The 45178-nt window shown below is 69.3% G+C and carries 39 protein-coding genes and 5 pseudogenes; 27 read left to right on the top strand and 17 right to left on the bottom strand.

The window, feature by feature from the left end; genetic code table 11:
- Positions 1-60: 60 nt before the first annotated feature.
- Positions 61-1008, bottom strand: coding sequence for a transposase (locus tag ACFPZI_RS33570; protein WP_381370953.1), 948 nt, complete (start codon positions 1006-1008; stop codon positions 61-63).
- Positions 1009-1125: 117 nt separating this feature from the next.
- On the opposite strand from ACFPZI_RS33570, the gene ACFPZI_RS33565 reads away from it, so the two are divergent.
- The 5 genes from ACFPZI_RS33565 to ACFPZI_RS33545 all read left to right on the top strand — a co-directional run bounded on the left by ACFPZI_RS33565 (position 1126) and on the right by ACFPZI_RS33545 (position 6737).
- On the top strand, positions 1126-2223 hold the full coding sequence (locus tag ACFPZI_RS33565) for an NDMA-dependent alcohol dehydrogenase (RefSeq protein ID WP_381370954.1): 1098 nt from the start codon (positions 1126-1128) through the stop codon (positions 2221-2223).
- Positions 2224-2249: 26 nt separating this feature from the next.
- Positions 2250-2828 (top strand): cytochrome P450 family protein, encoded by a 579-nt coding sequence (locus tag ACFPZI_RS33560; RefSeq protein ID WP_381370952.1) that lies wholly within the window; start codon positions 2250-2252, stop codon positions 2826-2828.
- A 117-nt stretch (positions 2829-2945) separates the two neighbouring features.
- Positions 2946-4097, top strand: coding sequence for an ISAs1 family transposase (locus ACFPZI_RS33555; RefSeq protein ID WP_381370951.1), 1152 nt, complete (start codon positions 2946-2948; stop codon positions 4095-4097).
- 69 nt (positions 4098-4166) lie between these two features.
- Complete coding sequence (gene mftG, locus ACFPZI_RS33550; RefSeq protein ID WP_381370950.1) at positions 4167-5813, top strand: mycofactocin dehydrogenase MftG; 1647 nt, start codon at positions 4167-4169, stop codon at positions 5811-5813.
- 126 nt (positions 5814-5939) lie between these two features.
- The gene (locus ACFPZI_RS33545) at positions 5940-6737 is read left to right on the top strand and encodes a VOC family protein (protein WP_381370949.1); all 798 of its coding nucleotides are present in this window, start codon (positions 5940-5942) and stop codon (positions 6735-6737) included.
- A 37-nt stretch (positions 6738-6774) separates the two neighbouring features.
- Here the strand turns inward: ACFPZI_RS33545 and ACFPZI_RS33540 are convergent.
- From ACFPZI_RS33540 to ACFPZI_RS33515, 6 genes and pseudogenes are all read right to left on the bottom strand, one after another.
- A pseudogene (locus tag ACFPZI_RS33540) lies at positions 6775-7125 on the bottom strand (amidohydrolase family protein); the annotation flags it as partial.
- A 206-nt stretch (positions 7126-7331) separates the two neighbouring features.
- Positions 7332-8015, bottom strand: a complete 684-nt coding sequence (locus tag ACFPZI_RS33535; RefSeq protein WP_381370948.1) for a Crp/Fnr family transcriptional regulator — start codon at positions 8013-8015, stop codon at positions 7332-7334.
- A 325-nt stretch (positions 8016-8340) separates the two neighbouring features.
- On the bottom strand, positions 8341-9780 hold the full coding sequence (locus ACFPZI_RS33530; protein ID WP_381370947.1) for a GH1 family beta-glucosidase: 1440 nt from the start codon (positions 9778-9780) through the stop codon (positions 8341-8343).
- Between the two features lie 83 nt (positions 9781-9863).
- Positions 9864-10793 carry a carbohydrate ABC transporter permease gene (locus ACFPZI_RS33525; RefSeq protein ID WP_381370946.1) on the bottom strand — a complete coding sequence of 310 codons (930 nt, stop codon included), beginning with the start codon at positions 10791-10793 and terminating at the stop codon, positions 9864-9866.
- Positions 10794-10805: 12 nt separating this feature from the next.
- A complete protein-coding gene (locus ACFPZI_RS33520) occupies positions 10806-11801 on the bottom strand; it encodes a carbohydrate ABC transporter permease (protein WP_381370945.1) in 996 nt (331 codons plus the stop codon).
- A 93-nt stretch (positions 11802-11894) separates the two neighbouring features.
- Complete coding sequence (locus ACFPZI_RS33515; protein WP_381370944.1) at positions 11895-13205, bottom strand: ABC transporter substrate-binding protein; 1311 nt, start codon at positions 13203-13205, stop codon at positions 11895-11897.
- A gap of 300 nt (positions 13206-13505) precedes the next feature.
- Here ACFPZI_RS33515 and ACFPZI_RS33510 point away from each other — a divergent pair, with 300 nt between their 5' ends.
- A complete protein-coding gene (locus ACFPZI_RS33510; RefSeq protein WP_381370943.1) occupies positions 13506-14519 on the top strand; it encodes a LacI family DNA-binding transcriptional regulator in 1014 nt (337 codons plus the stop codon).
- 11 nt (positions 14520-14530) lie between these two features.
- Here the strand turns inward: ACFPZI_RS33510 and ACFPZI_RS33505 are convergent, their stop codons facing one another.
- Both ACFPZI_RS33505 and ACFPZI_RS33500 read right to left on the bottom strand, forming a co-directional pair.
- Positions 14531-15178, bottom strand: a complete 648-nt coding sequence (locus tag ACFPZI_RS33505; protein WP_381370942.1) for a chloramphenicol phosphotransferase CPT family protein — start codon at positions 15176-15178, stop codon at positions 14531-14533.
- Between the two features lie 80 nt (positions 15179-15258).
- The gene (locus tag ACFPZI_RS33500) at positions 15259-17187 is read right to left on the bottom strand and encodes an RICIN domain-containing protein (RefSeq protein WP_381370941.1); all 1929 of its coding nucleotides are present in this window, start codon (positions 17185-17187) and stop codon (positions 15259-15261) included.
- Positions 17188-18377: 1190 nt separating this feature from the next.
- Between ACFPZI_RS33500 and ACFPZI_RS33495 the strand changes: the two genes are divergently transcribed.
- The 3 genes from ACFPZI_RS33495 (at position 18378) to ACFPZI_RS33485 (ending at position 20858) form a co-directional block, all read left to right on the top strand.
- The gene (locus ACFPZI_RS33495) at positions 18378-19601 is read left to right on the top strand and encodes a sensor histidine kinase (RefSeq protein ID WP_381370940.1); all 1224 of its coding nucleotides are present in this window, start codon (positions 18378-18380) and stop codon (positions 19599-19601) included.
- Positions 19598-20293 (top strand): response regulator transcription factor, encoded by a 696-nt coding sequence (locus ACFPZI_RS33490; protein ID WP_381370939.1) that lies wholly within the window; start codon positions 19598-19600, stop codon positions 20291-20293. Before ACFPZI_RS33495 ends, ACFPZI_RS33490 begins: the two co-directional genes overlap by 4 nt.
- 217 nt (positions 20294-20510) lie before the next feature.
- Positions 20511-20858 carry an anti-sigma factor family protein gene (locus ACFPZI_RS33485; RefSeq protein WP_381370938.1) on the top strand — a complete coding sequence of 116 codons (348 nt, stop codon included), beginning with the start codon at positions 20511-20513 and terminating at the stop codon, positions 20856-20858.
- Positions 20859-20965: 107 nt separating this feature from the next.
- On the opposite strand, the pseudogene ACFPZI_RS33480 reads toward ACFPZI_RS33485, so the two are convergent.
- The 5 genes and pseudogenes from ACFPZI_RS33480 to ACFPZI_RS33460 form a co-directional block, all read right to left on the bottom strand.
- Positions 20966-21304 (bottom strand): annotated as a pseudogene (locus ACFPZI_RS33480) (IS6 family transposase); the annotation flags it as partial.
- 103 nt (positions 21305-21407) lie between these two features.
- Positions 21408-21461, bottom strand: a pseudogene (locus ACFPZI_RS33475) (hypothetical protein); the annotation flags it as partial.
- A gap of 446 nt (positions 21462-21907) precedes the next feature.
- Positions 21908-22531 carry a hypothetical protein gene (locus tag ACFPZI_RS33470; protein WP_381370937.1) on the bottom strand — a complete coding sequence of 208 codons (624 nt, stop codon included), beginning with the start codon at positions 22529-22531 and terminating at the stop codon, positions 21908-21910.
- A 689-nt stretch (positions 22532-23220) separates the two neighbouring features.
- On the bottom strand, positions 23221-23541 hold the full coding sequence (locus tag ACFPZI_RS33465) for a hypothetical protein (protein ID WP_381370936.1): 321 nt from the start codon (positions 23539-23541) through the stop codon (positions 23221-23223).
- Between the two features lie 35 nt (positions 23542-23576).
- Positions 23577-24122 carry a hypothetical protein gene (locus ACFPZI_RS33460; protein WP_381370935.1) on the bottom strand — a complete coding sequence of 182 codons (546 nt, stop codon included), beginning with the start codon at positions 24120-24122 and terminating at the stop codon, positions 23577-23579.
- Positions 24123-24435: 313 nt separating this feature from the next.
- Between ACFPZI_RS33460 and ACFPZI_RS33455 the strand changes: the two genes are divergently transcribed.
- The 10 genes and pseudogenes from ACFPZI_RS33455 to ACFPZI_RS33410 all read left to right on the top strand — a co-directional run bounded on the left by ACFPZI_RS33455 (position 24436) and on the right by ACFPZI_RS33410 (position 32769).
- Positions 24436-24684, top strand: coding sequence for a hypothetical protein (locus ACFPZI_RS33455; RefSeq protein WP_381370934.1), 249 nt, complete (start codon positions 24436-24438; stop codon positions 24682-24684).
- Positions 24685-24748: 64 nt separating this feature from the next.
- Entirely contained in the window at positions 24749-25417 is a 669-nt protein-coding gene (locus ACFPZI_RS33450) for a class I SAM-dependent methyltransferase (protein ID WP_381370933.1), read from the top strand.
- A gap of 323 nt (positions 25418-25740) precedes the next feature.
- Positions 25741-25956, top strand: a complete 216-nt coding sequence (locus tag ACFPZI_RS33445; RefSeq protein ID WP_381370932.1) for a hypothetical protein — start codon at positions 25741-25743, stop codon at positions 25954-25956.
- Between the two features lie 9 nt (positions 25957-25965).
- A complete protein-coding gene (locus ACFPZI_RS33440) occupies positions 25966-26340 on the top strand; it encodes a hypothetical protein (protein WP_381370931.1) in 375 nt (124 codons plus the stop codon).
- Positions 26341-26347: 7 nt separating this feature from the next.
- Positions 26348-26854: a tyrosine-type recombinase/integrase gene (locus ACFPZI_RS33435; protein ID WP_381370930.1), complete on the top strand. Its 507-nt coding sequence runs from the start codon at positions 26348-26350 to the stop codon at positions 26852-26854.
- On the top strand, positions 26851-27186 hold the full coding sequence (locus ACFPZI_RS33430; protein ID WP_381370929.1) for a helix-turn-helix domain-containing protein: 336 nt from the start codon (positions 26851-26853) through the stop codon (positions 27184-27186). The genes ACFPZI_RS33435 and ACFPZI_RS33430 overlap by 4 nt, the downstream gene beginning before the upstream one ends.
- Positions 27183-28619: a hypothetical protein gene (locus ACFPZI_RS33425; protein ID WP_381370928.1), complete on the top strand. Its 1437-nt coding sequence runs from the start codon at positions 27183-27185 to the stop codon at positions 28617-28619. Before ACFPZI_RS33430 ends, ACFPZI_RS33425 begins: the two co-directional genes overlap by 4 nt.
- Positions 28620-28944: 325 nt before the next feature.
- Positions 28945-29331 (top strand): annotated as a pseudogene (gene msrA / locus ACFPZI_RS33420) (peptide-methionine (S)-S-oxide reductase MsrA); the annotation flags it as partial.
- 325 nt (positions 29332-29656) lie between these two features.
- Positions 29657-31183 carry an alpha/beta hydrolase gene (locus ACFPZI_RS33415; RefSeq protein WP_381370927.1) on the top strand — a complete coding sequence of 509 codons (1527 nt, stop codon included), beginning with the start codon at positions 29657-29659 and terminating at the stop codon, positions 31181-31183.
- A gap of 114 nt (positions 31184-31297) precedes the next feature.
- Positions 31298-32769 (top strand): annotated as a pseudogene (locus ACFPZI_RS33410) (IS3 family transposase).
- On the opposite strand, the gene ACFPZI_RS33405 reads toward ACFPZI_RS33410, so the two are convergent.
- Positions 32766-33113 carry a hypothetical protein gene (locus tag ACFPZI_RS33405; RefSeq protein ID WP_381370926.1) on the bottom strand — a complete coding sequence of 116 codons (348 nt, stop codon included), beginning with the start codon at positions 33111-33113 and terminating at the stop codon, positions 32766-32768. The pseudogene ACFPZI_RS33410 and the gene ACFPZI_RS33405 overlap by 4 nt on opposite strands.
- Positions 33114-33277: 164 nt before the next feature.
- On the opposite strand from ACFPZI_RS33405, the gene ACFPZI_RS33400 reads away from it, so the two are divergent.
- Together ACFPZI_RS33400 and ACFPZI_RS33395 are read left to right on the top strand one after the other, a co-directional pair.
- Positions 33278-33466 (top strand): hypothetical protein, encoded by a 189-nt coding sequence (locus ACFPZI_RS33400; protein WP_381370925.1) that lies wholly within the window; start codon positions 33278-33280, stop codon positions 33464-33466.
- Positions 33467-34048: 582 nt separating this feature from the next.
- On the top strand, positions 34049-37057 hold the full coding sequence (locus ACFPZI_RS33395; protein ID WP_381370924.1) for a 3-keto-alpha-glucoside-1,2-lyase-like domain-containing protein: 3009 nt from the start codon (positions 34049-34051) through the stop codon (positions 37055-37057).
- An 86-nt stretch (positions 37058-37143) separates the two neighbouring features.
- Here ACFPZI_RS33395 and ACFPZI_RS33390 read toward each other — a convergent pair whose 3' ends face one another.
- Positions 37144-37335, bottom strand: coding sequence for a DUF397 domain-containing protein (locus ACFPZI_RS33390; protein WP_381370923.1), 192 nt, complete (start codon positions 37333-37335; stop codon positions 37144-37146).
- Positions 37332-38216 (bottom strand): helix-turn-helix domain-containing protein, encoded by an 885-nt coding sequence (locus tag ACFPZI_RS33385; protein WP_381370922.1) that lies wholly within the window; start codon positions 38214-38216, stop codon positions 37332-37334. Before ACFPZI_RS33385 ends, ACFPZI_RS33390 begins: the two co-directional genes overlap by 4 nt.
- A gap of 223 nt (positions 38217-38439) precedes the next feature.
- Between ACFPZI_RS33385 and ACFPZI_RS33380 the strand changes: the two genes are divergently transcribed.
- The 6 genes from ACFPZI_RS33380 to ACFPZI_RS33355 all read left to right on the top strand — a co-directional run bounded on the left by ACFPZI_RS33380 (position 38440) and on the right by ACFPZI_RS33355 (position 45088).
- Positions 38440-38943: an ATP-binding protein gene (locus ACFPZI_RS33380; RefSeq protein WP_381370921.1), complete on the top strand. Its 504-nt coding sequence runs from the start codon at positions 38440-38442 to the stop codon at positions 38941-38943.
- Positions 38944-39091: 148 nt separating this feature from the next.
- Complete coding sequence (locus ACFPZI_RS33375) at positions 39092-40123, top strand: LacI family DNA-binding transcriptional regulator (protein ID WP_381370920.1); 1032 nt, start codon at positions 39092-39094, stop codon at positions 40121-40123.
- 198 nt (positions 40124-40321) lie between these two features.
- On the top strand, positions 40322-41419 hold the full coding sequence (locus ACFPZI_RS33370; RefSeq protein WP_381370919.1) for an ABC transporter substrate-binding protein: 1098 nt from the start codon (positions 40322-40324) through the stop codon (positions 41417-41419).
- A gap of 99 nt (positions 41420-41518) precedes the next feature.
- Positions 41519-43102: a sugar ABC transporter ATP-binding protein gene (locus ACFPZI_RS33365; protein ID WP_381370918.1), complete on the top strand. Its 1584-nt coding sequence runs from the start codon at positions 41519-41521 to the stop codon at positions 43100-43102.
- The gene (locus ACFPZI_RS33360; protein WP_381370917.1) at positions 43095-44057 is read left to right on the top strand and encodes an ABC transporter permease; all 963 of its coding nucleotides are present in this window, start codon (positions 43095-43097) and stop codon (positions 44055-44057) included. Before ACFPZI_RS33365 ends, ACFPZI_RS33360 begins: the two co-directional genes overlap by 8 nt.
- Positions 44054-45088, top strand: a complete 1035-nt coding sequence (locus ACFPZI_RS33355; RefSeq protein WP_381370916.1) for an ABC transporter permease — start codon at positions 44054-44056, stop codon at positions 45086-45088. The genes ACFPZI_RS33360 and ACFPZI_RS33355 overlap by 4 nt, the downstream gene beginning before the upstream one ends.
- Positions 45089-45178: the final 90 nt, after the last annotated feature.

Genomic DNA, 45178 nt, shown 5'->3' with positions numbered 1-45178 from the left:
GACTGCTTCCTCCGGGACCTTCCGTCCCAGTATCAGGCCGTCCAGGTCAAAGGGGGAGCTTCATTCGACGCGGACCTCGATGACGGTGCCCTCGAGGATCGGCAAGCGGGAGAACAGCTTCTCGCCCAGCGTCGCGAAGTAACCGGTGCGATGCACCTTCTGGTGCATGCGGTGCCAGGCCCGCACCTCGACCCGCCCGTATCGACTGGTCTCCGGGACGATCAGCAACTGGTCGGGGCGGCGCAGGTTCACCGGCGCGGCCAGTTCGAAGCGCCGACCGTGCACTCCGTTGCGGCCGGGACCGGGCTTGCGGGGGCCGAGGCGGCCGTCGTAGAAGACCCGGTCACCGGCGATGCGCACCAGCGTCTGGACCGGAACCCCGTCCAAAGCGTGGGCCAGTGCGGTTGCGGCATAGCCCTGATCCAGGATGAACAGCGGCGCCGGCCGCTCGGCCCCCTGGCCCCGGCGGCCGAGCCGGTCGACGATGTCGCGTCTCTGGGCCGCGGTCGAGGCCACCGGGCAGGAGCCTTCGGGCAGACGGCGGGCATCGACCGGGAGGGTCCAGGAGGAACTGCCCCACTCCAGGCCCGTCACCCACTGGAACTCCCAGCCCGGCACCACCTTGCGGTCGCCGTCGCAGCGGCACGGCGCATAGTGCAGCCCCCGGTCCGGGGAACACTCGGCGTTCGGGCGGGGAAAGGTGGTCGCATCGACGCCGAACATCAGTGGAGCGTCAGTGGGCAACTGGTCGACCAGGAGATCTCGCAGTCGGTCCTCATCGATACGACCGTCGGCCAGCGCGTCGTAAAGCGCGCCATGGCCACGGCGGAACACCGGCTCCAGCGATAACTCCACCAGCGAGGTGACCGGCCGGTCGGCACACATCACCGCGTCGGCCAGCTCGAACAACGCGTCCGCCCGCCTGTCCAGGCAGTCGTAGAACCGGTCACGGAAAAGGGACAACTGCGACAACGACTCGACGTCGGCGTCCTCGTGCAGCACACTCACTTCAACGGCCTTCGGGTGATCGATGTTGACTCTGGCGAGAAGACACGATCGCGCGAAGGCCGCCCTGCTGTCCGGGGAACCGGCGAACCAACCCCAAGTCGATCTTGGATTGGTTAAATCTCAAGCTGGGAGACCGGCCGGGCGTGGAGCGTCGAGGAGATCGAGCTCGACCCGCCCCAGCAGAACGAGGTCCTCGTACGGATCGAGGCCGCCGGCATGTGTCACTCCGACGATCATGTCCGGGCCGGCGACGGATACGCCGCGCTCCCCACCATCGGTGGGCACGAGGGTGCGGGCGTGATCGAGCAGGTCGGCCCCGGCATCGAGCACCTGGCCGTGGGCGACCACGTCGTCTTCTCCTTCCTGCCGGCCTGCGGAAGGTGCCGGTGGTGCGCGAGCGGACGGTCGAACCTGTGCGACTACGGGCAGTTCCTAATGGAAGGCTCGATGATCAGCGGCGGGTACCGCGCGCACGCCCGGGGCAAGGACGTCGGCACGCTCTCCCTCGTGGGCACGTTCAGCGAACGCACCGTCGTGCACGAGACGTCGATCGTGAAGATCGACCCGGACATCCCCTTCGAGGTCGCCTGTCTGCTCGGCTGCGGTGTGCCGACCGGCTGGGGGTCCGCGGTCAACATCGGCAAGGTCCGGCCCGGCGAGACCGTCGTGGTGGTGGGCATCGGCGGCATCGGCGCGAACGCGATCCAGGGCGCCCGGATGTCCGGCGCACAGAACATCGTGGCCGTCGACCCGGTGGCTTTCAAGACCGACCAGGCGAAGATTCTCGGTGCGACGCACACCGCGGCCTCCATGGAGGAGGCGATGGGCCTCGTGCAGGACGTCACCCGGGGCGTCATGGCCGATGTCGCGGTGTGCACGATCGGCGTGGTCGAGGGGCGGATGATCCAGCCGTTCCTCGACCTCGTGTCCAAGGGCGGCCGCGCGGTCCTCACCGGCATGGCCCGCAACGTCGACGACCAGGCGACCCTGGGCCTGCAGATGTTCGCGCTGTTCGAGAAGTCCCTGCTCGGCACCGTGTACGGCGGCTGCAACCCGCGCGCCGACATCCCCCGCCTCGCCGACATGTACCGGACCGGAAAGCTCCAGCTCGACGAGCTGGTCACCCGCACCTACTCCCTCGACCAGATCAACGAGGGCTACGCCGACATGCTCGCAGGCAAGAACATCCGCGGCGTGATCGTCAACCAGTTCTGACCTGATCTCGCTGCCCAGGAGGCTCCGTGACGACGACGCACCAAGGCGACAACCAGCAGGATCTCGCCGACCAGCAGCACCTCGCCGAACGACTCAGCCACTTCGACCTCTTCAGCTGGGAGGACCAGCGGGTGAAGTGGGAGCTGTTCGACTACGCCCGGGGCAAGTGCCCGGTGGCCCACACCGATGGAAACGGCGGCTTCTACATCGTCAGCCGCTATGAAGACGTCCGACGGGTCATGGAGGACTGGGAGACGTTCTCCTCGACCGAGTCACCGCTGGTACCGACCGGCGTGCCCTCGCTCTGCCCCATCGACGACGACCCGCCCATCCAGTCCGCGGCCCGGCAGTTGCTCAACCCGCTCTTCTCCCGCAAGGCGCTCGCGCCGTACGAGGAGGCGATGCATCAGACCGCGAGGGACCTGATCGACGCGTTCGTCGACCGCGGCTCCGCCGAGATCCTGAACGAGTACGCCGGCCCCTACGTCGGCCGGATGCTGACGAAGGTGATCTTCAACGACCTGACAGAAGAGGAGCTGAACGCGGCCCAGCAACTCGCGCTCGCCGTCGCCGAAGGGGCCAGGGCGATTTCAAAGTCGGGGTGATCTTGTAGGCGTGCTGGTCACGGCGGTGTGACGATGTTCGGTGGGCGCGCGACGTACGCAACGAAGCCCCGTTGTGCAGGTGACCTTCCCAAGTCGCCTTCGTCCAACGGAGCTTCGATGTGCCGCCAGTCTGCCACCGTCTGTCTGATCAAGTCGCCCACCCGTCAGCATCGTGCGATCGGCCCGTTGGCCGATCGGCTGCGGACGCTGGCCGATCCGCGGTGCCGGCGCGGGAAACGTCACCCCTTCGTGGCCGTCATGCTGGTGGCCTGCTCGGCGGTGGTCGCCGGGGCGAAGTCCTTCGCGGCCATAGGGCAGTGGGCCACGGAGGCGCCGCAGAGCACCCTTGCCCGACTCGGGGCCAGCACCGCCACGGCGTTCGCCCTGCGCGTCGCGCCCAGCAGCGCGCCGATCCGCCGGGTCGTTCAGCGCACCTGTCCAGGCGGGCTCGCCGATCTGCTGGGCTGCAATCCAGCCGGGACCGACACACTGGCCGTAGACGGCAAGAGCGCCCGCGGCTCCAGATACGGCGATACCCCGGCCGCGCACCTGCTGGCCGCCATGACCGGCAGCGGCCAGACCGTCACCCAGCTGCGGGTGCCGGACAAGACCAACGAAATCACCTGCTTCGCCGCCCTGCTGGAGCCCTACGACCTGACCGGGGTGACGGTGACCGCCGACGCTCTGCACACCCAGCGTGACCACGCCCGCTTCCTCGTGGAGACCAAGAAGGCGCACTACGCGTTCACCGTGAAGAAGAACCAGAAGGGCCTGTACGAACAGCTTCGGACCCTGCCCTGGGGTGAGGCGACAGCGAAGTTCTACGACCGGTCCACCGGACACGGACGCCTGGAGACGCGCGTGGTGCAGGCCCTGACGGTCGCCGACCTCGGCGTCGACTTCCCGCACGCCGCCCAGGTCGCGAAGATCGTGCGGCACCGCACCTCGGCCAAGACCGGCAAGCGCACCCGCGAGACCGTCTACGTCATCACCAACCTGACCAGCAGGCAGGCCTCCCCCGAGCGGATCGCGAAGATCGTGAGATCGCAGTGGGTGATTGAAAACCGGCTCCACTTCGTGCGGGACACCGCCTTCCGCGAGGACGCCTCCAAGGTCCGCACCGGACACGGACCGGAGAACATGGCGACCCTCCGCAGCTTCGCGATCAACCAGCTCCGTGCTGTCGGCCACACCAACATCGCCGCGGGACTCCGCGAGATGTCCCTCCGCCCCTTCGAGCGGCCACTGACCCTCCTCGGACTCAGCTGACCAGTACCGACCCAAGGCCATCAGACTTTGCAATCGCCCTGCAGGGAACAGGGAGGAGGGCAGAGGGACATGAGGCCCGGTGCCCATGGAGCGGTTTCGTACCCCGCCCCCGCTCGTCTCAGCACTTTCCCGGTACGGCGTCGCTACGACATCGTCGTAGTGGGCGCCGGAACGGCGGGGTCCGTTCTCGCGGCCCGGCTGTCCGAGGACCCCGGCCGTGACGTACTCGTGGTGGACGCCGGCCCCCTGCCGCGCGGTCCGGCCGGTTTCGGCCCGGCGCTGCTGGACGGGCTCCTGGTTCCGGGCGCACAGCCGAACCACCCCGCCACGAGCGCACACCCCGTGCGCCTCACGCCGACGCGGCCGTGGCTGGTGCCCCGCGGACGCGTCCTCGGCGGCTCGTCCACCGTCAACGGCGGCTACTTCGTCCGTGCCCGGCGCGAGGACTTCGACCGCTGGGCCGCCGCGGGCAATCCCGCCTGGTCCTACGAGAGAGTGCTGCCGTTCCTGCGCGCGCTGGAGAACGACCTCGACCACGGTGCCGGCCTGCTGCACGGCGACCGGGGCCCGATGCGTGTCCGGCGAAACCTCCCGGACCATCCGGCCGCGGCGGCGTTCCGCGACGCGGCCCACGCCCTCGGATTTCCGGACGACCCCGACAAGAACGGCCAGGCACCACCCGGCTTCGGGCCGGTGCCCTCCAATGTGGTCGACGGGGTCCGCCGCAACGCCGGGCTCAGCTATCTGCCGCCCGAGGTGCTCGACCGCCCCAACCTCACCGCTCTCGGCGGCCATGCGGCCCGCCGGGTCGTGATCGAGAAGGGCCGCGCCACCGGCGTCGTCGTCGAGCACGCCGGCCATCGCTTCGTCCTCGACGCCGGCACCGTGGTGCTCAGCGCCGGCGCCCTGGTCACCCCGCATCTGCTGCAGCTCTCCGGCATCGGACCGCGCGACGACCTCGAACGCGCCGGCATCCCCGTGGTCCGGGACGCCCCGGCCGTGGGTTCCGGCTTCAGCGACCACCCCCAGGTGGTCCTGGAGTGGGCCCCCCGCGACGTTTGGGACGAGCCGTCCGGTTCGTGGCTCGGTGGCTGTCTGCACCTCACCTCCACGGGCGGCACGCTCGTGGGGGCCGACAGCGAAGGCGGCCCGGGTGATCTGGAGATCCTCCAGTCCCTGGTCCCCCTGTCCCACCTGGTGACCGGTGGCGCGGACGGTGCCGGCGGCCCTCTGCCGTTCCTCGTGTCCGCCGTGGCTCCCCGCCGCACCGGCCGGCTGCGTCTTCGCTCGGCCGACCCCGCCGCCCCCTTGGCCGTCGACTACGGCTACCTCGGCAGCCGTGAGGACCGCGGTCGCCTCCGGGACGGTGTCCGCGTCGCCGCGGCGCTCCTCGAAACCCCGCCCTTCGCCCGCATCGCCCACGGCCCGCTCGGTCCGGGCCCCGGGGTCCTGGACCATGACGACACCCTGGATCAGTGGATCCGCGAGCACCTCGGCACCGCCCAGCACACCTGCGGAACGGTGCCGATGGGTCCGGCCGACGACCCCCGAAGCGCCGCCGTCGACCAGTTCGGACGCGTCCACGGCGTAAGGGGACTGCGGGTTGCCGACACCTCGATCCTTCCGGACGCGCCGCACCGGGGCCCCGCCGCCACCGCCGTCCTCATCGGTGAGGTCATCGCCCGGGCGATCCGGCACGAGCCCGGTCGGCCATGAGCCGGCCATCCGCGGTCCCGGCATCGCGGCGGCGGAGCGGCGCCGGGCGGCCGAGGGGCGATTGTCAGTGCCGGGTGTCAGGCTGAGACGACGCGGAACGACGCAGAACAGCGAAAGGGACTCGTAGTGATCACCACTGACTTCGCCCCCGGCTCCCCCTGTTGGCTCGACCTCGGCACTCCTGACGTCCGCGCTGCGGCGGCCTTCTACGGCGCGGTGCTCGGCTGGGACTTCGAGTCCATGGGAGCCGAGGGCGACGTGGAGGGCGGGATGTTCCGGAAGGACGGCAAGGTCGTCGCCGGGCTCGGCACACTCACCGAGGAGGGCGCGCGGTCCGCCTGGATGATCTACTACCGCGTCGACGACGAGGACGCCGCGACCCGGGCCGTGGAGAGCGGGGGCGGCACGGTGCGGGTGGCGCCGACGGACCTCGACGAGTGGGGCCGCATGGCGCAGTACAGCGATCCGCTGGGAGGCCAGTTCGCCGTGTGGCAGCCGGGAACCAGCAAGGGTGTCGAGCTGGTGGACCAGCCGGGCTCCCTGTGCTGGACCGAGCTGTACACAAGCGACGCGACGGCCGCGAAGGAGTTCTACGGCGGGGTCTTCGGCTGGCAGTTCGGCGACATGGAAATGCCGGGCGGCGGGGGCACGTACCACCTCATCACTCCCGCCGGCCTTCCCGAGGAGCGGATGCACGGCGGCCTCATGGAGCTCGGCAAGGAGGACCTCGCGTCGGCCGGCGGACACCCGTACTGGCACCCGGTCTTCGCCGTCGCCGACTGTGACGCCGCGGTCGCCGCGGCCACCGGCAACGGGGGCAGCGTGCAGATGGGGCCCGAGGACGCGGAAGGAGTCGGCCGGCTCGCCATCTGCCTCGACCCGTGGAACGCGGACTTCGTGGTGCTCACTCCGCCCGCGTCCTGAGACCCGGCACTCGGCGGGTTCGGCCCGGTCCCGTCGGCCGCCGCAGCTCCTCGTCGGTGACGTCGGGGCGTACGGTGGCCACACCGCGAGCGCGGCCGCCGGCGGCCGTCAGGACGTCCACCAAGGCGCTGTTGTCGGCGCCGTGTCAGGTGGCCTGCACGATGACGTTGCGGGAGATGCCGAGGTGGTCACGGAGCGCGAACAGGTCGTGCTTGGACGCGTCGACCGGCGTGTACTTGCGCTCGGGCGCGTACGGGAAGGCGTCGGCGGGTCCGAAGACGTGGCAGTGCGCGTCCACCGCTCCCTCGGGAAGGCTGAAGACGGGCTTGGCGGGATCGCGGCACCAGTCGAGCCAGCCGTGGGTGACGGCCGGGTTCTCATCGGTCATGGGGGCTGCTCCTGGGCTGGCCAGTCGACGTAGCTGAGGCCGGGCCCGGCCAGCCGCTCACGCATTCCCAGAGGCCATCAGGCATGCCCAGTTGCCCAGGGACCTCGCCCCGGGCAACTACCTGTGGAGTGCGGCCCGGTCGAGTGACAGCCGCAGCTGGCGACAGCCCTACCTGCCGATCGGCGTCCTGCGGGGCACTGTCCTCCTCAAGCCGAGGCGACCCGTCCCAACGCTTCCGGATCGAGGATCTCGACCTGCCGACGCGGCCCGAGCCGGATGACCCCGGCCTTCTGCAGCGCGCCGAGTCGGCGGCTCAGCGTCTCCGCGGTGGTGCCGAGGTAGGAGGCCAGCTCCTTCTTCGTGGTGGGCAACCAGAAGACCCCGCCACCAGCCTCGTCCGCCAGGAGCAGCAACTGCTGGGCCAGCCGCTGCCCGACCGGCTTCCCGCTGAGCGCGGACACCATCTCCTCGGCCGTTCCCAGTCGGCCCGACACGGTCTGCAGCATCTGCACCGCCACTGACGGATGCTGCCCCAGCAGCCCAGTGAACCGCGCCCGGTCAATCACGCAGAGCTCACTCGGTTGGAGCGCGACCGCGAAGTGATCGGTTGTCGTGTCCGCAAGAAGCGCGGTCTCGCCGAGGAAGTCTCCCGGTGACATCAGCCGGATCAGCTGTTCATTCCCGGACTCGGTGAGCCGGTAGACCTTCACCAGCCCGCGGTGCACGATGAACAACCCGGTGCGGTCCCCGGGGCCGTAAATGCGCTCGTCGTGCCGGTACTGACATGTCACCGCCGCGAACGCGACCCGGTGCTGTGCGGCCTCCGGCAAGCCCGCGAAAAGCCGCACCTTCTGGACAAAGTGCAACAGGTAGTCGTGCCCGTCGTTCATCGTTCCTTCCTCTCGCTCCGCCCCGGTATGGCGAGGGTGGAGGATCTCGTATGAGCGGGCAAGGCGGCGGTGGAACATCAGCCGGCCGAGGGGGCCTTCCACCGTCCACCGGCGTGGGAGCGGCGCGGAACCTCTGCTTTTGGGGGTGCGGTGGACGATCCGAAGGCTGGTGCGTCACCGGCCCGGCCAGCGGTGAAAATGACGACGAGCTTGAAGTTGAAGTCCTTGAACCGGGCCACGGAAACGACCCTATGGCACCGCGCGAACGGCCCTCCCCCGCCCCGGTGCGGCTCCCGCGAGGGTGCCGCACCGGGCCGGCTCCCGGTCAGGCTCCGGGGAGGACGCCGCTGCGGACCACCTCGGCGTACCAGCGGGCGCTGGCCTTCGGGATGCGGGTGCCGGTCGGGTAGTCCACGTAGACGGCGCCGAAGCGCTTGCTGTAGCCGTGCGCCCACTCGAAGTTGTCGAGCAGCGACCACAGGAAGTAGCCGCGCACGTCGGCGCCGTCCGCGATGGCCTGGTGGACGGCGGCCAGGTGGCCGCGCAGATACGCGATCCGGTCCGGGTCGTTGACCTGGCCGGAGGGGTCGGCGTAGTCGTCGAACGCGGCACCGTTCTCGGTGATGTACAGCGGCAGTCGCGGGAAGTCGGCGGCCAGGCGGCGCAGCAGGTCGTACAGACCGGTGGGGTCGACGGCCCAGCCCATGGCGGTGGTGTCGCCGGGCGGCTGGTGGAAGGCGACCTTGTCGGCGCCCGGCCAGGGGCTGTGGGCACTCTTTCCGTGGCCGTCGGAGGTGTGGATGCCGCTGCCGTCGGTCGCGGAGACGACGGTGGGGGTGTAGTAGTTCACGCCGAGGAAGTCCAGCGGCTGGTGGATCTGCCGCAGGTCGCCGTCGCGCACGAAGGACCAGTCGGTCAGTTCGGCGGTGTCCTTGAACAGGTCCTCCGGGTAGGCGCCCTGCAGCATCGGGCCGGTGAAGACCCGGTTGGCGAGCGCGTCGATCCGGCGGACGGCGTCGGTGCCGGCGTCGTCGGCGGTGAGGGAGCGGACCTGGTGGATGTTGAGGGTGACCGAGCATTCGGCGTCGGCCGGGATGCGGTCGCGCAGCGCCTGGACCGCCAGGCCGTGGGCCAGGTTGAGGTGGTGGGCGGCGCGCAGGGCGGCGACCGGGTCGGTCCGGCCGGGGGCGTGCACACCGGAGCCGTAGCCGAGGAAGGCGCTGCACCAGGGCTCGTTCAGGGTGGTCCAGGTCTTCACCCGGTCGCCCAGGGCGTCCGCGGCGAGGGCCGCGTATTCGGCGAACCGCTCGGCCGTGGCGCGCTCGGGCCAGCCTCCGGCGTCCTCCACTTCCTGCGGCAGGTCCCAGTGGTAGAGGGTGGCGACGGGCTGGATGCCCTTGTCCAGCAGGTCGTCGACGAGGCGGCGGTAGAAGTCCAGGCCCTTCTGGACGGCGGGGCCCCGGCCGGTGGGCTGGATGCGGGGCCAGGCGAGGGAGAAGCGGTAGGCGCCCAGGCCGAGTTCGGCCATGAGGGCGACGTCCTCGCCCCGGCGGTGGTAGTGGTCGGTGGCGGTGTCGCCGGTGTCGCCGTTGCGGACCCGGCCGGGGGTGCGGGCGTAGGTGTCCCAGATGGACGGTGTGCGGCCGTCCTCGGCTGCGGCCCCCTCGATCTGGTAGGAGGCGGTCGCGGAGCCCCAGAGGAAGCCCTTGGGGAAGGTACGGGCGGCGTCCGGGGCGGACGCGGTCTGCTGTGCTGCGGTGACCACGTAAGTCCTTTCGGGGGCGGAGGTGGTGCGCGGGCGCGCGAGGCCGGGTCGGAAGGCGTGGTGGCCCGGCCGGGCGCGGCGGGTCAGCCCTTGACGGCGCCCGCCATGATGCCGCTGACGATCTGACGGCCGAAGACGATGAACATCAACAGCAGCGGCAGGGTGCCGAGCAGCGCGCCGGCCATGATCAGCGACTGGTCGCGGACATAGCCCGCGCTGAGCTGGGTGAGGGCCACGGGGACGGTCGGGTTGGTCATGTCGAGCACCACGAACGGCCAGAAGAAGTCGTTCCACGCGTGCACGAACGTGATCATGAACAGGACCGCCATCGCGGGACGCGCGACGGGCAGCACGATGCTCCAGAAGATCCGCAGCGAGTGCGCCCCGTCCACGCGTCCGGCCTCGACGAGTTCGTCCGGCAGCGCCTCCGACAGGTACTGCCGCATGAAGAAGACACCGACCGCGCTCACCAGGGTGGGGAAGATGACCGCGGGCAGCTGCTGCGACCAGCCCAGTTCCGACATCAGCATGAACAGCGGTACGACGCCGAGCTGCGGCGGCACCAGCATGGTGCCGATCACCAGCATGAGCAGGGCGTTGCGCCCCTTGAACCGCAGCTTGGCGAAGGCGAAGCCCGCCAGGGTCGCGAACATCACCGTGGACAGGGCGATCACTCCGGCCACGATCAGGCTGTTGATCATGGCCTTGCCCATGGCCGCCTCGTCCCAGGCGCGGGCGAGGTTGCTGAACAGGTTCGGGCCGGGCAGGAACGGCGGCGGCGTCTGGCTGACCCGGGTGTTGTCGGTGGAGGCCGCCACCATCGTCCAGTACAGCGGGAAGATGGACAGCACCGCCATGACGGCGAGCAGGACGTAGGCGAGCGGGCCCGCGTGGTGCTGGCGGCCGGCGCGCGGGCGCATCAGCCGGCGTCCGCGTCCGCGGCCGCGGCCCGGCTTCTCGGCGGGGGTCCTGGCCGGGGTGTCCGTCCGGGCCGGGAGACTGTGGGTGGTCATGGCGACTCCAGGTCAGGACGTACGGGAACGCAGGCGCTTGATCAGGAGCTGTGCCACGAAGACGAGGGCGAGCAGCAGGAACATCGCCCACGCGACGGTGGCCGAGCGGCCCATCTGGTAGTTCTTCCAGCCCTCCTCGTACAGCAGCAGGCCCAGCGTCTGGTACTGGTTGTCCGCGCCGCCGGTGACGCCGTTGGGCCCCTGGCCGAAGATCAGCGGTTCGCCGAACAACTGGGTGGCGCCGATCGTGGAGAGCACGATGGTGAAGACGATGGTGGAGCGGATGCCGGGGACGGTGACGTGGGTGAACTGCTTCCACCGGGAGGCGCCGTCGATGGCGGCGGCCTCGTACCGTTCGGCGGGGATCGCCTGCATGGCGGCCAGGTAGAGCAGCGCGTTGTAGCCGGTCCAGCGCCAGATGACGATGCTGGAGATCGCCGCCTGGGCCGGCCACTTGTCGGCCTCCCAGTTCACCGGGTCGATGCCGACCGTGCCGAGCGCCCAGTTGATCATGCCGAAGTCGCGCTCGAAGATCATGGTGAACACGAGGGCGGCGGCGGCGACCGAGGTGGCGTAGGGGACCAGCGAGGCGACGCGGAAGAACAGCGAGGCGCGCATCCGGTAGTTGAGCAGGTGCGCCAGCCCGAGCGCCATCAGCAGCTGCGGCACCGTGGAGATGACGCCGATGGTGAGGGTGTTCGCCAGCGCGTTCCAGAACCGTGAGTCGTTCCAGAGCGCGACGTAGTTGTCGAACGCCACCCACTCCATGACGTCGAGGGTGGCCAGTTCCACCCGGTGCAGCGAGATCCACGACGTGTAGACGAGGGGGTAGAAACTGAAGGCGGCGAAGACGACGAAGAACGGTGCGACGAACGCGTACGGGGCGCCTCTGACGTCGAGCCGGTGCAGCAGCGCGCCGCGCCGCCGGGCGGTGCCCTCGCCGTCCTTCTTCGGCGGCGGGCCCGAGGGCTCCCCGCCGGCCAGGGCCTTGGTGGTGGAGGTGGCCACCCGACTTCTCCTTCCTGGGAGCGGATGTGTGAGCCGGCCCCGGGCCCGCCGGCAGGATGCGGGCGGGCCCGGACGGCCGCAGGGGGCGACGGGTCAGCCGACGGCCTTCTCGATGCGCTCCGCGGTGGTCTTCCACGCCTCGTCACGCGAGGTGCCCTGCTGCTCGATCAGGGTCAGGCCCTGGGAGAAGGTGTCCTTGATCGTGCCGTCCTTGCGGCCCAGGACCTGCTTGTCGGGGATCTCCTGGGCGGCGGCACCGAAGATCTCGCCGATCGGCGCGTCGCTGAAGTACTCCGACTTGGCGTTCTTCACCTCGTCGTTCTCCAGCGCCTCTCCCGAGGACGGAATGTTGCCGATCTCGCTGAAGATGTGGGCCTGCTGCTCCGGCGCGGTCAGCCAGGCGACGAGCTTCTTGGCCTCCTCCTTCACCGGGCTCTGCTCGACCACGCCGAGGAAGGACCCACCCCAGTTGGCACCCTTGGGGGCCTTGGCGACGTCCCACTTGCCCTTGTTCGCCTCACCGGCCTTCTCGCTGATGTGGCTGAGCATCCACGCGGGGCACACGGCGGTGGCGAACGTGCCGTTGGCCAGGCCCGGGTCCCAACCCGGCTGGAACTGGCGGAGTTTGGCGCTCAGATCGTCCTCGGCGGCGTCGGCGGCGAGGCTCCAGGCTTCCTTGACGGCCGGGTTCTTGTCGTAGATCAGCTCGCCCTGCTCGTTGTAGTACTGCTCGGGGTAGCCGTAGACCATGGCGTTGAACAGGCCGCTGGCCGTGTCCATGTAGGCCACGTCGTCACCCTTGAAGCCCTTCTTGAAGGTGCGGCCGACCTCGACGTACTTCCGCCAGTCGCCCTCCCACAACTTGGCGACCTCCTCGCGGTCGGTGGGCAGACCGGCCTGCTCGAAGTAGTCCTTGCGGTAACAGACGGCCATCGGGCCGATGTCGGTGCCCAGGCCCAGCACCTTGCCGTCCTCGGTGCTGATCTGGGATTCCTTCCACGGCAGGAAGTGGTCGGTGCCGGGCACATCGGAGAAGTCCGCGAACTTGTCCGACTGGGTCTCGGTGATCTCCTTGGCCCGCCCGATCTCGATGCCCTGGATGTCCTTCAGGCCCTTGCCGGCCGCGAGCCTGGTCTGCAGCGCGGTGTAGTACGTCTGCTCGTCGCCGGCGATCTCGGCCTTGATGTCGACGTTCGGGTTCTCCTTCTCGTACTGCTCGAGAAGCCCTGTCTCCTTGATGCCCATCACCCCGTACAAGCCCATGGTGATGACGACCTTGCCGTCCTTCTTGCCGCCGCCAGTGACCGAATCATCACTGCTGCTGCAGCCGACGACGAGCGTCAGCGCGCCGACGACCGCGGCCGCCGCCACCGTCCTCGCACGCATCGAACCGGGACTGCCCATGGATCTCCTCCTAGCGACGGCGCTGACGCACCGGAGTGACGCGTTCTGCGATGACCACAGCGGCTCTGGCAATGGAGTGGGAACGTGCCCAATTCGGGGTGGGCACGTTCCCATCAACGAATCGAAGACTCCTGGGGGTACAACCGGTCTGTCAATGACTTGAACACAACTCGTGCTCCGGGGCGGGGGTTCGGCGCCGGGATGCCGGGCCCTGGCACGCCCCCTTCGAGCCGCCGTCTGCAAGAATTGCCGCTGGTCACCTCCGCGGCCGGTGTGGCCGCGGCCGCCGAGGGGGAGCACATGGCCGGGAATCGCCGTCCCACGATCAAAACCGTCGCAGCCCGTGCCGGCGTGGGCCGGACCACGGTGTCCCGCGTCGTCAACGGCTCGGATCTGGTCAGTGCCGATGCGCGTTCCAGGGTCCTGGCGGCGATCAAGGAACTGAACTACGTGCCCAACTCGGTCGCTCGCGGCCTGGTCACCAACCGGACCAATGCCGTGGCGCTGGTGATCCCGGAATCGGAGAGCCGGCTCGGTTCGGAACCGTTCTTCGCCGCGCTGATCCGGGGCGTCAGCGGCGCCCTCGCCGAGAGCCGGACCCAGCTGCAGCTCATGCTGGTGCGCGACCAGGCCGAGCGGGACCAGCTGACCGAATCGGTGGCGACGCGCCGCGTGGACGGCGTCCTTCTGGTCTCGGTCCACGCCGACGACCGGCTGCCGGGCATCCTGGAGGAGATGGGGCTGCCCACCGTGCTGGCCGGCCGCCGCGACGCGGGCGAGCGGCTGAGCTACGTCACCTCCGACAACGCCGGTGGCGCCGCCGAGGCGATCCGGCACCTGTTGCGCGGGGGCAGGACCAGGATCGCCACGATCACCGGACCGCTGGACATGGACGTCGGTCGCAGCCGGCTCGCCGGCTGGCGTGACGCCCACCGGGAGGCAGGAGTGCCCGCGAGTGAACTCCTGGCCGAGACGGGCGACTTCACCGAGGAGGGCGGCGCCCGCGCGATGCGTTCGCTTCTTGAACGTGCCCCGGACCTGGACGCCGTGTTCGCCGCCTCCGACCTGATGGCGGTCGGCGCACTGGCCGAACTGCGCCGCCAGAAGCGGCAGGTGCCGGGTGATGTCGCCGTCGTGGGGTTCGAGGACTCCGTCCTCGCCCGCCACACGAACCCGCCCCTGACGACGGTGCGTCAGCCGGTGGAGGAACTGGGCCGCACGATGGCCCGGATCCTCACCGACATCACCCGGCACGGCGCGCCCCGCCAGCAGTTGACGCTGCCGACGGAGCTGGTGGTGCGCGAGTCGTCCTGAGCCCGCATCTTTCAGATCATCGGATCGCCGCCCTGGTGCGCCGTTGCCTCACAGGTGTTCCGACCTGCGCGTGACAGGTGCTCCGGCGTCGGTGGTTCGTGGACGTCCGCCAGATACCGGGCGCGAAGGCGGGTGAAGGCGGTGGTCGTCGGCCAGCGCGGGAGGAATTCCTTGATCAGTTCGGCGCACTCGCGCGGGCTCGCCGTGCCGGTGTCGCATTCCAGGTCGTAGTCGCCGTGCTGGTGGACCAGGTCGTACTGGAGCGCCGCGAGGCCCGGCGGACGGTCGCCACGGGCCTTCTCGCGGCGGGTCAGTTCGTCGGGTGAGCAGTGGACGCCGACGAACAGCACGTCCTTGGGGCGCAGCACGGCCAGGCAGTCGACCAGCCGCCAGGGCTCGCTGAGAACATGGTCGACGACGACATCGTTGCCCACGTCGGCCATGGCTGCGATCGAGCGGTGAAAGCCCATCCTCGTCCGGCGCAGAGCGGTGTCGAGGTCCTCCTGTGCGAGGGGCCGTTTCGTGCGCATCGCGTTGAAGCTGTCCACCGCCAGGTGGAAGAAGACACCGTCGTCCAGGACGCCGAGCAGTTCGCGGGCGATGCTCGACTTTCCCGAACTGGACGTGCCGTTGAGGAAGATGACCCGACCTGCTGCCATGCGGACATGATCACATGCCTGTGCCCGGTAAACCGGCCGTCCACTGGGGTGCCGGGCCCGGGTGGGCCCGGCCGGGTGGGTCAGACGGTGTTCAGGGTCCATTTCTGGTTGGCGGCGCCTGTGCAGGTCCAGCTCTGGGCGGGGGTGCCGTCCGCGGAGTTGTTGCCGGTGATGTCGAGGCACTTGTCCGCGCCGGTGTTGACCACGTCGTGGGTCGTGGCGTTGTACGACCATTGCTGCGCCGTGCTGCCGTTGCAGCCGTAGAGCTGCACCCGGGCGCCGTCGGCCGTCGAGGCGCCGGTCACGTCCAGACACTTGCCGAGCGCCCGCACGCTGCCGTCGGCGCTCACGGTCCAGCGCTGGGCCGCCGTGCCGTTGCAAGTGTGGAGCTGCACCGCGGTGCCGTCGGCCGTGGCTCCGCCGGCGACGTCCAGGCACTTGCCCGCGAGCCCGGTGAGGGTGCCAGTGCTGCCGCCCGGGTTGCCCGACGGGGTGCCGGACCAGGTGAAGGTGGCGGTGGTGCGGGCGGGGAGGCTGTAGGTGAAGGACTGACCGCCCCAGTCGACGCGGACCGAACGGGCGGAGGTGCCTCCGTTGTGGGCGATCAGGGCCTTGGAGCCGTCGGGGTTGCGCCAGGCCACGTTGGACACCGTGGTGCCGGCGGTGGAGGCGATCCGGTGGGCGCCGGGCCTGACGAACTTGGTCAGGTGACCGGTGGTGTAGTACTCGACCGTGTAGTCGACCTGCCCTGCCCGGGGGCCGCCCTCCTGCACGGTGATCAGTCCGGTGCAGGTACCGCAGCCGCCGTTGTGCGGCCCCATGTCCTGGTTGAGCGCGAGGCTCCATTTGACCAGGCTGCTGCTCCAGTTGCGGGCGTAGCCCACGATGTCGGCCAGGTCCTCGTTGTGCTGGTTGCCGATCCAGGTGCCGCCGGAGTGCTCGGTGCTGAACTGACGGACGTTCGGGTACTGGCCGTGCACCTGGCTGCCCACCGCGGGATCACCGGCGTAGCCGTGCCAGGCGATGCCGCCGAAGAGCGGGTCGTTGCGCACCCCGGCGTCCGCCAGGATGGGAGCGCCGAAGCCCGCGTAGTCGCCGTAGTTCCAGTCGTGGACGAGGACCTTGGTGTCGATCCCGGCGGCGCGGAAGGCCGGGTAGAGGTGGTTCTTGGTGAACTCGACCAGCCCGGAGGGGTTCCAGCTCATGCCGGGGTAGTTCATGGCCGTGGGGTTGCCGGCCTGGCAGCAGTTCGGTTCGTTCTGGACGGACAGGTAGTCGATGTCCACGCCGGCGGCCCGGTAGCTCTGGACGTACTTGACCAGGTACTGGGCGTACAGGGGGTAGTACTCCCACTTGAGCCAGCCCATCTGGTCCATGCGGCCGTTGTCCTTCATCCAGCCGGGCGCGCTCCAGGGCACGCCCTTGACCCGCAGTGCCGGGTTGAGCTGCCGGGCCTGTGCGGTGAGGAGCCGGACGTTCGTGTCGTAGCCGTTGGTGCCGAAGTCGGACAGGTCGCAGCAGGTGTCGTCGAGCGAGACATGGCCCGGCCGGGACAGGTCGGAGGCGCCGATCGGGTTGCGGACGAAGGACAGCCCGATGCCGTCCGTCGGTGAGAACAGTTTGCGCATCACGGCGTCGCGGGTCGCGGCGCTGACGGCACCGCCGCGCAGCAGGTGGGCGGTGGTGTCGGTGAGGGAGGCGCCGCCACCCTCGAACCGCTGGTACGTCGTCGTCTCGTCGACGGTGATCGTCTGGTCGGCGCCGCCTCCTGCGGGGCCGAAGTTCGCCGGTGTCTGTGGGGCCAGTCCGCGGGTGACGTTGCGGCCGCCCGCGTCGGACGTCGTGGTGAGCCATACGTCGACGCGCTCACCCGCGGCCACTGCCTGCTGCGTCGCGCCGGGAGCGAGTGTCAGGCCGAGGGCGAGGGTGAGGACGGCGGCCAGCATCGCGGGGAGCCGGCGGGAGGGGGGTGTGCCGCGGAGCGGGACGCGTCTGCGCAGGGGAGTCATGGGCGTGACCTCTCGGTGGGGGTGTCCTCACCTTCAGGACCTCCAGAACCTCAGGGCGTTCCGGACCTTCAGGGGTTGAACGCGGGGCGGGACAGGACTGTCAGGGGCGACAGCGTCGGGGGCCGCCCCGCGAGGACATGGTGAGGTACGGGGTGAGAACTGCGGGTTGTGCCATGCCAACCAACCGACCGGCTTATCTCAAGGCATGATTGAACCCTTGAGGCATGTCCCCGTCAATACAAAGGTCTACGGAATCCAGTGGGGGATGGATTACCCAGCACTGGAGCAGCGTCCCCGACCACGAGCGCTCACTGGCCCTGGCCGCAGCGCGTCATCCGGACCTGGCTCAGAGCAACGGGCTGCCCGACCTGCTCGTCCAGCACCTCCTGGACACAGGCGAAACCAGGCCGTGGCAGCGCGCCGCGGACCTCTGGTCCGCGATCGGCCCGAACGGCCAGGCAATTCTGCTCGTGGCTGAGGACGGCCGCTGCCCCGCCCTCGCCAGCCGAACAGCCCAAGCGTCAACAGACGTCCTCGTCACCGCGCTGGGTACAGCAGGAACCACCGCACTGCCGCCACTCCTCACACTCATCTCCTCGAGCCCGCAGGCCGCCCAGGCCATCTCCGACTACCTCGACGACGCCATCGCGGGACGTGAACGGACCGAAGAACACGCCGTCCTCATCGCTGCCGCCTGCCCCGACCCCGCGCGCCTGTGGAAAGTCCTCCTGGCAGCCCTCTCGAAAGGCCAGAGCACCGTCGAACGCGTCAGCCCGCTCATCGCAGCCCTCCTCACGCACGCCCCCGCAGCCGCTCCCCGCAGCCTCGTCGACGAGATTTCGACCTCGTCCACAGCCTCCACAAGAAGCCACCGACAGAAGGCGCGGTGTTCCTGCGGGCCCGGCGGCAGGCGGACGGGCCCGCACCTTCCGACTGGAGGTGGGCGAGCCGCTGTCCACCAGCTTCGGCCTGGATCTGTATCGCGGCGTCTTCGGAGAGCCCGCTCAGGCTCCGGGGCTTCGGGATTGAGCCTCGGCCCCGGACATCGGCACTCGACCATCCTCCGCCGCGCAGCGGCCTGCCTCAGACCTGCACGGGCTGTCGTCGTCTGGGGCCGATCGGACGCCTCCGCAGTGGTGACCGGCGATGGCAAGCCAGCGGCACTCGGGTGCCGGCCCTACGGTGGTGGCATGGCAGTGATCAACGGTTGGCGGCGGGGAGTGGGCGCCCCGGTCGGCACGCTGGACGTGCTGGGGCCGGTTGTGCTGTTCGTGCTGTCGGTCGTGGCCGCCTCCATCATCCCGCACGAGCACCGGATTTCGGTCCGCCCGCCTGCCGTGGTGCTGGCGGCGGTCTGCTGTTTCGCGTTGCTGTGGCGTCATCGCCACCCGTTCGGCGTCCTGGTCACCGCCCTCGCCTGCGGGGTGCTCTTCCAGGTGCTCGGGGTTCGGGAGAGTCCGCTGGTGACAAGTCCGGTCATCGTGTCCGTCTATACCGTGGCCGTCCGGACCGACCGGCGGACCACCTGGATGGCGGCGTCGGCCTCGGCCGCCCTGCTGGTCGGGGCGGCCGTGGTGTTCGGCTCCGGCTCATGGCTCGGGGACAACGTGGCGACGCTGGCCTGGACGGCCCTGCCCGCCGCGGTGGGGGACGGGGTGCGCTCGCGCCGCGCGTATGTGGCGGCGGTGGAGGAACGGGCGGAGTACGCGGAGCGGACCCGTGAGCAGGAGGCGCGGCAGCGGGTGGCGGCCGAGCGGATCCGGATCGCGCGCGAGTTGCACGATGTGGTCGCGCACCACATCGCCTTGATCAACGCGCAGGCCGGTGTTGCCGTTCACCTGGTGGAGCGGCGGCCGGAGCAGTTGGTCACCGCTCTGGAGGGCATCCGGGACACCAGCCGGTCCGCGCTGGAGGAACTCCGGGTGACCGTGGGCCTCCTGCGGCAGTCCGATGATCCGGAAGCGCCGCGGGATCCGATGCCGGGCCTGGCACAGGTACCGGAGCTTCTGGCGTCCTTCGAGCGTGTCGGCCTGTCCGTCAGGCACATGCGGAACGGCATGGCCGAGCCGCTGGCGCCGGCGGTGGACCTGGCCGCGTACCGCATCGTGCAGGAGGCCCTGACGAATGTGCGCAAGCACGCCGGGGCCGATCACGCCCGCCTCTACCTGCACTACCGGCCCCAATGGCTGACGATCACGGTCGAGGACGACGGGCGCGCCCGACCGCACAAGCCCCACCCCGGGACCGGCCACGGGCTGATCGGGATGCGCGAGCGTGCGGCCAGCGTCGGGGGAAAGCTGGAGGCCGCGGCGCGCCCCGACGGGGGCTTCACCGTGACCGCCGAACTGCCGCTGCGGCCGGGCGCGGCAATCGTGGCACCGATCGGGCGGGACACCGAGGAGAGATGGGCATGACGATCCGCGTACTGCTCGCCGATGACCAGGCCCTGCTGCGGGGCACCTTCAGGATGCTGTTCGATTCCGCCGACGACATGGAGACCGTGGGCGAGGCGTCCAACGGCCGCGAGGCGGTGGAGCTGGCGAGGACGCGGCAACCGGATGTGATCCTGATGGACATCCGCATGCCGGAGATGGACGGCCTCGTCGCCACGCGGCTGATCGGCGAGGCCGAGGACCTCTCGGCGGTGAAGGTCCTGATCCTGACCACCTTCGAGGACGACGAGTACGTCGCGGAGGCCCTGCGGGCAGGTGCGAGCGGCTTTCTCGGCAAGGGCGCCCGGCCCGAGGAGCTGCTCGACGCCGTCCGCACGGTCGCCGCGGGGGACGCGCTGCTGTCCCCCTCGGCGACCCGAGGGCTGATCAGGCGGTTCTTGGCGCAGCCGGAACCGTGCACGGCAGCCGTGCACGAGCGGCTGGAATGCCTGACGCGACGGGAACGCGATGTCCTGGGGCTTGTCGCGCTGGGACTGTCGAACGACGAGATCGCCGAGCGTCTGTTCGTCAGCCCACTGACGGCCAAGACCCACGTCAACCGGGCCATGACCAAGCTGGCCGCCCGCGACCGGGCCCAGCTGGTGGTCATCGCCTACCAGTGCGGTGTGGTCAGCCCGACGACGACGGCGACTCGTCCCTCGGTGACCGGGTGAATGCCGGCGTGGCCGCGGAGCGCGTTTGGGCCCTGTCGTAGGCCGGCCCGCCGGATACCGCGGCCGTGGTAGCCGGGAATTGCTGCACGGGGACGACGCGCAAGGGGCCGTCCCCGGGCGATGGTGGGGTCATGAAACGAAGCCGTGTACCGGTGCACCAGCCGTACACCGGCCCCGTTGACGGCGCGATTCTCACCCCTGCACGAAGGGACCCGCCATGTTCACTCCCTCCCAGGATTGCCGCACCATCGGCGACCTGCTCGAAGGACACGCACTCAACGTCCTGGACCCCGGCGAGGCGAGCGCGGTCCGCGCCCACCTGGTGACCTGCCCCGACTGCCGGGACGAGCATCACTGCCTCACGGCCGTGGCCGCACACCTGTCCTCTCTTCGCAAGGCCCTGGCCTACGACCCCGGCCGGCAGCAGCCGTCGTACCTGCCCGGGGCGGCCGGGTGCCGCCATGACTCGCGGCACCGACGCCGCCGGCACAGTGCGGCCCGAGGGACCCTGGCCACCTCGCTCACGCTGTCCCAATGGGTGAGTCGGCTTGCCTACGTCAGGTGAGCGACCGGGCAGCGTACTGATCCGCCCGGGCGGCGTACTGATCCGCCCGGGCGGCACACTGGAAGTGCGCGCCGAGCACGCCGGTGAGGGGACTCACCGCGGGCCTTGTCACGGCGGTTCTGCGCGAGTATGTCCAGCACGTTGCCATCGGCGTCCACCGCCCGCCACAGGTACGTCCGCTCACCGTTGATCTTCACGAAGACCTCGTCCAGGTGCCATGTGTCCCCCGGGCGGGGGCGTCGGCGGCGCAGCGCGTTGGTGTAAGCCTGCCCGAACTTCGGGCACCACCACCGGATGGTCTCGTGGGAGACGAGCACGCCGCGCTCCAGCATCGGCTCCTCGATCTCGCGGAAGCTGAGCGGGAACCGGAAGCACAGCCACACACAGGGCGAGATGATCTCCACCGGGTACCGGTGACCCTTGTACGACGGCTGCACACTCTCCACGGACGATCTCCTCGCCTGCCCGATCAACTCCAAGATCATCCCACGTCGTCAGCCAACGTGACAGTGCCCTCGGGGCCTCCGTCGCCCACCCACCGATCGCCGTGAACGTCTTCGCTCCGGTGGCGACAGCGGAGCACGCGATCAGCAGTACTGCCACGAACGGGTGACGCTTCCCGCGTCGGCGCCGCGGATCGGCCGGCGTCAGCGGCCGCTCGGCCAGCGGACCGGTCGCGTGGTGCTGAGGAGTAGGCGACTTGGCCAGGCAGATGGTGGAAGACTGACGGCACGTCGAAGCTCCGTGGCGCGAAGGGGACTTGGGAAGGTCACCTCCACAACGGAGCTTCGTTGCGTACGGTCGCGTATCCACCCGACATCGTCACACCGCCGTGACCTGCAAACCTACATGATCGCTCCGACTTTTAAATCGCCCTGAGTGCGCCGGCGCGGCTGGGCTGGGCTGGCAGGGATTCGTTGTCCGGATTTATGATGGGGTGCCCGGGTGGGTATGGGAAAGTGTGGCGTTCGGGGTGGGATGCTGCAAGGGGACCCCGGCCCGATTCCAGCGGGCCGGGGTCTTTATGTTGTGCTGGGGTGGCGGTTCGTTCAGCGTCCGCCGAATCCGTCGTTCCCGCCGTGTTTGCCGAAGTGGTGGATGACCCGGAAGCTGCCTACCACTCCGTTCTTGACGAAGACGCCGCCCTCGACGGGGCAGGGGACCACGCCGTCGCTGGAGCTGTGCGGTCCGACGGTGGCGATGGGGGCGCCATTGTCGCAGGTGGCTCCGCGGAAGACCTCGACGGTCCGCCAGCTGTCGTTGCGGATGTTGAGGCTTCGGGAGCCCAGGCCGCTCACGACGGTGACGCAGCCGCCCGGGTCGTCCGAGTAGGAACGCTCGTTGATGTGGATCCGGCCTTCGAAGTCTCGGTCTTCGAAGCCTCGGCCTTCATTGCCTCGGCCTTCGTTGCCTCGGCCTTCGTTGCCTCGCTCTTCGAAGCCTCGGCCTTCGTTGCCCCTTCCTTCGTTGCCCCTTCCTTCGTTCTCCTTGCCTTCGTTCTCCTTGCCGGACTCGCCGCCCATGGGGGCCGAGGCGGGGGCGGCTGCCTGCTGGACTACGGGGGCGGCCTGGGCCGGCTCGTAGGCGGACGCCGAGGCGTAGGTGATACCGGTGGCGGCCAGGGCCGCGGCAGCCGCGATGGCCGCGGTAACGACGTTGGGACGTGTGATCATCACGCGTTTCTCCTGTCTCGGGATATCGGCTGGCCTGCCGACTCGTGATGAACGTACTGACCGATTCCCATACCTGTCATATCGAGACATAAGAGGAAGTCCGTAGATTGACTCCAATCGGGTCACACGGGGTGCCCGTGTGCCGTGTCGTGGCGTGCTGACGGATAATCAGGTGACTTTTCCTGTAGTGGACTTGACGCCCCGATACGCTGTCCGGGGGACTTTTCCGACACCCGCTCACCCGCAGCCGCGGCGTGTCGCTCGTTGACATATCAGGCGAAACCGGCATTCCCGTTGTGCTACCGGGTGGCGAGCGGGGCCTTCGAGCACGCGGGCGGGCCGGTGACGTGACGCGTTGCCGTCAGCCGCTTGAACCGCGGATACGCGGTCCGCTCGATCGAGGTCACAATCCCGCCCCGACCCCAGACGACAGCCTGACATCACACTAACGAAGCTGAGCCGAATGGGTGACGGGCTGTGTCCTCAGGTCCTCAAGATCATCCCATGGCCCTTTTGGGCTTACCTCGCCGATCCCTCAGGAGTCCCGTGAGTTCAAGGAACTGAAGGTTTCTCGGCGGGGACCCGAGGGGTGGGTGTCCTGGTTCCCGGTTGCGGCCTCTTGGGTTCGTTGTGAACCCGCGCGTGTGGCCTCGCTGATGTAGGGGTGTGCGTTGTTGTCCGGGCTCGGTTCACGCTTCGTCGCGGTGCGTGAGGTGGCCGTCGGTGAGCCGCCAGTAGTGCTGGTGAGGAGTCAATTGCCAGGTCTCGTCGGCAGCGATCGCCTGCGTGATCCATTCGTGGAGTTGCGGGAGGGCATGCGCCCGTAGAACAGCGCGGGTGGCAGCACGTTCGGTGGCATCGACCGGGTGGACGTCTATGCGGAAGCCGACCATGTCCGGGTGCATGCTGCGGCCGTAGTTGCGGGTGATCGGAGCGATCCATTCTGCTCCCAGGACGATGGTCCCGCTGTCATGTCCCGTGAGGAACTGCAGGTCCGTGACGCGGCTCATGTAAGGGCCGAGACACTCGTTGATGTCGGTGGTGGTCAGTGGCCACGCGCGGTGCCGGGGCAGTCTTCGATTTCGTGCGGACATGACAGGCAGAATGGCAGAAGGCCACGGTCAGTTCTCACAGGTTTGTTCGACGGACTGCTCCAGCAGCGCCCGTGCGGAGTTCGCGTAGCGGATCGCGGTCTTCTCGTCCAGGCCGAAGACCTCGGCGAGGTGGAGCGGATCGGAGCCATGGACGAGGCTTCTTCGAGCTGCCGGTCGACGTGGAGCTGTTCCAGGGTGGCGGCCTGGCCCCGAAGCGGTGCAGTGAGGGAGGCCTGGCTGATGGAGCCGGTTCCCAGGGCGGTGATCTTGTTGATCAGCAGGTGCGGGTTGGCGGTGTCGGGCCAGCGGCGGCGCCGGAAGTCCAGCCACTCGCGGTCGACTTGCAGCGTCGGCTCGTCCAGAGGACGGACTCGGCCGTCGACCGTCAGTTTCCGGTTGCCGATGTCGAGGTCGTCGAGTTGAAGGCGGCGGATCGCGCCGGACCGGGCCGCGTGGACCGCGGCGAGGGCAAGGCCCACCTTCGCGAACCCAGACACGGGCCGCAGTGTCCCACCACCGGCCCGGCCGGGACAGCGCTCCGTCAACCCGAGTGGACTGCGGTGGCCGGATCGAGCCGCAGGCTTCCTGTCGTCAAACGAACGTTTGCCGACAGGCGGCGTATCCATCCAATGAACCCGGACATTCCGGGCCTCCGAGGCCAAGGGCAGCAAGGGCGGCCACCGCCCGGCCATCGCGGCCGGGAAGACTGACGCCGTCCGCACGGCGTACCTGGACGGCCGGTCCATCGCCACCCTGGCCCGCGAACACGGCGTCAGCCGCGGCGCCATCCGCACGGCCGTCGCCGACCTCATGCCCGAGCACACCACCGCCGGCCGCGAAGACGCCCCGGCCCCGGAGCTGCACGTCACCCTCGACATGCCGGGCAAGGTCGCCGACTTCCTCCGCACGGCCGAGCTGGAGCCCGCCGAGCGGGCCGGCCTCGACCACGGCGTGACCGTACGGCGCGGCCAGGGCGTCCCGGTGGTCCCGGCACAGCGCAAGGCCCGCCGCGAGTACGAGAACCGCGTCAACGCCCTCACGAGTACAGCCGGGCCGTGATCAACGGCTTGGCGTTAACCGCTTTACCAGTCCCAAGTCCGCTACACCGTCCTATCGTTGGCTGATGCGCGCACACCGTGTTGACCGCCCGGCCGATCTCGACGTGGTTCGTGATTCCTATGACTGCGTGGCCGACAACTACGCCCACATGGTGGTGACGACGGGGGTCGGCGACATCCGTCGCCATCCATGGCACAAAGCGTCGATCGACGCCTTCGCCGACACCGTGGGCGAGCTGGGGCCTGTCCTCGACGTCGGCTGCGGGCCCGGAACGGTGACCGCCTACCTTGCTGAACGCGGACTCGACGTGTCCGGGGTGGATCTCTCTCCTCGCATGATCGAGAACGCGCGCCGTCTTCATCCGCAATGCCGCTTCAGTGTCGCCTCTGCCACTGACCTCGACCTTGGTGAAGCGTCCCTTGGCGGCGTGCTCGGGTGGTGGTCACTGTTCAACCTCCCCCGTGACGTCCTTCCCCAGGTTCTCGCCCTGTTCGCGCGCGCGTTGAAGCCGGGTGGGCACTTCATCACCGCGACACACGTAGGCGACGAGGACGTGGTGCGCACCGAGGCATACGGGGGCGTACCCGTTCGTTGGACGACACACAAATGGCGGCCAGAACAACTCGTGGACCTGATCGAGCAGGCCGGCCTGCACCCGGTCGCCGAACTCCGGCTCCCCCCAGAGGAGTACAGCGGGCCGGGTCTCGTCGTCATGGCCAGGCGCCCCAGCTGACGATCAGGCGTCGGAAGCGGCACAGGGTCTCTGCCGGGACCCATCACCTGACGCCTACCGCTAATCTCCGTTCCGATACTCCAACCACCGCCAATTGCATCGGATGCGAACTCGCGACGGTCTGCGATTCAACATCGCAGGATGCCGGATTTCCCCGCGTGACCAGGGGGTTTGAGGCCCTGAAGCGGCATGCGACGGTAGCGGATCGCGGCACGTGATGGCCAGCCGTGTCACTCGTATGGCTGGCTGGTCTGCGGATCGTCAGCCGACTCGCATCGGATGCGGTTTCCTCGCACCGAATGCGAGTAACGGAGGGTGGCGAAATGGGCGGGTTCAGCGGGTCGGTGCCGGGAACGGCGAGACTGCATCTGGTTGACGGGGTCGCGCTGCTGCGGCCGGAGGAACAGGTCTTCACGGCGATGCTGACCGGCTTCGCCAACCAGCAGCTGGCCCGGAATCTTGCCCGCACGACCGTGGAGGGCCGGGAGAACACGGTGAAGGCGTTCGCCACCTACGTGAACACCTATCCCTGGCACTGACCGCCGGCGATGGTCGACGAGTGGCTCGGTAACCTGCGCTCACTGCGGGACCTGAAGCACTTGACCACCCGCTCGTACTCCGAGGCCGTCCGCGCGTTCTGCCACTTCGTCACCGACCCGCTCTACGAGTGGACGGCGACCTGCGAAGAGCGGTTCGGCACTCACCCGGTGCAGGTGGTGCACGAGTGGAACACCGCGGTGCACGTCCAGGACAACGAGGCGGACGCGAAGAAGCGCGCGTTCACCAAGGCCGAGCTGCACGCCTTCTTCGCGCACTGTGACGACGAGGTCACCCGCATCCGGGCCTTCGGCCGCAAGGGCTGGCTGCCCGCGTTCCGCGACGCTGTTCAAGACCGCGTACGCCTACGGGCTGCGGCGCAATGAGACGCGGATGCTGGACGCCGCCGACTTCGGTCGCAACCCGCATGGGGGCGAGTACGGCCGGTGCCAGGTGCGGTTCGGCAAGGCCAAGAAGGGCTCGCCGCCCAAGCGCCGCGGGGTGCTGACCGTGTTCGACTGGACCCCGGACGTCCTGGCCGAGTGGTTCACCGAGGTCCGCCCGCTGTTCGGCACCGACAACAACCCGGCAGCCTGGCCCTCCGAACGGGGCCTGCGGATCGGCTGCCAGCGGCTCAACTCGCGCTTCATCGCCTACCGCAAGGCCCTGGGCCTGGACGACGGACTCGACTTCCACTCCTTCCGCAGGTCCTACGTCACCCACCTCATTGAGGACGGCTGGGACCCGCGCTTCGTCCAGGAACAAGTCGGCCACGAGCACGCCAGCACCACCTCGCTCTACACCTGCGTGTCCTCGGACTTCCGCACCCGCACCCTGCGGCGGCATCTGGACTCCACCATCGCCGCGGCCCTCCAGACCCAGACCGGGAGGCAGGCATGAAACGCAAGGTCGGCTACACGTGGCGGCTGCGCGAGGTCATGGCCCAGCACCAGATCTTCACGGCCACCGAACTGGTGCCGCTGCTGCGCGAGCGCGGCATCGACCTGTCCGCCTCCCAGGTCCACCGCCTGGTCTCCGGCACCCCGGAACGCCTGTCGTTGCAGATCATGGCCGCGCTCTGCGACATCCTGTCCTGCACCCCGGCCGACCTGGTGACCACCACCGCCGAGAACGCCGGAGTCCGCAAGACCGCCACCGGCAACCTGCCCGCCCCGCCCGCGAACGTCGCGAAACTGCGGCCCCGCGCCGCCCGCATCCTGCCCGACGCATGACCCGCACCTACGCCACCGACGAACAGCACGAACGCTGGTACATGGCCGAGTGCTGCCGCTGCGAACGCCGCCGGCACAAGGCCGGCAGCTGGCCGGACGGATACGTCTGCCGCACCTGCTCGGACCGCGCCGTCCGGACACGGGGCACCTGCCCGGGATGCGGCCAGGACCGCGCCCTTCCCGGGCTCCGCCCCGGTGACGGGGCCCCGATCTGCACCACCTGCGCCGGCTTCTCCCAGACCTTCGACTGCTCACGCTGCGGCTTCGAGGGCAAGCTCCTGGGCGGACGACTGTGTGAACGCTGCACACTCACCGACCGCCTCACCGCGCTCCTAAACGACGGCACCGGGCACATCCGTCCCGCGCTGGTCCCGCTGTTCGACCTGCTGGTGGCGATGGAAAAGCCCAGGAGCGGGCTGGCCTGGCTGGAGATGCGCCGCGGCCAGCCGGGAAACGCCTCGCAGTTGCTGCGTCGGCTCGGCCTCGGCGAGATCCCGCTGACCCACGACGCCTTCCACGAGCTCCAGCCCTGGCGGGCCGCCGCTCACCTGGAAGAACTCCTGATGACATGCGGAGTCCTGCCCGCGGTCGACAAGTACCTCTGTTCCTTCCAACGCTGGCTTCCCGGACATCTGACCGGCATCACCGACCCCGAGCACGTCAAGACGATCAGGCTCTTCGCGACCTGGCATGTCCTCCCCCGACTGCGGGCCCGCGCCGAGCGAAGCCACATCACACCCAGCGTCCGACGATTCGCCGCCGAACAGATCAAGCACGCGACCGCCTTCCTGCAATGGCTCGGCGAGCGGGACCGCACTCTCGCGTCCTGCTCCCAGAGCGATATCGACGCCTGGTATGCCGAGAACACCGAACACGGCCGCACCTGCCTGCGAGCCTTCCTCAACTGGTCTATTCAGAGCCGTCGTTGCCCACGCTCCCTCTCCCTCCCCGCGATGAACGTCTCCCGGCGAGCCGCACTGAGCGAGGACGAACGCCTCGACGCCCTCGGCCGACTGCTGACCGACACGAAGACACCGATGCGGCTCCGAGTCGCCGGAGTCATCGTGCTCCTCTACGCACAGCCCGTGAGCCGCATCGTCCGGCTCATCGTCGACGACGTGATCCGCGACGGTGACACGGTGCTGCTACGACTCGGGGAACCCACCTCACCCGTTCCCGCACCGGTCGCTGACCTGCTGCTGGAGCACATCGCGAACCGCGACAACATGAACACCGCCACCAACCCGGCATCCTGCTGGCTCTTCCCGGGGCACCGGGCGGGTCAGCCGTCCCGCCCGGATCACCTGTCCGCGCTGCTGAACGAGGTCGGGGTCCCGGCCGCCGCTGCCCGCGGCGCGGGCATTCGCCAGCAGCTCCTGGAACTGCCCGCACCCGTCGTCGCGGACACTTCGTGGCCGAAGCCGCGGACATAGACCCCGGCCTCCGAGAACACGATGGAGTACTCGTCTCCTGACCCGTTGCGCATCGAGGCCATCTGCTCGCCTTCAGCCCAAGTGGCGTTGAAGGAGCAGTACCGGCTTTCCCAGTCCGGGCTCAGGATCGCGTCGAGCATCGCAAGCGAGCGGCACAGGTCCCGCAGGTCACCGATGGCGGGAAGCTGTCGGGCTACGTCATAGACAGTCACGCGCTCATCCAACCGGATCCCTCTGACATCAACCCCACCCCTGCCAGACGTCACGGTCAGTAGCAGTTCCAGAGTCGGACGGGCCAACACGCGATAGTTGAATAGGCGAGCCCACCAGTATCACACCCGTCGTCCGCGTGGTCTACGACCCGAAGCAGATCTCGTACGAGAAGCTCCTGAAGACCTTCTGGGAGTCCCACGACCCCACGCAGGGCTTCCGCCAGGGCAACGACGTGGGCACGCAGTACCGCTCGGCGATCTACACCCACACCCCCGAGCAGGCCACCACGGCCCAGGCGTCCCGCGACGCCTACCAGAGGGTCCTGACGGCCTCGGGCCACGGCACGATCACCACGGAGATCCTCCCGGCGAAGGACCGCCCGTTCTATCCGGCGGAGGCGTATCACCAGCAGTACCTGGACAAGAATCCGGCGGGTTACTGCGGCATCGGCGGGACGGGCATGTCCTGCCCGATCGGCGTCGCGCCGGCGGAAGGCTGACAGCTCCGAGCGGTACTTCGGTGATCACTACTCGGCTTCCGGCAGCGAATACTCCCCAAGCGGGGCCACCCGAACAGCTTCGGGTGGCCCCGCCTCATGTCGGAGCCGGTGCCGGCGCGATCCAGCTTCCCTTCCCGTAATCAGGCTTCCGACGCATGCACTCGACGCGGTTCACGCGTTCGGCCTACTCGAGTCACCCGTTGAACACAGTTTGTGATGTTCTGATCACAGAACGGATGTAAGTGGCTGGCGAGCCCGCTCGGGACCGTCGTGAAGCCCCATCCGGCGGGCCCGGATCGCATGGGCGCACGAGGGAGGCTTGGCGATGACCGCCGTACGAGACGCTGACCGCACACCCAACGGTGACCGAATACGCAGGCGGAGGCTACGGCGCAGGATGGCGCTGCTGGGTGCCTCCGGGCTGCTGCTGACCGCTCCGTACGCCGCCTGGCCCGGAGCCGCCCCCGCCGCGACGCGGCCGGCCGGGGCCGACGACACCGCGGCCGACGCGGCCATCCCGCCGGAACTACAGCGCTACTACCAGCAGAAGCTCCAGTGGGTGCCCTGCCCGGACCCTTCGTTCCAGTGCACCGAAGTGACGGTGCCGTTGGACTACGCCCATCCGGATGCGGGCGACCTTCTCCTGGCGGCCTCACGGAAGAAAGCCACCGGCGACGGCGCACGGATCGGCTCGCTGTTCGTCAATCCCGGCGGCCCCGGAATATCCGCGATCGATTCCTTGGCGCGGGGCGGCGCCGACCTCTTCTCCCCGTCCGTGCGAGCCTCGTACGACCTGGTCGCCATGGACCCACGCGGCGTGCAGTACAGCACCCCCGTGAACTGCAAGATCAACGCTCTCACGCCCCCCTCGTTCGAGCAGCGCGCCAACGCGTGCGCACGGAACGCCGGGCAGCTGCTTCCCCATGTCGGCACCCTGGATGCGGCCCGGGACATGGACGTGCTTCGAGCGCTCATGGGCGATGACTCGTTGCACTACGTCGGCGTCTCGTACGGCACCTACCTGGGCGCGACCTACGCCGATCTCTTCCCGACCCGGGTGGGACGGATGGTGCTGGACGGTGTCGTCGACCCCACCCTCGACGGGTACCAGAACCTCCTGCAGACCACGGCCGGCTATCAGGTGGCCTGGGAGTCCTTCGCCACCGACTGCGCCGCCCGCACCGATTGCCCTCTGGGGCACTCCGTCACGGAGATCAGCCGCAGACTGGTCACGCTTCTGCACTCCCTGGACCGCATCCCCCTCCGGCAGGGCAAGGACATCGCCATCACGGGGTCCGACCTCCTCAGCGCGGTCAGGAACGCGCTGCGCTCCGCCAATTGGGAGCTGCTGCGCGCCGCGCTCCAGGGAGTGCCGGCCGGGGACACCACTGCGCTGCAGCAACTCATCGGCGCCTCAGAGATCCCCTTCAGCAATGCCGTCGACGCGTTCTACGCCATCGGCTGCCTAAGCTCTCCCTTCGACTCGCGGTTCACCTCCGCGGAGGCCGAGGCGGCGCTGCCGCAGTTCCTGCGCACCTCGCCCCTGTTCGGCGCGTTTGACGTGGCCGGTCTCGGGCAGTGCACCCACTGGCCCGTCCCGGCGACCCAGCCCGCGCAGGCCGTCACGGCGCCAGGTGCCGCTCCGATCATGATCGTCGGCACGACTCGCGATCCTGACACCCCATACCACTGGGCCAAGGCGCTCGCCAGCCAGCTCTCCTCCAGCCGCCTGCTCACCTACGACGCCGACGGGCACGGCGCCTACCAGCGCGGCAGCACCTGCGTCGACACCGCCGTGGACCGCTACCTGACACAAGGCCAGCTCCCGCCCGCCGGCAAGGTCTGCACCTGACAGGACCCCACCCGCCCGTCCGCCGGCACGGGGAAGCCCTCTCTGTCAAAGTAGGTCGAGTCAGGCATACTGGATGATTCATTGAGTCGAGGGCGGAGAAGGAGTAGTGCCCGGGTGGCCAGCACGAATGACCACGGGACCCCTGATCCGCAGGTGGAAGCCCGTTCGACCGGTCCGCGCCGGTACACGGCGGAGTACAAGGCGAGGGTCCTCGCCGAGTACGAGACGCTGGACAAGAAGGGCAAGGGTGCCCTGCTGCGGCGGGAGGGGCTGTACTCGTCGTTGATCACGACGTGGCGGCAGCAGCGGGACAAGGGCGCCCAGACGGCGCTCGCCGCGCCGGCCGGACGGCCGAAGGCGGATCCGCGGGACAGGGAGATCGCGAAGCTGAAGGCGGAGAAGGCCCGCCTGGAGGCCGACCTCGCCAAGGCCCGCACCGTCATCGAGGTCCAGGGAAAACTCTCCGCGCTGCTCGACCAGTTCGCCACGGACAGCGCCCCGCACCAGAACGGCGAGAAGGACCAGTGACCGGGGCCGACCCCGCGGCCGTGGTGTTTACTACCGCCCGCGACCACGCCCTCGAAGAGCTCACCGGGCTGGTCGGACGCGTTCAGGCATGCGCCGCGCTCGGCGTGAGCCGGGCCACCTACTACCGCCACCACCGCCAGAGCCCCGCCCCGGCCGGGCCGCGACAAAAACGGCGCCGGCACCCCCGCGCGCTCACCCCACAGGAGGAGACACGGGTCCTCGACGTGCTCCACTCCCCGGAGTTCGCCGACATGGCGCCCGCCGAGATCTACGCGATCCTCCTGGACCGGGGCGTCCACCTGTGCTCGGAGTCGACGATGTACCGGCTCCTGCGCCGGCACGGCGAGGTCCGTGAGCGCCGTCGCCAGGCCGTCCACCCGCCAAGGACGGTGCCCGAGCTGGTCGCCGACGGCCCGAACCGGGTCTGGAGCTGGGACATCACCAAGCTGAAGGGCCCGGTCAAGGGCGTCTACCACTGCCTCTACACGATCATCGATATCTTCAGCCGCTACACGGTCGGCTGGATGATCGCCGACCGGGAGAACAAGGATCTCGCCGAGCGGTTCCTGTCCGAGACGATCGCCAAGTACGGCATTGGGCCAGGGCAGTTGACGATCCACTCGGACCGCGGGTCCCCGATGGTCGCGCAGAACGTCGCCCAGATGATGGCCGGCCTCGGCGTCACCAAGTCCCACTCGCGGCCGAAGACGTCGAACGACAACCCATACAGCGAGAGCCAGTACAAGACCCTGAAATACCGGCACGACTTTCCCGACCGTTTCGGCTCCCTCGAGGACGCCCGCGCGTGGTGCAACCAGTTCTTCACCTGGTACAACGAGGAGCACCGGCACTCCGGGATCGGCCTGCACACGCCCTACGACGTGCACTTCGGCCTCGCCGAGCAGCTCCGCGAGATGCGCGCCGACGTCCTCCAGGCGGTCTACGCGAAGCACCCCGAGCGCTTCGTCCGCAAGCCGCCCGAGCCGCCGAAACTCCCCGCAGCGGCCTGGATCAACAAACCGGCACCAGACGGCCCACTGATCCCGGCACAACGTTAGAACGAACTACCTGCCTTGATCGCTTTGACAGGTTCCGGCTCCTGCGCCCAGCCAACAATACGCGCTGGACGTCCCCCAATCGATGTGTCGTAGTCCGGCTCCCAGCAGTTGCCGTGGTTGTCCAGGGCTGCGTACCAGGTGCCCTTGGCGGTGGGCTTGAGGACCATGCCGCAGTGCCCGTAGTACGAGTCGCCAGCATGGGCAAAGAAGGGGCGGCCGGTTATCTCAAGGCAGCCTTCCAGCACGCCTTGGTGGTGGTAGACGGCGGGAACGGTACATATGACCCCGTCTACGACAAGGACGACCGTGCGAGGCTCGGCGCCGTCGGATGTGTGGTCTTGCACGGTGCTCTCTCCTTTGTCGGCCCTGGAGTTCCAGCCCGGACAGGCCCTCGGTACTGGTGAGCTCGCCTATTCAAGTGTCGCCAATTCCTCGTGGAGTCCGACCTGCTGGTGACCGTGTGTGATTGCAGACGGCAATGTCAGCGGCGACTGCCAGGATGATCGTCATGACTCACACCATGGGGGTGGTCCGCCAAGACGCGGCGGATCTCGCAGAAAGCCTTCTCACCCACGACAACGCCGAGCTGGACCGGCCGTTCACGATCCTGATGTGCGACATCCCGCGGGTTCGTCCTGGCTTCCATCTCCCGTTGCCGCAGGTCGGCCCGGCAGACGGGAGCGATGGATCCGCATAGATCATGATGGGCCTTCGGGATTCCTGAAGAACCGTCATGATCCCTCCACAGACGCACAGGCCGAGAGCGACGAGGTGCCTGGTCAGCCCCCATGCCGAGCAACCGAGGGGCACGGCGAACTCGCGGGATGTCGCACATGCGTCGTGCGGGGCCTTCGGCCCCGCGCCATCACTTCTTGGCTACGGCTGCTTCTCCGTTCAGGTGCCGGAGTCCAGGGGCAGCAGGACGCGGAAGCGCCGGGACCAAGGCCGGCCGGGCGTCTGGGAGCGGGTGGACAATTGTGCGAGCCGCAGGGGAGAAAGGACCGGCACGACACCGGAAATGCCTTGTTCCGGGTGTGCGATCCCGCGTGAGCCCGGCTCCGGTCAGGCGGACTTCACCCGGACTCCCGCGCAACCTGCGGGAACGGGGCGGCCCTTCCCCTGGTCGCACGGTCCCGGACTTTGAACTCTCCGATGACAAAGTATGGACATGTCAAGCGGAAGTCCTCTAACTTGACGGCGCAAGTACAGCGCCACCGCAGCAGACCGGAGCGAAATCCGGCACGGTCCGGTCCCCTACTCGTGTACTCGTGGAGGACCAATGCGCCACCGTCTGTTTCCACGCGCCCGAAGACACCTCATCCCCCTGTTGTTCGCGGGAACCCTGACCGCGGGACTGTGCTCCGCTCCGCCGGCTGCCGCCGCTCCCGCGGCCATTCCGCCCCAGGAACCCGGAGTCACCCTGCGCGTGTTCGACGTGCAGACACCGCTGAACAAGCTGTGCACCCTGAAACCGGGGCAGACTCCCAACCACGACAAGCTGATGCCGACGGTCGACTGGTCCACGGAGGCCGACTTCGGCGGACTGTCCGACCGCTTCGTCGCCGAGGCCTCGGGGTATCTGAACGTTCCCGGCGACGGCTCGTACGTGTTCCGGCTGACCAGTGACGACGGCTCACGGCTGGCGATCGACGGCGACACGGTGATCGATCACGACGGGCTGCACGGTGCCGAGCCGAAGGACGGCACGGTCCATCTCACCGCCGGGGCACACCCGTTGCACATCGACCACTTCGAGCGCGACGGCGGACAGCGGCTCCAGCTGGCCTGGAAGCCGCCGGGAGCAAGCGACTTCACGGTCGTGCCCCGGGAAGTGCTGAGCACCGACGCCGGGGTCGTCCGGGTCACGGCGCCGGGCCGCAAGGAGTGCGAGGCGAGCGGCGACTCCCCCGGCGACGGCCTCCCGCTCACCGGCGTACGCCCCGACCTGACCCTCACCGATCTACGCCCGGACGGCTTCGAGCCGCAGGTCAGCGGCATGGACTGGCTGCCCGACGGGCGTCTGGCGATCAGCACGTGGGGCGGCACCGACAACGTTGCCGGGGAGGTGTACCTGCTCGACAACGTCACCGGCGCCACGAGCCCCGACAAGGTCACCGTCACGAAGGTGGCGAGCGGGCTGCGCGAGCCCATGGGGATCAAGTACGTCGACGGGGCCCTGTACGTGTCGCAGAAGCACGAGCTGACGCGGCTCGTCGACCGGGACGGCGACGAGGTGACCGACGAGTACCGGACGGTCGCGACCTGGCCGTACGGAGGGAACTTCCACGAGTTCGCCTTCGGCCTGCTCTACCGGGACGGCCACTTCTACGTGAACCTCTCCGTCGCCATCAACCTCGGCGGCGCGACCACCGTGCCGCAGCCGGCACCGGGCCGCGGGGCCACCTACAAGGTCAGCAAGAAGACGGGGAAGATAAGCCCGGTCGCGGGAGGGCTGCGGACGCCCAACGGCATCGGCTGGGGACCCGACGGCAGCATCTTCGCCACCGACAACCAGGGCGGATGGCTTCCCTCGTCGAAGCTCGTGCAGATCAAGCGGGACCGCTTCTTCAACCACTACACCGAGCCCGCCGGCCCCTTCGACGACTCCCCCGTCACCGAGCCGGTGCTGTGGCTGCCGCAGAACGAGATCGCCAACTCTCCCTCCACTCCCCTGTATCTGAAGAAGGGCACGTTCGCCGGCCAGATGCTGCTGGGCGACGTCACCTACGGTGGCCTGCAGCGCGCCTACCTGGAGAAGGTGAAGGGCCAGTACCAGGGGGCCGTCTTCCGCTACACCCAGGGGCTCGAAGCAGGCATCAACCGCGTCACCCAGGGGCCCGACGGCGCGATCTACGTCGGCGGGCTGGGGGCCGACGGCAACTGGGGCCAGGAGGGCAAGCTCAAGTTCGGTCTGCAGAAGCTGACGCCGAACGGCGGGAACACGTTCGACGTCCGCACCATGCGTGCCGTGCCCGGCGGCTTCGACCTGACGTACACCCAGCCGCTGTCCGAGACCACCGCCGAGCAACTGGCCACCCACTACCGTGCCGAGCAGTGGCGCTACACACCGACCGCGGACTACGGCGGCCCGAAGATCGCCGAGGAGCAGCTGGCCGTGCGCTCGGCGACGCTCTCGAAGGACCGGCGTACCGTCAAGCTACGGCTGGACGACCTCAAGCCGGGCCGTGTGGTGCACCTCCGCTCCCCGCGTCCCTTCACGTCGGACTCCGGTGAGCCGTTGTGGAGCACCGAGGCCTGGTACACCCTCAACCGGGTCCCCGGCGAGCAGCCGCCTCCCGCGACCCGGTACGAGGCCGAGGAGGCGCGCCTGACGGGCACGGCCGGTGTGAACACCGACCATGTCGGCCATTCCGGCAGCGGCTTCGTGGACCGTTACGCCACCGAGGGCAAGGCCGGTACGACGTTCGACGTGACGGTCCCGAAATCGGGCGCCTACGACGTGGGGCTGCGCTACTCCAACGGGCCGAACCCCTTCCGGGGCACCAAGTCCCTGTCCCTGCACGTCAACGGGAAGAAGCTGCGGCAGACACAGCTCCCTCCCACCGACAACTGGGACTCCTGGTCGACGCGGACCGAACGGCTGGCGCTGCGTACCGGGAGCAATACGATCTCCTACCGGTTCGACGCGGGCGACACCGGCCATGTCAATCTCGACATGCTCAGCGTCCATCCGCGCGGAGCCCAGGTGCCGCTCTTCGACGGCACGGCCGCCTCCCAGGCGCAGTGGCAGCACACGGACGGCCAGGATCTGCGATGGCCGCTCAGTGACGAGAAGTCGATGGAGGTGTGCTGCGGCGACATCCGCACCAAGGACGCGTACCAGGACTTCAGGCTGCACGTGGAGTTCCGGGTGCCGCTGCTTCCACCCGACGTCACCGGACAGGACCGCGGGAACAGCGGCATCTTCCTCCAGGACCGCTACGAGCTCCAGATCCTCGACTCCTACGGTGACACCTCGCTCGACACCAACGAGGCGGGGGCGTTCTATCTGAAGCGGGCACCCGACACCAACGCGGCGACGGCGCCCGAGACCTGGCAGACCTACGACATCGACTTCCGCGCGGCCCGCTTCGACGACAGCGGCCGCAAGACCGCCGACGCCCGGGTCACGGTGGTGTGGAACGGGCAGAAGGTCCACGACGATATCGTCCTCGACGGACCGACCGCGTCGGGCCGGTCCGAGACGCCTGCCGCGGGAGCGATCCGGCTGCAGGACCACGGGAACAAGGTGAGGTTCCGCGACATCCGGATCACTCCGCTGACGTGATCCCCGTCGTGCCGGGCGGTCCTCGCGGCCGCCCGGCACATTTTTACGTGGCCGCGAAGGACCCAAAGGGACGCCTCACCGATGATTCAGACGCGCGCATCGGACGCCAGCGCAGTGAACGCCGACCAGGTATCGCGGGACACGGCCAGCGCCTGCCGCCGGGTGTCCTTCGAGTCCCGGACGTGGACGACTTCGGGGCGCACGGAGACCTCGACGCAGTTGTCGCCGCCGCCACCGCTGTAGCTGCTCTTGAACCAGGTCATTTCACCGGTGCTCATAGCGCTCCTCGCATCTGTTCCAGCAGGCATGCCGTGGCCTGATGGCTCAGGGCCTGCGAGCGCAGCTTGCCATAGCGCTGGAGCATGCTGCTTGCGGCTTTGGGGTCGCTGACAAGCATGCTACTGCCGTGCCCCTCGATGTAACCCGCCCACCGGTGATCGGTGGTCTCGGCGAGGTACATCTCGCCCTCGAAGCCGGCGTGCTCCTCCTGGACCAGTGGCATCACCTGGAGCTCCACGTTGCGGTAGCGGCCCACTACGAGGAGGTGTGTCAGGAGGGCCTTCGTTACCTCGGCGCCTCCCATTCGGCGCTCGAGCAGCGCCTGTTCGATGACGAAGCTGAACGCGGTATTGGGGCGTTCGACAAGTAGCTGTTGCCTGGCGAGGCGGGCCATCACCTGCCGTTCGGACTGCTCCTCGGTGAGTGGGGGCAAGTGCCGCTCGAAGAGAGCTCGGATGGATGGCCCCGGCTGCAACAGACCTGGAACCACTCGGCATTCGTAGGCGTACAAGGAGGTCGTGTCCTCCTCGATCCCTGCCCACTGCAAGAACCACGTCGCCAACCCCACCTTGCGCGTCAGGCTCCTCGCGGCGGCTCCCAACACCCGTCCCGCGCCCGCGCCCAGCACCTCATCGGACCGGTCCAGCAGGTCCCTCGGCGGGAACCGCTTGCCCTGCTCGATCTTGGCGATGTAGGCCGCCGAGTACCGCACCAGCGGGGCGAACTGCTCCTGTGTGAGGTTGGCTTCCTCTCTCAGCGCCTTCAGGACCGCGCCGAAGGTCTTGAGACTGTCCGACGGTTCCGGTTCGCACCCCCCGTCGGCCCCGCCCTCCCGCCTCGCGGTACTCCCGCCCGTCCCGCCGCCGTTGCCCGTCGCCATCGCAGCCGCCTTCCCCTGTGCCGCCGGGCCCGCCCGCGTCGCCCTGCTCCCGAGCACGCGCCCGAACGTGTTCCGTACCGTGTGCCGTACGCGCTGCGCCACGCCCGGCCGACCCATGTTCACGTACAGCAACGGGCCCGGTCCAGCGGGTGAACCAGTACAGCGCGGTCTGTATCGGCGCCGGACCTGCCGACGGACCCTCCGCTCCCCGCAGGCTGACCCCATGTCAGCTCTTTCCTCCCGGACCGCCGGCCCGGTGCGTACGTTCAAGCAGCGCTTCTCCGCCACGCGGCGTGGGGCCCGGCTCGCCCGGCTGCTCGCCGCGCATCAGCTCACCGAGTGGGGGCACCCGCACGGCTCGGGGGCCTACGACACCGTCGTCCTCGTCGTCGCCGAACTCGCCGCGAATTCCGTCCTCCACGGCCGTGTGCCGGGACGGGACTTCGCCCTGTTCCTCGCCTGCGACGACGTGCGGGGCGTCATCCGTATCGAGGTGTCCGACACCCATCCCGCCCATCCGGTCCCCCTGGTCGCCGCGGCAGACGAGGAACACGGCCGTGGCCTGGCCCTCGTCGACGCGCTCGCCACACGCTGGGGCGTGACCGGCCGTATCGGCCCCGGCAAGACCATCTGGGCCGAGTGCGCGACCGTCGCGGACGAGCCCCGGTTCACGAGGGTGCCGCCGGGGAGGGACGCCGCCTCGGCGCCACCGCGAGGATGCCCGTGACACGCGCCTGCTCATAGCCTTGTCAGTGTCCCGAATACGGATGTATAACGTTGTAAAACTCGAGCCCAGCGGCTCGGCGCCCGGCTCACGGTGGCGGCGCCCGTATCTGCACCGGTCCCCGGTTCGGGCCGCTCACGAAGGGATTGTCGTGCGGGTCAGCCTCAAGGACGTCGCCGCGCACGCGGGGGTCTCCATCAAGACCGTCTCCAACGTGGTGAACAACTACCAGCACGTCACCCCCGCCATGCGCGAGCGCGTCCAGAGGTCCATCGACGCTCTGGGCTACCGGCCCAACCTGGCCGCCCGCCACCTGCGCAAAGGCCGTACGGGCATCATCGCGCTCGCCCTGCCCGAACTGGGCAACCCCTACTTCGCCGAACTCGCCGCCGCCGTCATCGACTCCGCGGCCGAGCACGACTACATCGTGCTGCTGGACCACACCGGGGGCCGGCGCGAGCAGGAGATGCTGGTCAGCCAGGGGTTCCGGGCCCGGGTGATCGACGGACTCATCCTCAGCCCGATCGAGCTGGAGGCCAAGGACTTCCGGGACCGCGCGGAGCACGTGCCGCTGGTCCTGCTCGGCGAACGGGACTACGACCTGCCGTACGATCACATCGCCATCGACAACGTCGCCGCCGCGCGCGCCGCCGTCAGCCACCTGGTCTCTCTGGGGCGCCGGAAGGTGGCGTTCATCGGAGCCCGGCGGGGACGCAGTCAGCCCGCCCAACTGCGCGTGCAGGGCTGGCGGGAGGAACTCACCGCCGCCGGACTCCCGTCCGACGAGGGCCTGGTCGCCGCCACCGACGGCTGGGGACACGCGGACGGAGCCGCGGCGATGGCCCACATCCTGGACGGCGGGGAGCGTCCCGACGCGGTGTTCGCCTACAACGACCCGATGGCCATCGGAGCGATGCGGGTCCTGCACGAGCGTGGCCTGCGGGTTCCCGAGGACATCGCGGTCGTCGGATTCGACGACGTGCTCGAAGGGCGCTTCAGCGCGGTGACGCTGACCTCCGTGTCACCGGACAAGGCCGCCATCGGCCGTCTCGCCGTCGAGTCGGTGCTCGCCCGGCTCCACGACGCGGCTCCGGAGCCACACCGCATCTGGGCGGACTACCGGCTGGTCGAACGGGAGAGCACACTGGGCCGGCCCTCGGGCACCGGCGGCGCGGGCGCCTGATCCCCGGTCCACTCCCCCTCCCTTCTCCGCATTCCTCCCATCCCGCCTTGTGCGCAAGGGGTTTACAGCATCCTTCCAACGATGTAAAAACCTGATGGCGGCGAACCGGACGCCGCTTCGCACACCGGGAGCACCACCAGTTCCGCGCGCCCTACAGCTCCCCAGTTCCCTTTCAGCGTCACCCGGATCGGGGTCACCATGCAGCGCACCACCCACCGCTCTCAGCTCCTCACCCGTCCCGCGATCGTGGCCATGGCCGCCACAGTGGCCCTCACCGCCACCTCCTGCGCGAAGTCGGAGGACGACGCCTCGTCCGGCAAGAAGTCCCCGTCCGCCGCGGCCGACGCGGGCCAGAAGGTCGCCTCGCCGAAGCCGGGCAGCAAGACCTGCACCATCGACGCGTACGGCGGCGAGAAGCTCGATCTCAAGGGCGCGACCGTCGGCTTCTCCCAGTCGGAGAAGGAGGCCAACCCGTTCCGCATCGCCGAGACGCAGTCCATCAAGGACGAGGCGGCGAAGCGGGGCGTCAAGCTGCTGACGGCCAACGCCCAGTCGCAGTTCTCCAAGCAGATCAGCGACGTCCAGGACCTGCTCGCCAAGGGCGCCGACCTGCTGGTCATCGCGCCGCTCAACTCCGACGGCTGGGACCCGGTGCTGCAGGCCGCCGCCGCCAAGAAGGTCCCGATCGTCACGATCGACCGCAAGATCAACGCCACGGCCTGCAAGGACTACGTCTCCTTCATCGCCTCGGACTTCGTCGAGCAGGGCCGGCGGGCCGCCGACCGGATGATCGAGGCCACGGGAGGCAAGGGCGAGGTCGCGATCCTGCTGGGCGCGGCCGGGAACAACGTCACCACCGAACGCACCAAGGGCTTCAAGGACCGTGTGGCCGAGAAGGCCCCCGGCCTGAAGGTCGTCTTCGAGCAGACCGGCGACTTCGCCAGGGAGAAGGGCCAGCAGGTCACCGAGCAGCTCATCCAGTCCAAGCCCGGTATCAAGGGCATCTACGCGGAGAACGACGAGATGGGCCTGGGCGCGGTGGCCGCGCTCAAGGGCGCGGGCAAGAAGGCCGGCGACGTCGAGATCGTCACGGTCGACGGCACGCGCAACGCCGTGCAGGGCATCGTGGACGGCTGGATCACCGGTGTGGTCGAGTCCAACCCGCGGTTCGGCCCGCTGGCGTTCGAGACGCTGGACACCTTCACGCAGGGCGAGGAAGTGGCCCAGGACATCATCATCGAGGACGGCGCCTACGACACCTCGAACGCCGAGCAGGACCTCGGCAGGGCCTACTGACCCCCCGCGGGGCCCGGCCTGCCCGGCGGGCCCCGCCACCGCGTCACCTCTCACTTCCGCGTCACCCCTCACTTCCTGACCCACTTCCTGGAGGCACAGGTGGCTCCCCCCGCCGAAGTCCTCGCCGTCCGCGGACTGAGCAAGACCTTCCCCGGCGTCCGGGCCCTGGACGACGTGGACCTGACCCTGCACCCGGGCGAGGTCCACGCCCTGATCGGCGAGAACGGCGCCGGCAAGTCGACCCTCATCAAGCTGCTCACCGGGGTGTACCGGCCCGACGCCGGTGACATCGTTTTCCAGGGCCGCGACGTCTCGTTCGCCACACCGCTGGAGGCCCAGAAGGCCGGGATCTCGACCATCTACCAAGAGGTCAACCTCATCCCGCTGCTGAGCGTGGCCCGCAACCTCTTTCTCGGCCGCGAGCCGCGCACCCGCTTCGGCCTGCTGGACTTCGCCCGCATGCACAGGGAGGCCGAGGAGACACTGCGCGCCCACGGGGTCCGGGTGGACGTCCGCCTGCCGCTGCGTGCCCTCGGGGTCGGCGCGCAGCAGATGGTCGCCCTGGCCCGCGCGGTGGCCACCGAGGCACGCGTGGTCATCATGGACGAACCGACCTCCTCCCTCGAACCGCGGGAGGTCGAGACGCTGTTCTCGGTGATCCGGCGGCTGCGCGACGACGGCATCGCGGTCGTCTACGTCAGTCACCGTCTGGACGAGCTGTACGCCGTGTGCGACACGGTCACCGTGCTGCGCGACGGGCGCCGTGTCCATCACGGCCGGCTCGCCGACCTCGACCGTCTCTCCCTGGTGTCGACCATGCTGGGCCGGGAGCTGGGCGAGGTCCGCGAGGAGGGCCTGACCAAGTTCACCGGCGACCACCACGTGGCCGGTACCCAACCCGTGCTGGAGGCGCGGGATCTGACGGTTCCGCACCGGCTGCGGGGCGTGTCCGTGGCGATCCGGCCCGGCGAGGTCGTGGGGCTCGGCGGGCTGCTCGGGTCCGGGCGGACCGAGACGGCCAAGGCCATCTCCGGCGCGCTGGCGACGAGTTCGGGCCGGGTCGTGGTGGCCGGGGTGCCGCTGCGCGGCGGGTCCACGCCCGCCGCCATCCGGGCCGGGGTCAGTCTGCTGCCCGAGGACCGCAAGAGCGAGGGCATCGTGCCCGGTCTCTCGGTCCGTGAGAACATCGCGCTCGCCGTGCTGCCCCGGCTGTCCCGCTTCGGTCTGGTCTCCGAGGCACGCGTCGACCGTGTCGTCGACACGTTCATCGAGCGGCTGCGCATCAAGGCGTCCTCGCCGCACCAGAAGGTCGGTGAACTGTCCGGCGGCAACCAGCAGAAGGTGCTGCTCGCCCGCTGGTTGGCGATGAACCCCAAGGTGCTGCTGCTGGACGAGCCCACCCGGGGCATCGACGTCGGGGCCAAGGCCGAGGTGCAGAAGCTCGTGGACGAACTGGCCGAGGACGGCCTGGCCGTCCTGCTCATCTCCTCCGATCTGGAGGAACTGATCGAAGGGTCCGACCGCGTGGTCGTACTGAAGGACGGTGCGGTCGTCGGCGAGCTGGCCGGCGACGAGGTCACCGAGGACACACTCATGCGGACCATCGCCGGGCACGCCCCGGCCGGACACACGGCCGGACATACGGCCGGGGGCACGGCCGCGGAGGAGGCCGGCGATGGCTGAAGCCGCTCTCCGCACCGCGCCGTTGGACCGGACCCGCGTCCTGCAGTGGCTGCAGACCTACGGCGTCTACGCCGGCGTGGCGCTGCTCCTGGTCGTCAACATCGTCATCACGCCGTACTTCCTGTCCGCGGAGAACTTCCGCACCCAGGCCGTGCAGGTCGCCCCCGTCATCATCGTCGCGATCGGGATGGCCCTGGTCATCGGAACCGAGGGCATCGACCTGTCGGTCGGTGCGGTGATGGCCCTCGCGGCGTCCGTGACGGCCCTCTACCTCGGCTACGGTCTGCTGCCGGCGCTGCTGGTGGTGGCGGTGTTCGCGGCCGCGATCGGGCTGGCCAACGGGGCGCTGGTCGCCCTCGTCGGGGTGCAGCCGATCGTGGCCACCCTGGCGCTCATGGTCGGCGGCCGAGGCCTCGCGCTGGTACTGCTGCCGCAGCTGGAGGATCTGCGCAATCCGGGGCTCGCCTCCCTGGGGTCCGGCGACGTGCTGGGCGTCCCGTATCTGATCCTCATCGCCGCCGCCCTGGCGCTGCTGGCGGCGTTCGTGGTGCGCCGTACCACGTTCGGACGCCAGCTCCTCGCCATCGGCGACAGCCGGCCCGCGGCGCAGCTGGCCGGTCTGCCGGTGCGGCGCGTGCTGATCATCGTGTACGTGCTGTGCGCGCTGCTCGCGGCCGTGGCGGGTGTCCTGGCCACCGCGCGGCTCCAGGCCAGCGACCCGACCTCGCTGGGCAATCTGATGGAGCTGTCCGCCATCACCGCCGTCGTGGTCGGCGGGACCCCGCTGACCGGCGGCCGGGTCAACATCGCCGGCACCGTGGCGGGAGCCGTCCTCATCCAGCTGCTCACCGCCACCCTCATCAAGCACGATCTGCCGCCGTCGTGGACCCAGATCGCACAGGCCATGGTGATCGTGTGCGCGGTCTACGCGGCACGGGGACGGGGGAAGCGATGACCGCCACGAAGACGGACGTGCCCGTGACCGCCGCGGGCGGCGAACCGCCGAAGGACACCGGGCCCGAGCGCTCCGCGCGCAAGGAGCGGCTGAGCGGCCTGGTCCAGCAGCACGGGGCGCTGGCCGTGCTGGTGATCGTCTCCCTGGTGGCGTCGTTCGGCTTCGACTCCTTCGCCACCGGGGACAACGTCAGCAACATGGCGACGAGTTCGGCGTTCCTGGCGATCGTCGCGCTCGGGATGACCTTCGTCATCATCACCGGGGGCATCGACCTGTCGGTCGGTTCCCTGTTCGCCCTGGGCGGTGTTCTGGCGGCCTGGGGATCGCGGCACGGGACGCCGGCGGCGCTGCTGCTGCCTCTGGTGGTGTGCGGCGGGATCGGCGTCGTCAACGGGCTGCTGGTGGCCCGTTCCCGGCTGGCGCCGTTCATCGTCACGCTGGCGGCGATGCTCGGGGCGCGCGGCCTGATGCTGGCCCTCACCGACGAGGGCGCCGAGACGTATCTGATCGGCAAGGGCTCCTTCCTCGCCGAACTCGGCCAGGGCACCACCTTCGGCATCGGCAACCCCGTGTGGATCACCCTGGCGCTGTTCGCCGCGGGTGCCGTCGTGCTGCGCCGCACCCGCTTCGGGCAGCATGTGTACGCGGTCGGCGGCAACGAGGACGCGGCGGCCCTGATGGGTGCTCCGGTGGCCCGTACGAAGATCCTCGTCTACACGCTGTCCGGGCTGCTGGCCGGGCTGGCGGGCGCGCTCAACGCGGCGTGGCTCGCCTCCGGGGTGACCATCCTCGGCAACGGGATGGAGCTGGAGGCCATCTCCGCCGTCGTGATCGGCGGCACCCTGCTCACCGGCGGCCTCGGGTTCGTCAGCGGTTCTTTGGTCGGTGTCCTGCTGCTCAAGGTGATCCAGAACGTCATCAACCAGATCGGCTCCCTGGACTCCTCCTACCAGCAGGTCGTCAGCGGCGCCTTCCTGGCCGTCGTGGTCGTCGCCCAGACCTGGCTCGGTCGCAGACGCCAGTTGCTGTAAAGCTCCGGACGCGGCAGCCCTCCCTCCCCGGACCGGCTGCCGCGTCCGGCTTTCGGAGCGGCCGGCGAGGTGGAGGAACGTTCCTCCGCC

This window comes from Streptomyces chlorus (assembly GCF_042655885.1).
GTDB classification, from domain to species: domain Bacteria; phylum Actinomycetota; class Actinomycetes; order Streptomycetales; family Streptomycetaceae; genus Streptomyces; species Streptomyces chlorus.
This window is presented reverse-complemented; position numbering and strand designations above follow the sequence as displayed.

Coding starts and splice junctions, on each gene's coding strand:
- ACFPZI_RS33555 (WP_381370951.1), top strand. CDS start 2,946: ATGTGCCGCCAGTCTGCCACCGTCTGTCTGATCAAGTCGCCCACCCGT.
- mftG (WP_381370950.1), top strand. CDS start 4,167: ATGAGGCCCGGTGCCCATGGAGCGGTTTCGTACCCCGCCCCCGCTCGT.
- ACFPZI_RS33535 (WP_381370948.1), bottom strand. CDS start 8,015: ATGAACGACGGGCACGACTACCTGTTGCACTTTGTCCAGAAGGTGCGG.
- ACFPZI_RS33525 (WP_381370946.1), bottom strand. CDS start 10,793: ATGACCACCCACAGTCTCCCGGCCCGGACGGACACCCCGGCCAGGACC.
- ACFPZI_RS33515 (WP_381370944.1), bottom strand. CDS start 13,205: ATGGGCAGTCCCGGTTCGATGCGTGCGAGGACGGTGGCGGCGGCCGCG.
- ACFPZI_RS33510 (WP_381370943.1), top strand. CDS start 13,506: ATGGCCGGGAATCGCCGTCCCACGATCAAAACCGTCGCAGCCCGTGCC.
- ACFPZI_RS33505 (WP_381370942.1), bottom strand. CDS start 15,178: ATGGCAGCAGGTCGGGTCATCTTCCTCAACGGCACGTCCAGTTCGGGA.
- ACFPZI_RS33500 (WP_381370941.1), bottom strand. CDS start 17,187: ATGACTCCCCTGCGCAGACGCGTCCCGCTCCGCGGCACACCCCCCTCC.
- ACFPZI_RS33495 (WP_381370940.1), top strand. CDS start 18,378: ATGGCAGTGATCAACGGTTGGCGGCGGGGAGTGGGCGCCCCGGTCGGC.
- ACFPZI_RS33490 (WP_381370939.1), top strand. CDS start 19,598: ATGACGATCCGCGTACTGCTCGCCGATGACCAGGCCCTGCTGCGGGGC.
- ACFPZI_RS33485 (WP_381370938.1), top strand. CDS start 20,511: ATGTTCACTCCCTCCCAGGATTGCCGCACCATCGGCGACCTGCTCGAA.
- ACFPZI_RS33470 (WP_381370937.1), bottom strand. CDS start 22,531: ATGATCACACGTCCCAACGTCGTTACCGCGGCCATCGCGGCTGCCGCG.
- ACFPZI_RS33465 (WP_381370936.1), bottom strand. CDS start 23,541: ATGAGCCGCGTCACGGACCTGCAGTTCCTCACGGGACATGACAGCGGG.
- ACFPZI_RS33455 (WP_381370934.1), top strand. CDS start 24,436: ATGCCCGAGCACACCACCGCCGGCCGCGAAGACGCCCCGGCCCCGGAG.
- ACFPZI_RS33450 (WP_381370933.1), top strand. CDS start 24,749: ATGCGCGCACACCGTGTTGACCGCCCGGCCGATCTCGACGTGGTTCGT.
- ACFPZI_RS33445 (WP_381370932.1), top strand. CDS start 25,741: ATGGGCGGGTTCAGCGGGTCGGTGCCGGGAACGGCGAGACTGCATCTG.
- ACFPZI_RS33440 (WP_381370931.1), top strand. CDS start 25,966: ATGGTCGACGAGTGGCTCGGTAACCTGCGCTCACTGCGGGACCTGAAG.
- ACFPZI_RS33435 (WP_381370930.1), top strand. CDS start 26,348: ATGCTGGACGCCGCCGACTTCGGTCGCAACCCGCATGGGGGCGAGTAC.
- ACFPZI_RS33430 (WP_381370929.1), top strand. CDS start 26,851: ATGAAACGCAAGGTCGGCTACACGTGGCGGCTGCGCGAGGTCATGGCC.
- ACFPZI_RS33425 (WP_381370928.1), top strand. CDS start 27,183: ATGACCCGCACCTACGCCACCGACGAACAGCACGAACGCTGGTACATG.
- ACFPZI_RS33415 (WP_381370927.1), top strand. CDS start 29,657: ATGACCGCCGTACGAGACGCTGACCGCACACCCAACGGTGACCGAATA.
- ACFPZI_RS33400 (WP_381370925.1), top strand. CDS start 33,278: ATGACTCACACCATGGGGGTGGTCCGCCAAGACGCGGCGGATCTCGCA.
- ACFPZI_RS33395 (WP_381370924.1), top strand. CDS start 34,049: ATGCGCCACCGTCTGTTTCCACGCGCCCGAAGACACCTCATCCCCCTG.
- ACFPZI_RS33390 (WP_381370923.1), bottom strand. CDS start 37,335: ATGAGCACCGGTGAAATGACCTGGTTCAAGAGCAGCTACAGCGGTGGC.
- ACFPZI_RS33385 (WP_381370922.1), bottom strand. CDS start 38,216: ATGGCGACGGGCAACGGCGGCGGGACGGGCGGGAGTACCGCGAGGCGG.
- ACFPZI_RS33380 (WP_381370921.1), top strand. CDS start 38,440: ATGTCAGCTCTTTCCTCCCGGACCGCCGGCCCGGTGCGTACGTTCAAG.
- ACFPZI_RS33370 (WP_381370919.1), top strand. CDS start 40,322: ATGCAGCGCACCACCCACCGCTCTCAGCTCCTCACCCGTCCCGCGATC.
- ACFPZI_RS33360 (WP_381370917.1), top strand. CDS start 43,095: ATGGCTGAAGCCGCTCTCCGCACCGCGCCGTTGGACCGGACCCGCGTC.
- ACFPZI_RS33355 (WP_381370916.1), top strand. CDS start 44,054: ATGACCGCCACGAAGACGGACGTGCCCGTGACCGCCGCGGGCGGCGAA.